Source organism: Erwinia sp. SLM-02 (assembly GCF_037450285.1).
Taxonomy (GTDB): Bacteria; Pseudomonadota; Gammaproteobacteria; order Enterobacterales; family Enterobacteriaceae; genus Erwinia.
The window spans coordinates 1-57,671 of the sequence record NZ_JAQISN010000004.1; the positions used below are offsets into that span (position 1 = coordinate 1).

Sequence of the window (57,671 nt, forward strand, 5' to 3'; positions counted from 1 at the left end):
CACACAGATTGTCTGATAAATTGTTAAAGAGCAGTGCAGTCAGTGCCGAGGCTTCCTGCTGCGAGGTGGCGTATATTACGCTTTCCTCCTTCGGAGTCAACTTCTTTTTGAGAAGTTTTTTCCGGCGATTCAGACAACTTCCTGAACCTCTAACACGCTGGCCTGTAAGCCGTTGTTCCGTGTCAGTGGAGGCGCAGTATAGGGATTTTCTGGCGGCTGACAAGTTTTTATTGCAAATAAATTACCGAGCGATTCATTTTTAATCAATTGAGCAAAAAGAATACAACATGCGGGTGATATTCACCCAGAAGTTGCCAGAAAACTGCAGACGCCCATCACAAAATCGCGATATGAGATGCTATTCTTGCTGCATCACAGGCAGATTTCTGCTGGCCTCCAATAATAAAAAGGACGACCAATGATAAAATCCGCGCGCAGTATGGCCGGACTTCCGTGGATCGCCGCTATGGCTTTCTTTATGCAGGCGCTTGATGCCACCATTCTCAACACCGCTCTGCCCGCTATTGCCCACAGTCTTAACCGTTCACCGCTGGCGATGCAGTCAGCCGTCATCAGCTACACCTTAACCGTCGCCATGCTGATCCCCGTAAGCGGCTGGCTCGCCGATCGCTTTGGCACACGCAAGGTGTTTATCGTTGCCGTCTTTCTCTTCTCTTTTGGCTCCCTGGCCTGTGCGCTATCTAATTCGCTGAGCATGCTGGTGATATCACGCGTTATCCAGGGCGTCGGCGGTGCGATGATGATGCCCGTTGCGCGACTGGCCCTGTTACGAGCCTATCCTCGTAGCGAACTGCTGCCGGTGCTTAACTTTGTCACCATGCCCGGCCTCATTGGACCGGTACTCGGTCCTCTGCTGGGTGGCGTACTGGTCACGTGGGCAACCTGGCACTGGATATTTCTCATTAATATCCCGATTGGCATCCTCGGTATTATCTATGCACGTAAATACATGCCGGACTTCACCACGCCAAAGCGACGGTTCGATCTGCCGGGTTTCCTGCTGTTCGGATTAGGACTGGTGGGGATATCAAGCGGCATAGAGCTGTTTGGTGAACGGGTAGTCTCCAGCCTGATCGCGCTCGGCGTGCTGGTCGGGGGGATTCTCCTTCTTCTTCTATATATAGTGCATGCCCGCCGGCACCCTTCACCGCTGCTGCCGTTACCGATGTTCAAGACCCGCACCTTCTCAGTCGGCATCATCGGCAATATCGCCTCCCGACTGGGTACCGGCTGTATTCCGTTTCTGATGCCGCTGATGCTGCAGGTCGGCTTCGGCTATACCGCATTGATTGCCGGGTGCATGATGGCCCCAACGGCGCTGGGATCGATTCTGGCAAAATCGCTGGTGACAAGAGTTCTGCGCTTGTTTGGCTATCGTAAAACGCTGGTTGGTATCAGTGTGATTATTGGTGTACTGATTGCGTCATTTTCCCTGCAGTCCGCAAGCTGGAGCGTGCTGGCGATGCTCATTCCGCTCTTCATTCTCGGTATGGCGATGTCTACCCAGTTTACGGCGATGAACACCATCACCCTTGCTGATTTAACCGATGCCAATGCCAGCAGCGGTAACAGCATGCTGGCGGTAACACAGCAGTTGGCGATTGGTTTTGGCGTGGCGGTCAGCGCAGCGGTTCTGCGCTTTTATGAGAACTTCGGTGGGTCAACCTTCCAGAACTTCCACGCCACCTTCCTGACGATGGGCGTGATCACCGTGATTTCCGCGCTGGTATTCCTGCTGTTGAAACCGGGAGACGGTCGCAATCTGATCAGCGACCGCGATAAAAAGAAGAAGGCTTAGCGTTCACCCACTGAGGCACGAGCCATGAGTTCCGGTGTCAGCACCAGCAGCTGCTGGCTGGCACCGGGGCAGCTCAGCCGATGCAGCAGGGTATCAATTGCCAGCTCACCCAGCTCGTCTTTCGGCTGATGAATAGTGCTCAGAGGCGGCGTCATATAGCGCGCCAGCTCAATATCATCGTAACCCATTACCGCCATATCCTGTGGAATGGTCATCCCGGCCTGGAAAAGCGCCTGATAAACGCCAACGGCCATAGCATCATTACTGGTAAAAACCGCCTCAGGTTGCGGATCTAGCGTTAACAGCTGCTGCATGGCATTGAAGCCACCCTCAAACTCAAAATCACCGTCAACAATATATCCGGGCAGGATCGGCAGCTCCGCCGTGGTCATCGCGCGCTGATAGCCTTCAAGGCGCAGTCGCGCAGGCGTCTTATCCTGGGGACCGGCGATACAGGCAATGCGGGTATAACCGCGGGAAATCAGATGCTGAGTGGCCATTTCGCCGCCCAGCAACGAGTTGTCCTGAATAATGTCACTACCGCCTTCAAACGGTGCCCAGTCCATCATGACCGAAGGAATGGAAGGATAGCGCCCAAGAATATCGGCAGAAGGCAGATGGCTTTCGGTACACATGATCAGCAGTCCATCAACGCGCTTTTGCAGCAGCGTTTCCAGGCTCCGATCCATGCGGTCCTTATCCCCTTCGGTATTACACAGAATAAGACTGTATCCACGCTCATAGCAGCTACGCTCCACCCCTCGCACCACTTCCGCATAAAACGGGTTGCTGCTGGCGGTCAACAGCATGCCAATGGTACGGGTCTGATTCAGTTTCAGACTGCGAGCCAACGCCGATGGGGCATAGTTCAGCTCACGGATAGCCGACGTAACCTTCTCACGGATCGTTTCACTGACGAACCGGTTGTTGTTAATCACGTGGGATACGGTAGAGGTTGAGACGCCCGCAAGCCGGGCGACATCTTTCATTGTGGCCACGTTCACCCCTGCGATTGCAAGAAGCGGTCGATCTCTTCACGCCAGGGCACGGAGGGCTGCGCACCATGTCGGGTGACGGCGATGGCGGCGGCCGCATGGGCAAACCGCACCGACTCGGCCATCGGTTTTTTCTCCAGCAGTGCGGTAATCAGCGCACCGTTGAAGGTATCTCCGGCTGCGATGGTATCCACCGCCTCAACGCGAAATCCTGGAATACGCTGCCCGTTGCCCTGCTCACTCAGCCACACGCCGCGGCTACCGAGAGTGATCAGTACCGAATCAATGCCTTTGGCATGCAGTACGCCGGCAGCCTTCGCGGCATCCTCATCGGTTTTGACGGCCACGCCAGTCAGGATCTGTGCTTCGGTTTCGTTAGGGGTGATCATATCCACCAGCGACAGCAGCTCATCGGAGAGCGCCGTGGCCGGGGCCGGGTTCAATATCACCCGGGTCTGATTCTGATGAGCAATACGCGCGGCGGCCAGCACGCTGTCCAGCGGGGACTCAAGCTGCATCAACAACGCGTCAGCATCAGCAATCACCTGCTGATGCTGGGTCACCCGGTCAGGGGTCAGTGCCGCGTTGGCACCCGCATAAATACCGATGGTGTTTTCACCTTCGCCGTTAACAAAAATCAGCGCCACGCCGGTTGATTCGCCTTCAACGGCAGTGACCGGTGCCACGTCAATGCGATCGTCCGCCAGCTGTTTGCGGATACGCTCACCAATATCGTCATGACCTACGCAGGCAATAAAGGAAATATCCGCACCGCTGCGCCCGGCAGCAACGGCCTGATTCGCGCCTTTTCCACCAAACGCCACCTGATACTGCTTTCCGATCACCGTTTCACCCGGGCGAGGAAAATGCGCCAGATTAAGAATGTGATCTGCATTGATGCTGCCCAGAACAGCCAGCTTGCCGGTATTTTTCATATGGGGAATCGTCCAGATAAGTGCGCCACCCGAGGGTGGCGCGTGCCATGCTTTTCTTTGATTTATTTGGTGACCAGCTTCAGGTCTACCGGATTTACCGCGTCGACTTTCTGCCCTTTCAGCACTTTGTCAGCCGTTTCAACGCCGATAGAACCAATCTGCTCAGGCAGCTGAGCGACGGTCGCGGCCAGTTTGCCGCCTTCAACAGCCTTCACCCCATCAGGCGTGCCGTCAAAGCCCACAACCACCACACCAGATTTACCGGCAGTTTGCAATGCGCGTAATGCGCCCAGCGCCATTTCATCATTCTGGGCAAACACCGCCTGCACATCAGGATGCGCGGTCAACAGGTTTTGCATCACGTTCAGGCCCTTGGTGCGATCGAAATCCGCCGGCTGGCTGGCAAGGATATTGAATTTATGCGCATCGGCAGCCTGCTTGAAGCCTTCACCACGCTCACGCGCGGCTGACGTTCCGGCAATCCCCTGCAGTTCGATAATTTTTGCGCCGTCACCCAGCTTCTGAGCGATAAACTCACCGGCCTGCTTGCCGCCTGCACGGTTGTCTGAAGCGATGTGGCTGACCACCTTGCCCTGTGTCGCTACGCGGTCAAGCGTGATCACCGGGATGTTAGCCTGGTTAGCCATTTTCACCGCATTGCCCACCGCATCGGAATCGGTTGGGTTGATCAGCATAACTTTGGTGCCGCGAACGGTCAGATCCTGCACGTTCGCCAGCTCTTTCGCCGGGTTATTCTGTGAATCCAGCACCACCAGGTTATAACCCAGCTTATCGGCTTCTTTCTGCGCACCGTCTTTCAGTGAAACAAAGAACGGGTTGTTCAGCGTGGATACCACCAGCGCGATCGTGTCTTTTGCCAGCGCATGGGTGCTCAGGGTGGCGCCTAACAGTAAAGCCAGTGCAGTCAGTTTTTTCATGTTCTTAATCCTGTAGGGTAATCAGTTATTTGCTTTTGTTGTCTACCAGCACCGCCAGTAAAATCACGACAGCTTTGACGATCATTTGGTAGTAAGAAGAAACACCGAGCAGGTTCAGCCCGTTGTTGAGGAAACCGAGGATCAGCGCACCGATCAGGGTTCCCATAATCCGGCCTTTGCCCCCGGCCAGGCTGGTGCCGCCGAGCACAACGGCCGCAATCGCATCCAGCTCATAGCCGGTTCCCGCCGTTGGCTGCGCGGAAGAAAGGCGCGCCACTTCAATGGTGCCGGCCAGCGCGGCCAGCATGCCGCACAGCGCGTACACGGTGATTTTTACCCGGTTCACGCTGATGCCTGACAGCCGGGTTGCCGCTTCGTTACCGCCCAGCGCATAGATATAGCGGCCAAGACGGGTGTGATGCAGCATGTACCAGGCGGCGAAGAAGACAATCGCCATCAGCCAGACCGGCGTCGGGATCCCCAGCGGTCGACCAATACCAAACCAGCCAAACAGGTCCGCATTGTCGTTAAAGCCGGTATTCACCGGGCTGCCGTTGGTATACACCATGGTTACCCCGCGCAGCAGGAGCATCATCACCAGCGTGGCGATAAAGGCCTGGACCCTGCCTTTCGCGACAATCGTACCGGTAATACCGCCGATCAAGGCGCCCAGCGCCAGCGAAGCGGCAACCGCCACCAGCGCATTCACTTCCAGGCCGACGATCGATGCCGCCACCGCGCCGGTCAGCGCCAGCAGTGAACCCACGGAAAGATCGATGCCCGAGGTCAGAATAACCAGCGTCATCCCCACGGCCATAATGGCGTTAACCGAGGTCTGTTGTAGAATATTGAACAGGTTAGCCACGGTGAAGAAGTTCGGGCTCATGCTGGAGACAATGGCGATCAGTACCACCAGCGCAATCAGCGATTTCTGTTCAAGCAGCCACGCCTTACTGATCAGGCGGCGTGAAGGGATTGTTTGCGTACTCATAGTTATGCCAGCTCCGCGCTGTATTGTTTGCCTACCGCCGCCGCCATCAAAATTTCCTGCGAGGCTTGTTCAATCGGGAAGTCACCGCTCAGACGCCCTTCGTGCATCACCAGCACGCGGTCGCTCATACCCAGCACTTCCGGCATTTCAGAAGAGACGAGGATGATGCTCAGCCCCTCTTCTTTAAACTGGTTAATCAGCTGGTAAATCTCTTTCTTCGCGCCGACGTCCACCCCACGAGTGGGCTCATCCAGGATCAGCACTTTCGGCCGGGTCATCAGACCACGGGCGATAGCCACTTTCTGCTGGTTCCCGCCGGAAAGCAGGCCGATCGGCTGATTCATTGAGGGGGTTTTGACGTTAAACAGCTTAATAAAGTCCCCGACGGCCAGCTGCTCTTCAGCGTGCTTCAGGCGCCCACCGGTATGGCTGAAATAGTTGAGGGCGGTCAGCGACATGTTCTCTTTTACCGACATCCCCAATACCAGGCCATCACGCTTGCGGTCTTCAGAGATATAAACGATGCCGTTGAGCAGCCCCTCTTCTGGCGAACGCGCCACCACCGTTTTGCCGTCCAGCGTCACCGTACCGGCTGAACGCGGCAGTGCGCCGTACAGCACCTTCATTAATTCGGTACGCCCCGCGCCCATCAGGCCTGCCACGCCGAGGATCTCCCCTTTACGCAGGGTAAAGCTGACATCGTCAACGCCGGAGCCGCTGAGGTGCTCCACCTTCAGACGAATATCACCCGGCGCTTTATCCAGCCGCGGATACTGTTCTTCCAGCTTGCGGCCCACCATCATTTCGATCAGCGACTCTTCGCTCAGCGTATTCACCTCACGCTCGGCAATAAACTGACCGTCACGGAAAATGGTCACATCATCGCAAACCTCAAAAATCTCTTTCATGCGGTGGGAGATATAAACGATGCCGCAGCCCTGCGCCTTCAGCTCGTTGATCACGCGGAACAGCGAAGCGGTTTCAGTATCGGTCAGGGCATCCGTTGGCTCATCCATAATGATGACTTTGGACTCGAAGCTCAGCACTTTGGCAATCTCAACCATCTGCTGATCGCCGATCGACAGATCGCCCACCAGCTTGTGGCTGTTAAAGCGCAGATTGAGGCGTTTCAGCAGCGCATCCGCCTTCTCGTGCATCGCCTTCCACTGAATGCAGCCAAAGCGATTGACGAACTCCCGGCCGAGGAAAATATTTTCCGCAACGCTCAACTGCGGGATCAGGTTGAGTTCCTGATGGATGATGCCAATTCCGGCTTCCTGAGATGCCTTAGGGCCGTTGAACGTCGTTTCTTTACCCAACCACTCAAAACTCCCGGCATCGCGCGCATAGATCCCGGTCAGGACTTTCATCATGGTGGATTTACCCGCCCCGTTTTCCCCTACCAGTGCCATCACGCGGCCCGGATAAACGGAAAGTGCGGCCCCCGACAGCGCTTTCACGCCGGGGAAGGATTTCTCAATGCCTTTCAGCTGCAGTAAAGGTTGCATAACGGCCTCAGAAGGTCACGCCAGCGTTAAGGATGATATTCGCATACGGAGAGCACTCCCCGCTGCGAATAACAGCCTTACTACGTTGTGTTTGCTGTTTGAACTGTTCGTGACTGATATAGCTGATACTTATCGTATTACCCTGGTGTTGTTGCAAAGATTCGAGCAGGGCGATCAGTTCGCTATGGAGCTGCGGATTATGCTGCACAATCTCTTCCGCAAGGATGGCACTCTCAACCTGCATTTCTTCAGTCACCGTTTTGGTTACCTGTAAAAAACTGGGAATACCGTGAGTCAGCGCGAGATCGATGCGCTGCGGCCCCTGTGGAACAGGCAGGCCAGCATCACCGATGGTCAGGCTGTCAGTATGTCCTAAACGGGAAACCACGGACGAAATATCAGAATTCAGTAAGGTGCCTTTTTTCATCTTTCACTCCAGAGCGAAACGTTTCGCTGACTGCAGTTTAAGCAACGGAAAGGGGAAAACAATCGTCAAATTGTGAAAATGTGATCGCCATCGAAACGTTTCGCCAGCGAGATGAAGCCCCAATCTCAGGTGGATATCTTCCCCTCTCACAGACTAAACAATGACCAGAGGACGGATTATTCATTGCAGCCATGTAGAGTAACCGGGCAGTAAAAAAAACCACTTTATTTTAAAAGGAATTTAAAATGTCGTTAAATGAAAGATTCAACAAAATAAAAAAAACCTATGAGGATTACGAAAACTGGTCTGGTGAGGTAACCGGTCATCACATTCTTTGCTGCCATCCGGCTAATGAAGATCAGTTGCTGGATATTGTTAACTGGGCTAAAGAAAATAACAGAAAAATCAGACCTGTGGGAATGAAACACAACTGGTCTCCACTCACTATTGCCAATGGAGAGAATAACAGCAGCGTTATTCTCGTTGATCTGAAAGGAACAGTAACGAAAGTTCTCATTGAGAAAATGGGTGAACATGCTCTGGTAACGGCTAAAGCGGGAATTACCATGCAGGATTTTGTCACCCAGCTTGAAACACAAAAACTGGGTTTCGTAGGAATGCCCGCCCCGGGAGATCTGACACTGGGTGGCGTTCTGGCTATTGGTGGACATGGCACCAGCATTCCAGCTAAAAATGAAAAAACGCCTCCGGGCGGATCCTATGGTTCAATGAGCAATTCAATTATTTCTCTAAAGGCCGTGGTATGGAATAGCGAAACTGAAAGTTATGAGTTAAAACTTTTTCAAAGGAAAGATCCGGAAATTTCCGCCTTCATGGTTCACGTTGGCAGAGCATTAATTTTTGAAGTTACTTTGCAGGTCCCTCGCAACCAGCGCCTGCGCTGTATAAGTTATGTCAACATTACTGCTGATGAGCTTTTTGCAAAAGAGAGTAGCGGAGATAAAACGTTCAGTTATTTCCTCGACCAGTATGGTCGGGCCGAAGCGATATGGTTTCCTTTCACAGAAAAACCCTGGCTTAAAATATGGACTATCGCTCCCGTTTACCCTTCCAAATCACGTCCTGTTCATTCACCATTTAACTATGGGTTTTCTGATAACCTCCCATTAAAAGTCTCCAATCTGATAAAGAAAATTAATAATGGTCAGCCACAACTCACCCCTTCCCTTGGCCAACTTCAGGCAGAGCTGGTCAATATTGGCCTGGGGGCAACGAACGCCTTTGACCTGTGGGGCTGGAGTAAAGATCTGCTGATGTACGTCAAACCCAGCACGCTAAGGGTCACTGCAAACGGCTATGCCATTCTGACGCAAAGAGAAAATATTCAGAGCGTAATTTACGACTTTGTTAGCCATTACCGAAAAATGGTTACTGACTATAAAGGTCGTCACTCGTGGCCAATGAATGGTCCGATTGAAATCCGGGTTTCCGGGTTAGACAAACCGGATGAGACGCTTGTGGCTGGTGCAGTAACGCCAGCATTATCTGCAGTAAAACCCGATCCGGCCCATCCTGAATGGGATGTTGCCGTCTGGTTGGATATCTTGTCTATGCCGGGAACCCCGGATGCCTGTAAATTTTATAACGAAATGGAATCGTGGATATACTCCCACTTCAGTAATAAAGATTGTGGCGTTCGCGTTGAATGGAGTAAAGGCTGGGGATATAGCGATACGGCAGCCTGGGATAATCAGGAAAGGATGCAGAATACCATACCGTCCTCACTCAGCGGAGGAGATAACATGAGTATGGATTGGAATATGGCCGTAAGTACACTTAACGAGTACGACCCGTACAAACTATTCTCGTCTCCCTTCGTCGAAAAACTTTTTAATATGTATGCATAATAAAAAAACCTCCATGTAATGGAGGTTTTTTTCATGGGTTATTAACCGCCCCATTCCCAATCATAATGGTAGGTTATACGGCTTGCATCGCCTCCCATCAGGCTACCTATTCCAGCGATCGACTTAGATATACTATAGCCGACTGAGTCCGCGAGATTATGAACACTGCCCAGGCCAAACCGATCAAAAGTTTTGCCTACTGAGGAAACAAGGGTGGTATTCAACACATCATTAGCGACCTTCACACCATCAATGACGACGTTTCCCGCAAAATGCATTAAGTCAGAACAAAATCCTGCACCAGATACGAGCATAATTTCCTGCGTAGTAATTTCTCTCATAACTATCCTTATTAATATTGACTATTAAAATATCCCTTTTACAAACTGCACAATTACTTTTAACTATTCAATCTGGTAACACAATCGTTAATTACGCTATAAATAACGTACCTAATGATTTTTTTCAAAAAACGCTCTTAATCTTAATGGTTTTATCTAATTTTGCGGTTATTTAAAAACCAGGTCAGAAACTAGTCACCCGTTTTACGTATCTGCTTAACATCCAGTTCAAGCGAGTTGAAGTCCTTATCCAGTTTACCCTGCAATTCCACATTATCTTTAGGGCCAACCGTTTGTCCTTCCCAGCGCTTATGGTCAATTTCAACCGTCATGGTGCCGGTGGCGTCACGAAACAGATACTCTTCATCACCAATACGTTTCTCAATATGGCCGCGCATCGTTACCCAGGCATCGTCGCTCATCTCCTGCGCCTGTTTCACCGTCGCTACCGTGGCATTCGGGCCGCTAAAGCCCCCTTTCTGCGTCACGGACGTCGGTGCATTCGGGTCGACAAAACCGCCTCCCTGGACGGCCAGAACCGGGGTGGAAATCAGGGCAGTAATTGCCAGTAATGCAGCTGTTTTCTTCATATTCATCATTGTCACCTTTCTTCCTGAACGGAGGCAGCTTACCGCTGCCGGATGGTCTCTGAGAGTGATTAAAACAAACGCTTCTTAACAGGATCTTAAGAACTGCCCATCAGCGGCTGTATTTATCATTATTGCGCAAATTCGGGCAATTTCGCCGATGCTCTCTGTACAAGCCGCATCCTCATTCCGTATAAAACGGCTAACAGCAAAGGATAAGCCGATGAGAATTTTACTGATTGAAGACGATCGCCTGATTGGTGATGGGATAAAAGCCGGGCTGGGCAAGCTGGGCTTTAGCGTTGACTGGTTTACTCAGGGGAATGATGGCCTGCTCGCCCTCGGCGCGGCACCGTATGATGCCGTGGTACTCGATCTCAGCCTGCCGGAAATCGATGGGATGGAGATCCTGCGCCAGTGGCGTCAGCAGGGGCGCGATGAACCGGTATTGATCCTCACCGCCCGCGATGCCCTTGAGCAGCGGGTCGATGGCCTGCAGCAGGGTGCAGACGACTATCTGTGTAAACCGTTTGCCCTCAGTGAAGTGGCCGCACGCCTGCAGGCGCTAATCCGACGACGTCACGGCCAGCTACAGCCCACTCTGCAGCACGGCGGGGTCATTATGGAACCCGCTTCCCACAGCGTGACCCTGGACGGTAAACCGCTGGAGCTGAAGGCCCGTGAGCTGGCGCTGCTGGAGCTGTTTCTGCTTAATCCCGGCCGGGTGCTGACCCGCGCGCGGCTGGAGGAAAAGCTCTACGGCTGGGATGAGGATGTCTCCAGCAATGCGGTAGAGGTGCACATCCACCACCTGCGTAAAAAGCTGGGCAGTGAATTTATCCGCACCGTTCACGGCGTGGGCTACACGCTGGGGGCGTTATGAAAAACAGAAGTCTGCGTCTGCGGCTGACCGTCGGCTTCCTGCTGCTGAGTATTCTGTGTTGGGGTGCAGCCGCGGTGGGTGGCTGGTGGCAAACGCGGCACAATATCAATCAGCTGTTCGATACCCAGCAGATGCTGTTTGCTAAACGGCTGGCGGCCATCAATCCCGAACGGTTAAGCGCCTCCCCCCTCACTCTGCCAAAAACCAAAAAGCTGCTGCGTCATCACCGCGGCGATCAGGAAGATGACGCGCTGGCCTTCGCCGTATTCAGCCGTGAAGGAAAAATGCTGCTCAATGACGGTGATAACGGCAAGGATTTCCCCTTCAGCTACCAGCGCGATGGCTTTACCGACGGACAGTTAACGGGCGATGACGATATGTGGCGGCTGGTGTGGCTGACCACGGCGGACGGCCGCTATATCGTGGTGGTCGGTCAGGAGTGGGAATACCGCGATGACATGACCCGCGATCTGGTGCGGGCCAGTCTTAATCCCTGGCTACTGGCGCTGCCGGTGATGCTGCTGCTGATGCTGTGGCTGCTCAGCCACGAGCTGAAACCGCTCAAACACATTGCGCTACAGCTGCGGCGTCGGGCGGCGGATGATGCCGCACCGCTGGAGGCGGAACGCGTCCCGCAGGAAGTCCGGCCGCTGCTGGACGAACTTAACCAACTGTTTGCCCGCACCGGTGCCATGCTGCTGCGCGAGCGGCGCTTTACTTCCGATGCCGCCCACGAGTTGCGTACTCCTCTGGCTGCATTGAAGGTGCAGGCCGAAGTGGCACAGCTGGCGCACGATGATGCCGCGGCGCTCGGCCACGCGCTGAGTAATCTGGATGTGGGTATCGATCGCGCCACCCGGCTGGTGGATCAGCTGCTGACGCTTTCCCGGCTGGATAACGGCCAGGATCTGCAAAAACAGCCGCTGGAAATCCAGTTGCTGCTGCAACAGGCGGTGGTCGAACATTACGAACAGGCGCGGGAAAAAGGGATTGAGCTTCGTCTTGATGCGCCAAAAGAACCACTCAGACGGCTGGCAAACCCCCTGCTGCTGGCCCTGCTGGTGCGAAATCTGCTGGATAACGCCATCCGCTATGCCCCGGAGGGCACTCAGGTGGCGTTAATACTGACGGAAAAAAACCTGACGGTCAGCGATAACGGCCCCGGTATCCCGGCCGACATCCTGCCGCGTATTGGCGAACGTTTTTACCGGCCTCCCGGCCAGCAGCAGTCCGGCAGCGGACTGGGATTATCGATCGTTCATCATATTGCCCGACTGCATGACATGCGGGTCACCCTGAAGAATCGGGATGAAGGCGGGCTGTCCGTCACGGTGTGGCTGTAGGACGCGGTCGGTGTTCAGACCGCGCCCGGTCATCAGATTTCGACCTGCGTACCCAGCTCAATCACCCGGTTAGGCGGGATTTCAAACTGATCCGGCGCGCGCAGGGCGTTCTTTTGCAGCATCAGGAACAGCTTGCCGCGCAGGCGCAGATACCACGGTCGTTTACCAATAATCAGCGACTCATGTGACATAAAGAACGAGGTTTCCATCATCCGGCAGCTCAGCCCTTCCAGCCCACAGCGGTGGAAGATCTCCTCAACGTTGGGCGTTTCCCGCCAGCCATAGCTGGCCACGACGCGCCAGAAGGTCGGCGAAAGCTGCTCGATGGTCACGCGTTTCACATTGTGCACATATGGGGCATCTTCCGTACGCAGCGTCAGCAGCACCACTCGCTCATGCAGCACCTTGTTGTGCTTAAGATTATGAAGCATGGCAAAGGGGATGACGTTCAGGGCGCGCGACATATAGACCGCGGTGCCCGGCACTCTGACCGGCGGTGATTTTTCCAGCGAGGCGATCATGGCCTCCAGGGAGTTGCCGTGTTCATGCATACGGCGCAGCAGGCGGAAGCGTTCGCTTTTCCAGGTGGTCATAACCACAAACATCACCAGCGCCAGCATTAACGGCAGCCAGCCGCCGGAGAACACTTTCACCAGGTTGGCCGAGAACAACGAAACATCAATGCAGAGCATGGCAACGAGGATCAGCAGCGCCAGATAGCGATTCCAGTGCCAGTTTTTGATCGCCACGGTCGTACACAAAATCGCGGTCAGTACCATGGTTCCGGTCACCGCAATACCGTAGGCAGCCGCCAGGTTACTGGAGTGCTTAAAGCCAACGATCACGATCACCACCGCCACAAACAGCAGCCAGTTGATGACCGGAATATAGATCTGACCGGATTCCTGCTCTGAAGTGTAAACAATGCGCATCGGCGGCAGATATCCCAGGCGAACCGCCTGGCGCGTCAATGAAAACACCCCGGAGATCACCGCCTGAGAGGCGATCACCGTAGCAAGAGTTGCCAGCAGCAGCAGCGGGATCAGCGCCCAGTCAGGCGCCAGCAGGAAGAACGGGTTCTTGATGGCTTCGGGGTGTTTCAACAGCAGCGCCCCCTGGCCGAAATAGTTCAGCACCAGCGACGGGAGCACCACGATAAACCACGCCAGCCGGATAGGGAATTTACCGAAGTGTCCCATATCCGCATACAGCGCTTCCACGCCGGTAATCGCCAGCACGACGGCCCCCAGCGCGAAGAACGACACGGTTTTGTACTCGATAAAGAAGTGAACCGCCCAGTAAGGGTTCATCGCCTGCAGCACGTCCGGGTTGTTGAGGATACTGCGTGCGCCCAGCACCGCCAGCACCACAAACCATACCAGCATCACCGGAGCGAACAGCTTGCCGACAATGCCGGTGCCGTGCTTCTGAATGATAAACAGCAGGGTCAGCACCGCTATCGCCAGCGGAACAATGTAGCTGTCGAGCGACGGCGCGGCAATTTCCAGCCCCTCAATCGCGGAAAGCACCGATACCGCCGGGGTAATAACCACCTCGCCGTAAAAGAAACTGCCGCCTATCAGGCCCATGATCAATAAAATTGCCGTAGCCCGGCCGCCGGTATTGCGCCCGGCCAGCGACATCAGGGTCAGGATCCCCCCTTCGCCGGCGTTATCGGCGCGCATCACATAGGTGATGTACTTGAGGGACACCGTCAGAATCAACAGCCAGAAAATAAGGGAGAGGAAACCAAATACCGCATCGCGCTCTACGCCAAAACCGAACTGTCCCGACAGACATTCGCGCAGGGTATACAGTGGACTGGTACCGATATCACCGTAGACCACGCCGATTGCGGCGAGAGTAACGGCACCAAGGGACTGCTTTTTGTCAGAGCTCATAGGTTAATCTTTTGTTGCAGCCGGCCGGCGCGGGATTGCGCACAGTTTACCTGGCTATCAAAAAGCGCACAGTATGCATGATTCATCATGAATGCCTATTGTTTATTGACGGGATATCGCCCAATCGGAACTAACTTCAATGGCCAGTGTCACCCTTTGATAATAAAAAAGCTGACTGCTATCAACTCTTTCAAGCATCATAGTCAGTAGTGTTTGCGCTCGCCAGCCATCAATGCTGGCCTGACCGTAGAAAAAGGATGGATGTTTGATTATGGCCCAGTCTCACCTACTGGCGGAGCGTATTTCCCGCCTGAGCAATGCATTAGAGAAAGGACTTTACGAACGCCATCACGCGATTCGACTCTGCCTTCTTGCCGCGCTGTGCGGCGAAAGCGTTTTTTTACTGGGGCCGCCGGGCATTGCCAAGAGCCTGATCGCCCGACGCCTCAAGTTTGCCTTCCAGCATTCCCGCGCCTTTGAATATCTGATGACCCGCTTCTCAACGCCGGAAGAGGTGTTTGGTCCGCTGTCCATTCAGGCACTTAAGGATGAGGGGCGCTATCAGCGGCTGACCAAAGGTTACCTGCCCGACGCGGAGATCGTCTTCCTGGATGAAATCTGGAAAGCCGGCCCGGCGATCCTCAACACCCTGCTGACCGCCATCAACGAGCGCCGTTTTCGCAACGGCGACAATGAAGAAAAAATCCCGATGCGGCTGCTGGTGACCGCCTCAAACGAACTGCCGGAAGCGGACAGCGGGCTGGAAGCGCTCTATGACCGTATGCTGATTCGTCTGTGGCTGGATAACGTCCACGAGAAGCAGAATTTCCGCAGCCTGCTGACCCACCAGCAGGATGAAAATCAGAATCCGGTGTCGGAATCGCTGTGCATCAGCGACGAAGAGTATCTGGCCTGGCAGCAGGGCATTACCAAAGTGAACCTGCCGGATGATGTTTTCGAACTGATTTTCCAGCTGCGCCAGCAGTTAGAAAACCAGCCTGAGGCGCCGTATATCTCCGACCGCCGCTGGAAAAAAGCCATTCATCTGCTGCAGGCCAGCGCCTTTTACAGCGGCCGTCATTCGATTGCACCGATCGATCTGATCCTGTTGAAAGACTGCCTGTGGCATGACGTCAATTCGATGAAACTGCTGGATCGTGAAATTGATAACCTGCTGACTCAGCAGGCATGGCAGCAGCAGCCGATCCTGATAAAACTCCAGCAGGTTAACGCCCGCCGCCTGGCGCTTCAACAGCAGCAGAGCGTGGAGCAGGCCATTCGCCTTGAGAAACACGGCGGTATGTTCAGCCGTAAACCGCATTTCGAACTGCCCGCCGCGCTGTCGGCCGATGAGCTGACCCTGATGCTGCAAAAACCGCTGACGCTGCATGATATGCAGGTTACCCACATCACTCTGGCCCGCGAGGCGCTGCACCACTGGCTGCAAAAGGGCGGAGAGGTGCGCGGCAAGCTGAACGGCATCGGTTTTGCCCAGATGCTGGACCTGCACGTGGACGCTCAGGAGTGCCTGACGCTGCGTGATATCAGCCTGCAAAGTACGCGGCTGATGCTGCCCGGTAAACTGCAGCAGGCGCTGCCGGAAGAGATAGCGCAGGCGCTCGACGAGCTGGATACCCAACTTCGCGCCCAGCGCACTCTGTTCAGCCAGCATCATCGCTGCCTGTTTATCAGCGATGACTGGCTGGCCCGCGTCGAGGACAGTTTGCAGCAGGTGGCCGAACAGCTGAAGCAGGCGCGTCAGTGATCTCACTCGATACGCTGAGTATGTTACTGACCATCAGCGAAAACGAGCTGATCGAAGAAGTGGCGATCGCCATGCTGGCCTCCCCCAAGCTGGCCGCCTTCTTTAAAAAATTCCCCGGACTGAAAAATGCGCTGACGCGCGATCTGCCAAACTGGAAGGCGGGCGTTCTTCAGCAGTTGAAATCAACGCCGGTGCCGGAGGATGTGGCCGAAGAGTTCAGCCGCTTCCAGCAATTTCAGTCGCTGAACTCGCACGAATTCAGCGCCCAGCTTCCCGACCTGCTGAATTGGCTGGATACGCACCACTCTCCGTTTGCGGAAAAAGCCCGCCAGTTGGTGGAGCATACGGAGATCGGTCATCTGAGTGCGGCGCAGCAGACGCTGTTTTTACAGCGCTGGCGGCTGAGCCTGACGCTGCAAACCCTGTCGCTGAACCAGCAGCTGCTGGACCAGGAGCGCGACAAGCTGCTGGCCGAGCTGCAGCACCGTCTGGCGATGAGCGGCCAGCTCGCCCCGGTGCTGGCCAGCGATGATGACGCGGCGGCGGGCAGACTGTGGGACCTGACCCGCAGCACGCTTCAGCGCGAGGATTATCAACTGATTGTGCAGTACGGGGATTTCCTGGCGGGGCAGCCCGAGCTGATAAAGCTGGCCGAACAGTTAGGCCGCAGCCGAGAGGCGAAGGCCGTGCAGGCAGAAGACGCACCGCTGGAAGCCTTCCACCAGCTGGTGCGCGAGCCGGAAAGCGTGCCGGAAGAGGTCAACGGGCTGCATCAAAGTGATGACATCCTGCGCCTGCTGCCGCCGGAGCTGGCCACACTCGGCATTAGTGAACTGGAATTTGAATTTTACCGGCGCCTGGTAGAAAAGCGCCTGCTCACCTATCGTCTGCAGGGCGAGAGCTGGCACGATAAAATTACCGAGCGGCCCGTGGTCCATCAGCATCACGATGAGCAACCGCGCGGACCGTTTATTGTCTGCGTCGATACGTCCGGTTCCATGGGCGGGTTTAACGAGCGCTGTGCAAAAGCCTTCTGCCTGGCGCTGCTTAAAGTGGCGCTGGCGGACAACCGCCGCTGCTACATCATGCTGTTCGCCCATGAGGTGGTCGGCTATGAGCTGACCGCCGGGGACGGCATCAGCCAGGCGATCCGTTTTCTCAGCCAGCGCTTTCGCGGCGGCACCGATCTCGCCGCCTGTCTGGATGAGGTGCTTAAAAAGCTCAGCAGCAGCCCCTGGCAGGATGCCGATGCGGTGATCCTCTCCGATTTTATCGCCCAGCGCCTGCCGGAAGAGCTGGTTAAACGCGTGCGCGATCACCAGAATCGCCAGCAGCAGCGGTTCCATGCCGTTGCCATGTCCGATCATGGAAAACCGGCCATTATGCGTATATTCAACCACATCTGGCGCTTTGATACCGGGCTGAAAAGCCGACTGCTGCGCCGCTGGCAGCGCTAATCCCTTCCCCATCGCCCTTTGCGCAAAATACGGTAAACCTTATTTGCTATAGTCATATATCGGCTTCAGCCAACAGGTAGATGGGAGCATTACGTGACAGCACAACAACAACCTCAGAGCGGGTTACCCGCAACCACCCGCACGCTACTTCTGGACGGCAGCGATCCTGAGCAAAAACGCCAGCAGCTGCTCGCCTACTTTCGCCAGACCTGGGAACTGTACGAGCGCCTGTTTGACTGCCTGGCAGACGAGCAGGCTTACTACACCAAAGCCATTTCGCTGCGCCATCCGCTGATCTTCTACTTTGGCCATACCGCCACCTTCTACATCAATAAACTGATGGCGGGTCGGCTGATTGACGCCCGTATTGATGACAAGATCGAAGCCATGATGGCTATCGGCGTCGATGAAATGAGCTGGGACGATCTGGATAACAGCCACTACAGCTGGCCGTCGGTCAGTGAGCTGCGTGACTATCGCGGTAAAGTGCGCACACGTGTTGAGCAGTTTATTGCAGAGATGCCGCTGTCGCTTCCTGTCAACTGGGACAGCCCGGCCTGGGTTATTCTGATGGGCATCGAACATGAACGCATCCACCTGGAGACGTCCAGCGTATTGATGCGCCAGTTACCGATCGAATGGGTAAAACCACAACCCCACTGGCCGGTTTGTCGCGATGCCCGCCACGATCGCCATGCCGTGCCGGAAAACAGCCTGATCGCCGTTGACGGTGGTCGCGTCACCCAGGGTAAAAGCGACCCGACCTATGGCTGGGATAACGAATACGGCACGCAGGTCAGTGAAGTCAAACCGTTCCGCGCCAGTAAAATGCTGGTCAGCAATGCCGAGTTCTTCGATTTCGTCGCGGCGGGGGGATATCAGCAATCCTGCTGGTGGGATGAAGAGGGCCAGGGCTGGCGCGAGTTTTCCAAAGCCACCATGCCGACGTTTTGGGTCGGTAATGCCGAACAGCCGGATAGCCTTCGGCTTCGCCTGATGGCGGAAGAGGTGCCGATGCCGTGGGACTGGCCCGCCGAGGTAAACCAGCTTGAGGCCGCCGCTTTCTGCCGTTGGAAGGCGGAGGAAACCGGAAAATCAATCCAGCTTCCGGCAGAGAGCGAGTGGATGCTGCTTCGCGAACAGGTCCCGGGCGATCAGACCGACTGGGATCGCACTCCGGGCAATATCAATCTGGCCTACTGGGCCTCGTCCTGCCCGGTCGATCGCTTCAGTCAGGGCGATTTCTTCGATCTGGTCGGCAATGTCTGGCAGTGGACCACCACGCCCATCAACGGTTTTGAAGGCTTCCGCGTGCATCCGCTGTACGACGATTTCTCCACGCCCACCTTTGACGGCAAACATTCGTTGATCAAAGGCGGCAGCTGGATCTCTACCGGCAACGAAGCGCTGAAATCTTCCCGTTATGCCTTCCGTCGCCACTTCTTCCAGCATGCCGGATTCCGCTATGTCGTCTCCAGCCATCAGGAAACCATGGTGCAGAACCCGTATGAAACCGACACAATGGTGTCGCAGTATCTGGATTTCCAGTACGGACCGGAATATTTCGGCGTGGCGAACTATGGCCGGGCACTGGTGGAAATAGCCTGTAAGCTGACGGATAAACGGCATCGCGCGCTGGATATCGGCTGTGCCACCGGTCGGGCAAGCTTTGAACTGGCTCGGCATTTCGAGCAGGTGGTGGGCATGGACTACTCGGCGCGCTTTATCGACGTGGCGCTGCAGCTCACCGGTGGTGAAGACTTCCGCTATGTCACCCAGGAAGAAGGCGATCTGGTGGAGTATCGTCAGGTGCGGCTGAAAGATTTTGGGCTGGATAGCCAACAGGCCAGCCGGATACAGTTCGTGCAGGGCGACGCCTGCAACCTGAAGCCGCAGCCGGAAAAATACGATCTGGTGCTGGCATCCAATCTGATCGACCGTTTACGCCAGCCCAAACGCTTCCTGCAGGACATCAGCGGCATGATCCACAGCGGTGGCGTACTGATGCTCTCCTCGCCTTATACCTGGCTTGAAGAGTATACGCCTAAGGAGAACTGGCTCGGCGGGATCCGTGAAAACGGCGAAGCACTGACTACATACCAGGCACTGCAGCGGCTGCTGGCGGCAGAGTTTGAGGAGATCGCCCCCGCCCAGGATATTCCGTTTGTGATCCGCGAAACGGCGCGTAAATATCAGCATACGCTGGCGCAGCTGACTCTCTGGCGTAAGCGTTAGCCCAGCCCCCTGTTACCGCAGGCACCCTCAGGTGCCTGCGGTTCACCTCAATCGATTGCCATCGCCTCCGCTATCCCGCACAGTATCGACATTCCGATCGCCCGTAATTATTCATGGAGCCGCTATGGCCGAAAATATGCAGCCCGATAACCTCGATCGCGGCATCCTGATCGCCCTGATGGACAATGCCCGTACCGCCTATGCCGAACTGGCTAAACAGTTCAATGTCAGCCCCGGTACGATCCACGTGCGCGTTGAAAAGATGAAGCAGGCGGGGATCATTAAAGGGACTCGCGTAGAAATCGATCCCAAACAGCTGGGCTACGACGTCTGTTGCTTTATTGGCATCATCTTAAAAAGTGCCCGGGATTATCCGGCTGCCGTGGCAAAGCTGGAACAGCTGGACGAGGTGGTGGAAGCCTGGTACACCACCGGGCATTACAGTATTTTCATCAAAGTGATGTGCCGCTCTATCGATGCATTGCAGCTGGTGCTGATTAACAAGATCCAGACCATCGATGAAATTCAGTCCACGGAAACGCTGATCTCACTGCAAAACCCGATCATGAGGGCGATCAAGCCCTGAATCAGTACTGCCAGCTCACGCTGAAACCAAAGGTCACCGGGTCGGTTTTGAAACCCCGTGGTTTGGAAAGTGGGATCCCACTGAAGGCGTCATAGCTGGCCCCCAGCGTGGAGATAGCGCCCCGCAGGCCCGCCACGCCGCCAGCCAGATGATGGCCGAGCGCCGTAGAGCCATCACTGCGACCGCCCACTTCGCCGTAGTCAGCCCCCAGATAAAACTCCTGCTGCGGTAACGGTGTACGCCATGCGAAGGTGTTTTGCACGTACCAGCCGTGGCTGGCACTGAGGGTGCGTTCGCCGTCAAAGCCGCGCACCGTCCAGCGGTTGCCGATGGCAAGCTGATCGGGGGGTGTCAGCGGTGTGGAGCTGGCCTGCTGCAGATAGTTCAGCTGATAGGAAAAATTCTGATCTCCCAACCTAAACGGCCAGTTCAGGCCCGCCGTCAGGGTAAGGATTTTACTTTTATCCGTGGCATCGTAGCCGTCTTCGGCGTGCTCTTCGAAAGCGGGCAGCGCGCCAAACCATCGGGTACCGCGCTGAAAGCTGACGCCGCCGTCAACGGTTACGTCGCCCACGTAGTGACGGTGATCCAGCCCAAGCAGCCAGGCGCTGGTGCGTCGGCGCTGAACATCAATTTCATTCCGGTCGATAAAGTTGCGGATCTCACGGACCAGCACGCTGCCGCGCATCGTGGTTTTACCACTGGCGTTGCGCTGGATAACGCGGCTCAGTCCGACATTCAGATTTTTGCTTTTACCCGAGTAGCGAATATCGCCGTTATATCCCGCCACGTTCTGCACGTAGTTGTACTGGCCGGCATTCACCTCAAACAGCCAGTAGCCCAGCGGCAGCGAGTAGTGACCGTTGATGTTTTTGCTCTGCTCGTGCCCCTTAAAGCCAAGATCGTGGCTGGCGGAGAGGTAAAGCAGATCGCTCAGGGCAAAGGGATTATCCAGCGCCAGCATCGCGCCGCCCTGATAGCGGCCGGTGCTTTTGGTGCCGGAGTCATCAACCCACATATTAACGCGCCAGATTTTAGGCTGATGACGGGTGATGATGATGTCGCTTTCGCCGGGCTTATCGCCGGGGACAATTTCCATGCTGTCCTGCACCGTCGGCAGGCGCTGCTGATTCTCCAGCCCCTGTTCAATATCGCGCAGATCCAACAATTCACCTTCACGAGCCGGCACGGCGGTGTAAAGCGCAGCGCGCTTATCAGAGCCGTCAGCATAGCGAATATGGCGGATCATGCCCGGCACCAGCGCCAGGGTAAGCGATCCGCTGCGGAGATCCTGTTCCGGTACCAGCACACGTGAGGTCACCCAGCCGTGATCGACCAGCCTGTTCTGCAGGCGGCTCATCAACTGATTAATGCCCTTAACGCCAAGGCAGTGCCCTACCGCGCCATCGGCCACGCGCTGTGCCGGAAACCAGCGGGGGAAAGCATCCCGCCCCGTCAGCTGGACGCGGTTAATGGGGAAGCAGGGCGTTTCCTGCGGAAACGGGCCTTCGGCATTGGGCTGCGGGTTTTCCGACAGCGTAATATCCGGCGCGTCAGGGGTTAGCTGCGCCTCTTTCGCCGACTGCTGCGTTTTAATATGCTGCTGCTGCTGATCGATAAACGGTGCAGCCTGAGCGGTACAGGTAATAAAAGACAGGCTCACCCAGAGTAAAAGGTGACGCCCACGGGCATCTGCGATCCTTGCCAAAATAGACAGCTCCATTGTGTAGATAAATCAATACGACAAACCATCGTATAATATTTCATCTAAAACCACGTCGTTACTAATGTCAATAACTTCACTTTGATACTACGATCGCTCACGCATTAAGACGATCCTGTTAATCATTTTATACACAGATGTTTTCCTTAGTGCTGAATACGCTACCAGAGTAATACCCCTACTTACCCACAGGTAGATCCCAGCCTGATCACAGAGTACAATGCCCACCTTTGTGACTCTGGGATCCCATCATGGCCGACATTACCTTAATCAGTGGCAGCACCTTAGGCAGCGCAGAATACGTTGCCGATCATCTGGCAGAGAAACTGAACGAGGCGGGTTATACCACTGAAACGCTGTACGGTCCGGAACTGGATGAAGTAAAGCCTGAAGGGGTCTGGCTGGTGGTGTGCTCAACGCACGGTGCCGGTGAACTGCCTGAAAATATTCAGCCGTTCTTCGACGCTATAAAGGAACAGCAGCCGGATCTGAGCAATCTGCGCTACGGCGCGGTAGGCATTGGTAACCGTGAATACGATCTGTTCTGTGGTGCTATCGATCAATTTGAGACGTTACTGACCTCGCTGGGTGCTAAACGCATCGGTGACTGCCTGAAAATCGATGTCCTTGAGCACGAAATCCCAGAGGATCCTGCCGGCGTGTGGGTGGAAACCTGGAAAGATTCGATCTGAATACCTCCCCGATCGGGCTGAGATCGCCCTGCGGATCCGCCCGATCGACACGTTTCTGCCCCAGAGTTTTGTAAATTATGTGCTTTTTCGCCTGATTTTTCAGCATTCATCTGTGGATAACTAAGCTTAAAACGCGGTAATAACCGGTTGTTATCCAAAGAACAACTTTATACCTTACCGGGACCTGTGAATAAGTCGTGATTTAGATCCCAGCTTATACGGATCGGGATCACCGATCATCCACAGCTAATGATCCTTCTTAATCGGTTGATCCTTATCAGCAAAACGCGCTTATCCACAGAAACTGGCGATCCTAATAGAAGATCTAATAAAGAGATCTTTAAATAAAAAAGATCTTCTTTTTAATACGTGAAGATCCCGCCGCTTTCCCCGTCGTCTAAAGTTGAGTAGAATTCACACCCCAGGCAATAGCCCCCTAATCGCACAAACCGCGAGGTGCAGTACCATGTTTTATCCAGATCCTTTTGACGTCATCGTAATCGGTGGTGGTCATGCGGGAACCGAAGCTGCAATGGCAGCTGCCCGTATGGGTCAACAAACCCTGTTATTAACCCACAATATCGATACGCTCGGGCAGATGTCCTGCAATCCAGCTATCGGGGGGATCGGGAAAGGACATCTGGTTAAAGAAGTGGATGCACTGGGTGGGCTGATGGCTCATGCCATTGACCAGGCCGGTATTCAGTTCAGGATACTAAACGCCAGCAAAGGGCCAGCCGTCAGGGCAACCCGCGCTCAGGCGGATCGTGTGTTGTATCGTCAGGCAGTACGTACCGCGCTGGAAAACCAGCCGAATCTGATGATCTTCCAGCAGGCGGTTGAGGATCTGATTGTGGAAAACGATCGGGTTGTTGGCGCTGTGACCCAGATGGGCCTGAAGTTCCGCGCTAAAGCCGTGGTGCTGACCGTCGGTACGTTCCTGGATGGCAAGATCCATATCGGACTGGATAACTACAGCGGTGGCCGTGCCGGCGATCCGCCATCCATTCCGCTGGCACGCCGCCTGCGTGAACTGCCGCTGCGCGTTAACCGGTTGAAAACCGGTACGCCGCCGCGTATCGATGCCCGCACGATAGATTTTTCAGTACTGGCAACGCAGCACGGTGATACCCCGATGCCGGTGTTCTCGTTCATGGGCAATGTGGCTCAGCATCCGCAGCAGGTGCCGTGCTATATCACCTACACCAATGAAAAAACCCATGACGTGATCCGTAATAACCTGGATCGCAGCCCGATGTATGCCGGGATCATCGAAGGGATCGGGCCTCGTTACTGCCCGTCGATCGAAGACAAGGTTATGCGCTTTGCCGATCGTAATGCGCACCAGATCTTCCTTGAACCGGAAGGGCTGACCAGCAACGAAGTTTACCCTAACGGTATCTCCACCAGCCTGCCGTTTGATGTGCAGATGCAGATCGTCCGTTCCATGCAGGGGATGGAAAATGCCAAAATCGTTCGTCCTGGCTATGCCATCGAGTACGATTTCTTCGACCCGCGCGATCTAAAACCGTCGCTGGAAAGTAAATATATTCAGGGTCTGTTCTTCGCAGGGCAGATCAACGGCACCACCGGCTATGAAGAAGCCGCCGCCCAGGGACTGCTGGCCGGGCTGAATGCCGGTCGTTTCTCTGCGGATAAAGAGAGCTGGGCGCCGCGCCGCGATCAGGCTTATCTTGGCGTACTGGTCGACGATCTCTGCACGCTGGGTACCAAAGAACCGTACCGCATGTTCACCTCACGGGCGGAATATCGTCTGATGCTGCGTGAAGATAACGCCGATCTTCGCCTGACCGCTGCCGGCCGCGAGCTGGGGCTGGTCGATGACGCCCGCTGGGCGCGCTTTAATGAAAAACTGGAGCGCATTGAACTGGAACGTCAGCGCCTGCGTGATATCTGGGTTCACCCGAAATCCGCGACCGTTGACGAGATCAACACGGTTATCAGTGCACCACTGACCAAAGAGGCCAGCGGTGAAGATCTGCTGCGTCGTCCAGAAATGACCTACAAACAGCTGATGACGCTGAGCACTTTCGCGCCGGCGCTGAGCGATGAGCAGGCCGCTGAGCAGGTCGAGATTCAGGTTAAATACGAAGGCTACATTGCGCGCCAGCAGGAAGAGATCGACAGACAGCAGCGTAACGAAAATACCCTGCTGCCGGTAGAACTGGATTATCGCCAGGTCAGCGGTCTTTCAAACGAAGTGATCGCCAAGCTCAACGATCACAAACCGGGATCGATAGGCCAGGCTTCACGTATTTCCGGCGTTACGCCTGCGGCAATCTCCATTTTGCTTATTTACCTTAAAAAGCAGGGACTGCTGCGCAAAAGCGCATAAGGCTCGGGCCAGGGCGGATTGGATCCGCTCCTGGCCGGCATTTCTGCTGTCGTCTTACTTCATTTTCTGGACCATCGCCTGTGATTAACAAACTGACCGCCCTGCTTAAGAGCGCCAGCATTTCCCTGACCGATCTGCAAAAACAGCAGCTTATTGGCTACGTGGATATGCTGCATAAGTGGAACAAGGCCTACAACCTGACCTCCGTACGCGACCCTGAACAAATGCTGGTGCGCCATATCCTCGACAGTATCGTGGTGGAGCCGCATCTGGAAGGTCAGCGTTTTATTGATGTGGGTACCGGACCGGGGCTTCCCGGCGTGCCGCTGGCCATCGTTCGTCCTCAGGCACACTTCACGCTGCTGGACAGCCTGGGTAAACGCGTACGTTTTCTGCGGCAGGTCCAGCATGAGCTAAAACTGGAGAACATTACTCCGGTACAAAGCCGCGTTGAAGAGTTTCCTGCTGAGCCGCCGTTTGACGGCGTGATAAGTCGCGCATTTGCCTCGCTGAACGATATGGTCAGCTGGTGTCACCATCTGCCGGGCTCTCAGGGCCGATTTTACGCCCTGAAGGGTCTTCTCCCACAGGATGAAATCGCGACCCTGCCGGCGGAACTTGTCGTTGAGAAAGTCGTTGCTCTTGCCGTTCCTGAACTTGAAGGCGAGCGCCATCTGGTGGTCATTGGGACAAAAAAATAACGTTTTAAATGGAAAAAACCGCCACTTTTCCAGGTTTGCGGTTTTTTTTTCGCCATTTTTACCCTGTTGAGGGGACAAATTTCAGGGTATCATCAGTCAATAACCCTTGAATTTGTGAGATTTTTTCGTGCATTTAAGGTAATACGCACGTTGCTGCATTTTAATCGATCGTCTTTTTATCTTTTTTTTAAGAGCAATCGGCCTGGACGGAGCTGTTAGCATAGGGTTAAATCAGAACGCTGAAACGCACTGACAACTTCGTTTACATTTAACGTCCTATTCACATTTTATTATCACAACGATCACCTTTGCCATGGCATTTTAGATAGAGAATAGTCACGCCAGAAAATATATCTTCTTAATAAATTCGCGTGAGTAATGGCTTTGAAGTTGTTAAATATTTGCTGGCGATGTCAATAAGCGGTTTTAATCAAGATAATGGACTGTTTTAGTAATAGAGTTAATGTAAGATATTGATGTTTAAGTGTTATTTTTCACTGATGTAATAATTGTTAGCATCAATCTTGCTTCTATAATCTGAATGATATTACTAATTTGTGATCTTCCGCACGCTTTATGAGCAAAATAGCCCCTGTATTACAGAAAAATGGACGAGTCAGGCGGAAGTCATTTGTTTCGGAAAATAGGCCGCTGGAAAGAATTTTAAATAATTGTTCACCTTTTCTCTACTTATCCATTGAAATCACAGGTGCGCCCCGTATAATTTGCACGTTTTTTGCTGCTTGACTCAAATGAGTAAAGGCAGTTTTATACGACACGCGACATAGCCCGAGCGGGGCAGGAGAGTTTCAGCGTCATGTCAGTGTCCCTTTACAGAGTGAAATTTGCCCGAACCGTGCTGATGTTACAGCTGGTGACATTCGTCTTAATCGGTGCGCTGTTTGCCCTTAAAGATTTGACCTGGGGCGTGTCCGCTCTGTTAGGTGGACTGGCAGCCTGGCTGCCAAACATGTTGTTTATGATTTTTGCCTGGCGCCACCAGGCGGGACATGAAGTAACAGGTCGGCTTGCCTGGACGTTCGTCTTCGGCGAGGCGCTGAAAGTGGTCGTTACTATTCTCATGCTAATCGTGGCGCTGGGTGTGTTTAAGGCGGTGTTTACGCCGCTGGGACTGGCCTGGTTATCGGTGCTGATTGTGCAAATCGTCGCGCCGGCTGTAATCAACAACAAAGGGTAAGGGCATCATGGCTGCAGGAGAAATCTCTACGCCGCAAGAATACATAGGCCACCATCTGAATAACCTTCAGCTGGACCTGCGTACCTTCGAGCTAGTGAATCCGCACGACGCTCCGGCGACGTTCTGGTTATTAAATATCGACTCCATGTTTTTCTCTGTGGTGCTGGGACTGGTGTTCCTGGTGCTGTTTCGCAAAGTCGCGAAGTCAGCAACCAGTGGTGTACCGGGCAAGTTACAGGCCGCTATCGAGTTAGTTGTTGGCTTCGTTGACGACAACGTACGCGATATGTACCACGGCAAAAGCAAACTTATCGCTCCGCTGGCCCTGACGATTTTCGTCTGGGTATTCCTGATGAACTTCATGGATCTGCTGCCAATCGATCTGTTGCCATACATTGGTGAACATGTCTTTGGGCTGCCAGCATTGCGTGTGGTGCCTTCCGCAGACGTGAACGTTACGCTGTCGATGGCGCTTGGTGTATTTATTTTGATTCTGTTCTACAGCATCAAGATGAAAGGCATTGGCGGCTTTACTAAAGAGCTGACACTGCAACCCTTCAACCACCCCGTATTTATTCCGATCAACCTGATTCTGGAAGGTGTGAGCCTGCTGTCCAAGCCTGTTTCTCTGGGTCTGCGACTGTTCGGAAACATGTACGCGGGTGAATTGATTTTTATCCTGATTGCCGGCCTGCTGCCGTGGTGGTCACAGTGGATTCTGAATGTGCCTTGGGCCATTTTCCACATCCTGATCATTTCGCTGCAAGCTTTCATTTTCATGGTCTTAACGATTGTCTATCTGTCGATGGCATCTGAAGAACACTGATTTTTTTCTCAACACTACTGCGTTTTAACTGAAACAAACTGGAGACTGTCATGGAAAACCTGAATATGGATCTGCTGTACATGGCTGCCGCTGTGATGATGGGCCTGGCGGCAATCGGTGCTGCGATCGGTATCGGCATCCTCGGAGGTAAATTCCTGGAAGGCGCCGCGCGCCAGCCGGATCTGATTCCTCTGCTGCGTACGCAGTTCTTTGTTGTAATGGGTCTGGTGGATGCAATCCCAATGATCGCCGTTGGTCTGGGTCTGTACGTGATGTTTGCTGTCGCGTAAATAACCGATTGTTTATCGCCGGCGCAGGTCAGCGATAAACGGCTTCTGCCGCTGTAAAGGCGGCAGAAAAAGTTAACTTAATAAGAGGCATTGTGCTGTGAACATTAATGCAACAATCCTCGGCCAGGCCATCGCGTTCATCCTGTTTGTCCTGTTCTGCATGAAGTACGTATGGCCGCCGCTGATGGCCGCTATCGAAAAGCGCCAGAAAGAAGTTGCTGAAGGCCTTGCTTCCGCTGAACGTGCCAAAAAAGATTTGGATCTCGCGCAGGCTAATGCGACCGATCAGCTGAAAAAAGCGAAAGATGACGCTCAGGTAATCATTGAGCAGGCGAACAAACGCCGTGCACAGATCCTGGACGAAGCGAAAGCCGAGGCTGAACAGGAACGTAACAAGATCGTCACCCAGGCGCAGGCTGAAATCGACGCCGAGCGTAAACGTGCACGTGAAGAGTTGCGTAAGCAGGTCGCGATGCTGGCTGTTGCCGGCGCCGAGAAAATCATTGAACGCTCCGTGGATGAAGCTGCTAACAGCGACATCGTAGATAAACTGGTCGCTGAACTGTAAGGGAGGGGCTGATGTCTGAATTTACTACCGTAGCTCGCCCCTACGCTAAAGCCGCTTTTGACTTTGCGGTTGAGCATCAAAGTGTCGATCGCTGGCAGCAGATGCTGGCGTTTGCCGCCGAAGTGGCTGGCAATGAACAGGTATCAGAACTTCTTTCCGGCGCTCTGGCGCCGGAAGCGTTGTCTGGCGCTTTCATCGCAATCTGTGGTGACCAACTCGACGAAGCTGGCCAGAACCTGATTAAGGTTATGGCTGAAAACAAACGTTTGCCAGCACTTTCCGATGTACTGGATCAGTTCATCCAACTGCGTGCCGCACATGATGCGACCGCCGAGGTTGAAGTTATCTCTTCTTCTACATTGAGTGACGCGCAGCTGACCAAAATCAGCGCAGCGATGGAAAAACGTCTGTCACGCAAAGTTAAGCTGAATTGCAAAATTGATAAGTCTGTAATGGCAGGCGTAATCATCCGTGCGGGTGATATGGTCATTGATGGCAGCGTACGCGGCCGTCTTGAGCGCCTTACCGACGTCTTGCAGTCTTAAGGGGACTGGAGCATATGCAACTGAATTCCACCGAAATCAGCGAACTGATCAAGCAGCGCATTGCTCAGTTCAATGTAGTGAGCGAAGCTCACAACGAAGGTACTATTGTTTCCGTAAGTGACGGTATCATCCGCGTCAACGGCCTGGCCGATGTGATGCAGGGTGAGATGATTGCCCTGCCGGGTAACCGTTACGCTATCGCACTGAACCTGGAGCGCGACTCCGTTGGTGCCGTAGTGATGGGCCCGTACGCTGACCTCGCCGAAGGCATGAAGGTTAAGTGTACCGGCCGTATCCTGGAAGTTCCGGTAGGCCGTGGCCTGCTGGGCCGCGTGGTGAACACCCTGGGTGCACCCATCGACGGTAAAGGCGCTATCGACAACGACGGCTTCTCGCCGATCGAAGTGATTGCACCGGGCGTTATCGATCGTCAGTCCGTTGACCAGCCTGTACAGACCGGTTACAAATCTGTCGATGCGATGATTCCAATCGGCCGTGGCCAGCGTGAGCTGATCATCGGTGACCGTCAGACCGGTAAAACCGCGATGGCGATCGATGCGATCATCAACCAGCGCGATTCCGGCATCAAATGCGTCTATGTTGCTATCGGTCAGAAAGCCTCTACCATCGCTAACGTGGTGCGTAAGCTGGAAGAACACAACGCGCTGGCTAACACCATCGTTGTGGTTGCAACCGCATCTGAATCTGCTGCGCTGCAGTATCTGGCTCCATACGCCGGTTGTGCGATGGGCGAATACTTCCGTGACCGTGGTGAAGACGCGCTGATCGTATACGATGACCTGTCTAAACAGGCCGTTGCTTACCGTCAGGTTTCCCTGCTGCTGCGCCGTCCACCGGGCCGTGAAGCATTCCCAGGCGACGTGTTCTACCTCCACTCCCGTCTGCTGGAGCGTGCTTCCCGCGTGAGCGCCGACTACGTTGAGCGTTTCACCAACGGTGAAGTGAAAGGTAAAACCGGTTCTCTGACCGCGCTGCCAATCATCGAAACCCAGGCGGGTGACGTTTCTGCGTTCGTACCGACCAACGTAATCTCGATTACCGATGGTCAGATCTTCCTGGAAACCAACCTGTTTAACTCTGGTATTCGTCCAGCGGTTAACCCGGGTATCTCGGTTTCTCGTGTTGGTGGTGCAGCGCAGACCAAGATCATCAAGAAACTGTCCGGTGGTATCCGTACCGCTCTGGCACAGTATCGTGAACTGGCTGCGTTCTCTCAGTTCGCATCCGATCTGGACGAAGCAACCCGCAAACAGCTGAGCCACGGTCAGAAAGTGACCGAGCTGCTGAAACAGAAACAGTATGCGCCGATGTCCGTAGCGCAGCAGGGTCTGGTGCTGTTTGCTGCCGAGCGTGGCTTCCTGAATGACGTCGAACTGGCGAAAATCGGTAGCTTCGAAGCGGCACTGCTGGCCTTCGCGGATCGCGATCACGCTGAGCTGATGGCTGATATCAACCAGACTGGTAACTATAACGGCGAAATCGAAGAGAAGCTGAAAGGCATCCTCGAGACGTTTAAAGCAACCCAGTCCTGGTAATGTCTGGCGGCTTGTCCCTTAGGGGGCAGGCCGCAAGGCTTTGAGGAGAAGCTTATGGCCGGCGCAAAAGAGATACGTAGTAAGATCGGCAGCGTGCAAAACACGCAGAAGATCACCAAAGCGATGGAAATGGTCGCCGCCTCCAAAATGCGTAAATCGCAAGAACGCATGGCGGCCAGCCGTCCTTATGCAGAAACCATGCGCAAAGTGATTGGTCACATTGCGTTAGGTAATCTGGAATACAAGCACCCTTACCTGGAAGAGCGCGCCGTAAAACGCGTTGGCTATCTGGTCGTATCTACCGACCGCGGGCTTTGTGGTGGTTTGAACATTAACCTGTTCAAAAGATTGCTGGCGGATATGAAAGGCTGGGCGGATAAAGGCGTTGAGAGCGATCTCGCCATTATCGGTTCTAAAGGCCTGTCATTCTTCAGTTCTGTCGGTGGCAACGTGGTTGCTCAGGTCACCGGAATGGGCGACAAACCTGCCCTCTCCGACCTGATTGGCCCGGTCAAAGTCATGCTGCAAGCATACGATGAAGGCCGTCTGGACAAGCTGTTTATTGTCAGCAACAAATTTATCAACACCATGTCTCAGTCTCCACAGATCGAACAGCTGCTGCCGTTACCTGCAGCCGATGATTCGGAAGGCGTCGTGAAGAAGAGTACCTGGGACTATCTGTATGAGCCGGATCCGAAAGCGCTGCTGGACACGTTACTGCGTCGCTATGTCGAATCTCAGGTTTACCAGGGTGTTGTAGAAAACCTGGCCAGCGAGCAGGCCGCGCGAATGGTGGCGATGAAAGCCGCAACCGACAACGGCGGAAACCTGATCAAAGAGCTGCAGTTGGTATACAACAAGGCTCGTCAGGCCAGCATCACCCAGGAACTTACCGAGATCGTCTCGGGGGCCTCCGCGGTTTAACCAGGTATACCCTGCTGCGTTTTGAACCGGCGGGGTATAAACGAATTAGGTAGAGGATTCAAGATGGCTACTGGAAAGATTGTCCAGGTAATCGGCGCCGTAGTTGACGTCGAATTCCCTCAGGACGCAGTACCACAAGTGTACAGCGCCCTTGAGGTTAAAAATGGTGATGCTCGTCTGGTGCTGGAAGTTCAGCAGCAGCTGGGTGGTGGCGTGGTTCGTACCATCGCTATGGGTTCTTCAGACGGCCTGAAGCGCGGTCTGGAAACCATTGACCTTGAGCACCCGATCGAAGTACCGGTAGGTACTGCAACACTTGGCCGTATCATGAACGTGCTGGGTGAGCCAATCGATATGAAAGGCGATATCGGCGAAGAAGAGCGCTGGGCGATTCACCGCGCGGCACCTTCATACGAAGACCAGTCAAACTCTCAGGAGCTGCTGGAAACCGGTATCAAGGTTATCGACCTGATGTGTCCGTTCGCTAAGGGCGGTAAAGTCGGTCTGTTCGGTGGTGCGGGTGTAGGTAAAACCGTAAACATGATGGAGCTTATCCGTAACATCGCGGCCGAGCACTCAGGTTTCTCCGTATTTGCCGGTGTGGGCGAGCGTACTCGTGAGGGTAACGACTTCTACCACGAGATGACCGACTCCAACGTTATCGACAAAGTATCACTGGTTTATGGCCAGATGAACGAGCCACCAGGAAACCGTCTGCGCGTTGCGCTGACCGGCCTGACCATGGCTGAGAAGTTCCGTGACGAAGGTCGTGACGTACTGCTGTTCATCGATAACATCTACCGTTATACCCTGGCCGGTACTGAAGTATCAGCACTGCTGGGTCGTATGCCTTCTGCGGTAGGTTATCAGCCAACGCTGGCGGAAGAGATGGGCGTTCTGCAGGAACGTATCACCTCTACCAAGACCGGTTCAATCACCTCCGTACAGGCCGTTTACGTCCCTGCGGATGACTTGACTGACCCATCACCAGCCACCACCTTTGCGCACCTTGACGCAACCGTGGTACTGAGCCGTCAGATCGCTTCCCTGGGTATCTACCCGGCGGTTGACCCACTGGATTCTACCAGCCGTCAGCTGGATCCACTGGTTGTTGGTCAGGAACACTATGACACTGCGCGTGGCGTTCAGTCACTGCTGCAGCGTTATCAGGAACTGAAAGACATCATCGCCATCCTGGGTATGGACGAACTGTCAGAAGAAGACAAACTGGTGGTAGCACGCTCTCGTAAGATGCAGCGTTTCCTGTCCCAGCCGTTCTTCGTGGCAGAAGTATTCACCGGTTCTCCGGGTAAATACGTGTCGCTGAAAGATACCATCCGTGGCTTTAAAGGCATTATGGAAGGCGAGTTCGACCATCTGCCAGAGCAGGCTTTCTACATGGTAGGTTCCATCGAAGAAGCCGTGGAAAAAGCGAAGAAACTGTAATTTTTACCCTTAGTCATTCAGGTTGCAGCAATGCAGCCTGAAGTATGACGGGTTAGTTTCTCAGGAGGTTAATTATGGCTATGACTTTTCACCTGGACGTTGTCAGCGCAGAACTGCAAATGTTCTCCGGTCTGGTACAAAGCATCCAGGTATCAGGTAGCGAAGGTGAGCTGGGTATTCGCCCAAATCACGCCCCGCTCCTGACTGCCATTAAGCCTGGTATGGTTCGCATCGTTAAGCAGCACGGTGACGAAGAGGTGATTTACCTCTCCGGCGGCGTGCTGGAAGTGCAGCCTGGCGCGGTTACCGTGCTGGCTGACACCGCGATCCGTGGTACCGACCTTGATGAAGCGCGCGCGCTGGAAGCGAAACGCAAAGCCGAAGAGCACATGAACAGCTCTCACGGCGATGTTGACTTCGCTATCGCGTCGGCAGAACTGGCGAAAGCCATTGCTAAGCTGCGCGTCATTGAGTTGACCAAGAAAGCGATGTAACTCAGGTTTAAGCTGCAGAATGCCAGTCAGGAAACTGACTGGCATTTTTTTTGCCTGTCGTTTCAAATCTCCGCTGTTCTGAAAGCTAATTTCGGGCCAAGAAAAATGTAGTATTCTTGACGCTAAACCGCTTTACTTTCCTCATCAAAACACGAATCAGGATGTCTATGTCTACCAGTCCGATGAGCGTGGTGATCCTTGCCGCTGGCAAAGGAACCCGTATGTACTCCGACCTGCCTAAAGTGCTGCACCTGCTGGCCGGAAAACCGATGGTTCAGCACGTTATCGATGCCGCAAAGGCGTTAAACGCGCAGCAGGTTAATCTGGTTTATGGCCACGGAGGCGATCTGCTGAAGAGCACGCTGAATGACGCCTCGCTGAACTGGGTGCTCCAGGCCGAGCAGCTGGGTACCGGGCATGCGATGCAGCAGGCCGCACCTCATTTTGCCGATGATGAAGATATTCTGATGCTGTACGGCGACGTGCCGCTGATCTCGGTGGATACCCTGCGTCGCCTGCAGGCGGCGAAGCCCGAAGGCGGCATTGGCCTGCTGACGGTGATCCTCGACAACCCAACAGGCTACGGCCGCATCATCCGTGAAGGCGGTGAGGTTGTTGGCATCATTGAGCAAAAAGATGCCGCGCCGCAACAGCTGCTGATTAATGAAATTAACACCGGCATCCTGCTGGCGAACGGTGCCGACCTCAAGCGCTGGCTGGGCAAGCTGACCAATAACAATGCGCAGGGTGAATACTACATCACCGATATTATTGCCCTTGCCCATCAGGAAGGCCGCCATATCGAGGCGGTACACCCTGCCCGCACCACCGAAACCGACGGCGTAAACAATCGCCTGCAGCTGGCCACGCTGGAACGCGTCTGGCAGGCCGAGCAGGCTGAAAAGCTGCTGCTGGCGGGCGTGATGCTGCTGGATCCGGCGCGCTTCGATCTGCGCGGTACGCTGGAGCACGGCCGTGACGTGGTGATTGATACCAATGTGATTATTGAGGGCCACGTTACCCTCGGCAACCGCGTCAAAATCGGCAGCGGCTGCGTGATAAAAAACAGCGTGATAGCCGACGACAGCGTTATCAGTCCGTATACCGTTATTGAAGATGCACAGCTTGCGGAAGGCTGTACCGTCGGTCCGTTTGCCCGCCTGCGTCCGGGAAGCGAGCTGGCGGAAGGTGCCCACGTCGGTAACTTTGTTGAGATGAAAAAAGCGCGCCTCGGTAAAGGCTCGAAGGCGGGCCATCTGAGCTATCTGGGCGATGCCGAGATTGGTACAAACGTTAATATTGGCGCAGGTACAATCACCTGTAATTACGACGGGGTGAATAAATCGAAAACCATCATCGGTGATGATGTGTTTGTCGGTTCCGATACCCAGCTTATCGCGCCGGTGAAAGTGGCCGATGGTGTCACCATCGCCGCCGGAACCACGATCATGAAAGACGTGCCCGCCGCCGGGCTGGTCTACAATCGTAAAGAGCAGCAGCTGAACGCCAGCTGGCAGCGCCCCGTTAAGAAAAAATAGTCTTTCAACGGGCTGGGGACAATTATCCGGCCCGATATAAAAAGCAGTAAACATAAAAATAATCCCCACTCTCTACAAAGGCTCGGGGAACCGGAAAATACGCGGCAACAATCTAGCGTTTTAACCGGAAAATCAGGTCAGAAGACAACGCTGATGGCATACGAAATGCCATTAAGTCAGGAAAATTTACTATGTGTGGAATTGTTGGTGCTGTAGCGCAGCGTGATATTGCAGAAATCCTGCTTGAAGGCCTGCGTCGTCTGGAATATCGCGGTTATGACTCCGCCGGTCTGGCCGTGGTCGATCAGCAGGGTCATATGACCCGCCTGCGTCGTTTGGGTAAGGTGGTTAACCTGGCCGAAGCGGCGGAAAATACGCCGCTGGTGGGGGGTACCGGTATTGCTCATACCCGCTGGGCAACCCACGGAGAGCCGTCGGAGGCCAATGCGCATCCGCATATTTCCGACCATATCATCATTGTTCACAACGGCATTATCGAGAACCACGAACCGCTCCGCGAGCTGCTGATCGAGCGTGGTTACACGTTTGCCTCCGAAACCGACACCGAAGTGGTGGCGCATCTGGTCCACTGGGAGCAGAAACAGGGCGGATCGCTGCGTGAGGTGGTGCTGCGCACCATTCCACAGCTGCGCGGTGCCTACGGCATGGTCATCATGGACAGCCGCGATCCGTCTACTCTGATCGCGGCCCGTTCCGGCAGTCCACTGGTCATTGGTCGCGGTGTGGGTGAAAACTTCATTGCTTCCGATCAGCTGGCGCTGCTGCCGGTGACCCGCCGCTTCGTCTATCTGGAAGAAGGCGATATTGCAGAAATCACCCGCCGTGATGTGACCATCATCGATCGCAGCGGCAATACGGTGAAACGTGCGGAAATTGAATCCAACGTGCAATATGATGCCGGTGATAAAGGGATTTATCGACACTATATGCAGAAAGAAATTTATGAACAGCCTGTGGCGATCAAAAACACATTGAGCGGGCGTTTCAGTCATGGCGAGGTGGATCTCTCCGAGCTGGGACCGAATGCCGATGCGCTGCTGGCTAACGTGGAACACATCCAGATTGTAGCCTGCGGTACCTCCTACAATTCCGGTATGGTGTCCCGCTACTGGTTTGAGTCGCTGGCCAACGTGCCGTGCGATGTGGAGATCGCCTCTGAGTTCCGCTACCGCAAATCCGCAGTGCGTAAAAACAGCCTGCTGATTACCCTGTCGCAGTCCGGTGAAACCGCCGATACGCTGGCGGCGCTGCGCCTGTCAAAAGAGCTGGGCTACCTGGGATCGCTGGCCATCTGTAACGTAGCGGGTTCATCGCTGGTACGTGAGTCAGATCTGGCGCTGATGACCAAAGCCGGTACCGAAATCGGCGTGGCCTCCACCAAAGCCTTTACCACCCAGTTGACCGTGCTGCTGATGCTGGTGGCGCGCGTGGGCCGCCTGAAAGGTATCGATCCGCAGGTGGAGCACAATATTGTGCATGCCCTGCAGGCGCTGCCGAGCCGCATTGAACAGATGCTGTCGCAGGATGAGCTGATCGCTGAACTGGCGGAAGATTTCTCTGATAAACAACATGCGCTGTTCCTCGGCCGTGGCGATCAGTATCCGATTGCCATGGAAGGGGCGCTCAAGCTGAAAGAGATTTCCTACATTCATGCGGAAGCCTACGCGGCGGGTGAGCTGAAGCACGGCCCGCTGGCGCTGATTGATGCGGATATGCCGGTGATCGTGGTGGCACCCAACAATGAACTGCTGGAGAAGCTGAAGTCGAACATTGAAGAAGTTCGCGCGCGCGGCGGCCTGCTGTACGTGTTTGCCGATGTGGATGCCGGATTTGCCAGCAGCGAGGGGATGCGTATTATCCCACTGCCGCACGTCGAAGAGGTGATTGCCCCGATCTTCTACACCGTGCCGCTACAGCTGCTCTCGTATCACGTGGCCTTGATTAAAGGTACCGACGTCGATCAGCCGCGTAATCTGGCGAAATCCGTCACCGTAGAATAATTTCTGTTCTGCCGTCTCTGTTTACAGATCCCGGCTAAAATATAATCCAGCCTGCTGACCTTCAGCCGGCTGGATTTTTTTTTCTTTCGGCAGCGGGATGTCATCCGGGTGGGTTTAAAGGAGCGGGGAATGGTACTGAAAAAGCTTATCGCGTTGCTGATGGGGCTGGGTGGGCTGCTGGGCATATCCGGCGGCGTGCAGGCAGCCCGTTCACCGCAGCCCGCAATGGATGCCCCCGGCGAGTGCCGCGATAGCGCCTTTTTACAACAGCGCCCGCTGACGGAAACCCTTCACGCGGAGCCGTTTGTCATTTTCTACACCCGCAGCGGCGATGACGCGCCGCCGCTTGAGGACACCACCGGCAGCGGCACGCCGGACTACGTTAAAAACGTGGCGATCCAGCTGCAGGCCGCCGATCGGTACTATCAAAAGATGCTGCGCTTAACGCCGCCGCTGGAACAGCCGCGCTACCGGCTGGCAAAAGCGATCCACGTTTATCTGTTTAATCTGCCGCGCGGCAACGGCATGGCCTTTGACGAAGTGACCAGAGTGAAAGGAGAGGACGGCAACTGGCTGCCGTGCGCATTAACGATCCGCATCAGTTCTAAGCTCAACCAGCCGCTTAATCCCACGCCGGCCCACGAGCTGTTTCACCTCTACCAGTACGGTTACACTCAGTTCAAAGTCGGCTGGCTGCTGGAGGGAATGACGCGCTGGATAGAATCGGCGTTTAACGGTGAAATTATCATGTCGAAGAAGTTACAGGCGCGGCCACCGCTTAAAGGCGCTGAACTCTATGCCCTGCGCTATTCCGCCTGGCCTTTCTGGCAGCGCCTTGCCCGGGAAAAATACGGCACGGTGACGCTGTCGCCGGAGCTTGAGGCGGTACGCTACCTCGACGGTAATCCGGTTTTCCGCACCACCACCCTGCCGGGTGGCGAGGCGCTGGAACCGCTGCTTACCCGGCTGCAGGCGCTGAGCCGTGAACAGTCTCGCCAGGCGAATCTGCCGTTCTATCAGTGGCCGGAAAAGCTTCAGCAGTCGCACCAGTTTGACGACGTGATCTGCCAGGCGATGGAAGGCATCGAGTGTTCACGCTGAATGCCCGTTACGCCGACCGGCAGTAAGATGACCATCAGATTACGAGCGGCAGGACGCCCTGCCGCACCCGGGATCGGCGGCGGCCAGCGGTTTCTGGCGTTGTGCAATAATTCAGCGAGGTTGATTTAAACCCCGTGCGTAATGCTTCGGGGGGTATGTCATAAAAGTGTCATATTTCGTACATTTTACTGTCACCAAACTGTCCTATTTTCCCTCCAGCAGCAAACATTAATCAGATAAACACAGCACTGGCCTGACTTTTAATCCCGTGGAGGGAACATGACACTGATGCACAAAACCCTGGCTCAATTCGTCGCCGTAACCCTGTCTCTGAGCGCGGTTTCTGCCATGGCAGCCACCAACCTGACCGGCGCTGGCGGTACTTTCCCGGCCCCGGTTTATAACAAGTGGGCTGCGGAGTACAACACCGCAACAGGGACTCAGGTTAACTATCAGGGGATCGGTTCCTCCGGCGGCGTTAAGCAGATCATCGCTAAAACCGTAGATTTCGGTGCGTCAGATGCGCCAATGAAAGACGAAGACCTTGAGAAAAATGGTCTGTTCCAGTTTCCGACAGTTATTGGCGGCGTGGTACTGGCGGTTAATATTCCTGGTATCAAATCTGGCCAGCTGATCCTCGACGGTAAAACCGTGGGCGACATCTACCTGGGCAACATCAAAAAGTGGAACGACGCGGCGATCACCAAGCTGAACCCGGGCGTGAAACTGCCTGACTCTGACATCAACGTGGTACGCCGCGCTGACGGTTCAGGCACCTCTTTCGTGTTCACCAGCTACCTGTCTAAAGTGAACAGCGACTGGAGCAGCAAAGTCGGTAAAGGCAGCACCGTTAACTGGCCTGTTGGTCTGGGCGGTAAAGGTAACGACGGCGTGGCCGCATTCGTACAGCGTCTGCCTGGCTCAATCGGCTACGTAGAATACGCTTACGCTAAGCAGAACAGCCTGGCCTACACCAAACTGGTGGATGCCGATGGTAAAGCCATCTCCCCTGGCGAGAAGAGCTTTAGCGACGCGGCTAAAGGCGCAGACTGGAGCCAGTCCTTCGCTCAGGATCTGACCTTCCAGAAGGGTGATAATGCATGGCCGATCACCTCAACCACCTTTATCCTGGTTCACAAAGAGCAGGCTAACGCTGAGAAAGGCGCAACGGTGCTGAAGTTCTTCGACTGGGCTTATAAAAACGGCAGCAAAACCACCGCAGGCCTGGACTACGCTTCACTGCCAGAGTCAGTGGTGACGCAGATCCGTGCCGCATGGAAAGCGAATATCAAAGACAGCTCTGGTAAAGCGCTGTACTAAGCTTCGGCTGACTATCCCAGGGGTCAGGCTTGCCTGACCCGATACTTATCCGCAGTATCAAAATCGAGACGACTATGGCTGCAACCAAGCCGACATTCAAAGCTCCCGGTAAACAGGGTGACATTATTTTCGGCGCGCTGGTAAAACTGTCCGCGCTGATTGTTCTGCTCCTCCTCGGTGGCATTATTGTTTCCCTGATATTTTCCTCCTGGCCCAGCATCCATAAATTTGGTTTCTCCTTCCTGTGGACCAAAGAGTGGGATGCGCCCAACGAACAATTCGGTGCGCTGGTTCCGATTTACGGCACCATCGTGACCTCCGTTATTGCCCTGATCATCGCTGTCCCGGTGAGCTTTGGCATTGCACTGTTCCTGACCGAGCTGGCACCTAACTGGCTGCGCCGCCCGCTTGGCGTGGCAATTGAACTCCTGGCCGCTATTCCCAGTATTGTTTACGGCATGTGGGGCCTGTTTATTTTCGCGCCATTGTTTGCGAAGTACTTCCAGCAGCCGGTCGGCGATGTCCTGTCCAATATCCCGATTGTGGGGGCGCTGTTCTCCGGCCCGGCATTCGGTATCGGCATCCTGGCGGCGGGTATTATCCTGGCGATCATGATCATTCCGTATATCGCGTCGGTGATGCGTGACGTGTTCGAACAGACGCCGGTGATGATGAAAGAGTCCGCGTACGGCATCGGCTGTACCACCTGGGAAGTGATCTGGCGCGTTGTCCTGCCGTTCACCAAAAATGGTGTGATCGGCGGCGTGATGCTCGGGCTGGGTCGTGCTCTGGGTGAAACGATGGCGGTGACCTTTATTATCGGTAATACCTACCAGCTCGACAGCGCCTCGCTGTTTATGCCGGGCAACAGTATTACCTCGGCGCTGGCTAACGAATTTGCTGAAGCGGAATCCGGCGTGCATACCGCGGCGCTGATGGAGCTGGGGCTGATTCTGTTCGTCATTACCTTTATCGTGCTGGCCTGTTCCAAAATGATGATTATGCGTCTGGCGAAAAGTGAAGGAGCGCGCTCATGACCACGATGGAAATGCAGAGTCGCGCTGAACTGGAAGCATCACGCCGTAAAATGCAGTCCTGGCGGCGCACCAAGAACCGCATCGCCCTCACCCTGTCGCTGCTGACTATGGCGTTTGGGCTGTTCTGGCTGGTGTGGATCCTGTTTGCGACCGTCACCCGCGGCATTGACGGCATGTCCCTGTCACTGTTTACCGAAAACACCCCACCGCCAAACACGGCGGGCGGCGGTCTGGCTAACGCCCTGGTGGGCAGCGGCCTGCTGATTTTCTGGTCAACCGCGTTCGGAACACCGCTGGGTATTATGGCGGGGATCTATCTGGCCGAGTACGGACGCAAGTCCTGGCTGGCCGAAGTGATCCGTTTTATTAACGATATTCTGCTCTCGGCACCGTCGATTGTGGTCGGCCTGTTCGTCTACACCATCGTGGTGGCGCAGATGCAGCACTTCTCCGGCTGGGCTGGCGTTGTTGCACTGGCACTGCTGCAGATCCCTATCGTTATCCGTACGACGGAAAACATGCTCAAGCTGGTTCCTGACAGCCTGCGTGAAGCGTCCTACGCGCTGGGTACGCCAAAGTGGAAGATGATTTCGGCGATTACGCTTAAAGCGTCTATCTCCGGCATCCTGACCGGCGTGCTGCTGGCGATAGCCCGTATTGCCGGGGAAACCGCCCCGCTGCTGTTTACATCACTGTCGAACCAGTTCTGGAGCACCGACATGATGCAGCCGCTGGCGAACCTGCCGGTCACCATCTTTAAGTTCGCCATGAGTCCTTTTGCCGAATGGCAGAGCCTGGCCTGGGCGGGTGTGCTGATTATTACGCTGTGTGTACTGTTACTGAACATCCTGGCACGCGTAGTTTTCGCCAAGAGTAAACATTAATTAAGCAGCGCGGCTGCGGCGGCGCGGACTAAGTGAGAGCAAAATGATTAATACTTCCGCTAAGATGATTCAGGTTCGCGATTTGAACTTCTATTACGGAAAATTCCACGCGCTGAAAAACATCAATCTGGATATCGCTAAAAACCAGGTTACCGCGTTTATCGGTCCGTCCGGCTGTGGTAAATCCACCCTGCTGCGTACCTTTAACAAGATGTTTTCGCTCTACCCGGAGCAGCGTGCGGAAGGCGAAATCCTGCTGGATGGCGATAACATTCTCACCGCCAGCCAGGATATTGCCCTGCTGCGCGCGCGCGTGGGCATGGTCTTCCAGAAGCCAACGCCGTTCCCGATGTCAATTTATGACAACATCGCCTTCGGCGTGCGTCTGTTCGAAAAGCTGTCGCGTGCCGATATGGACGAGCGCGTGCAGTGGGCGCTGACCAAAGCGGCACTGTGGACGGAAACCAAAGACAAGCTGCATCAGAGCGGCTACAGTCTGTCCGGCGGCCAGCAGCAGCGCCTGTGTATCGCACGCGGCATCGCGATCCGTCCGGAAGTGCTGCTGCTTGATGAGCCGTGTTCGGCGCTGGATCCGATTTCAACCGGTCGTATCGAAGAGCTGATTACCGAACTGAAGCAGGATTACACCGTGGTGATCGTAACCCACAACATGCAGCAGGCGGCGCGTTGCTCGGATCACACGGCGTTTATGTACCTCGGCGAACTGATCGAATTCAGCGATACCGACACGCTGTTTACTAAACCGCATCAGAAGCAGACTGAAGACTACATTACCGGCCGCTACGGCTGAAAACAGGCAGTTACCTTTGCCAATTTGCGGCGGCGGGCTGCCCGCCCCCAAACTGACTGCGTTATTAACGCCTGTTTTAAACAGGTCTGGAGTTTGAGATGGAAAGCTTAAATCTGAACAAACACATCTCCGGCCAGTTCAATGCCGAGCTGGAGCATATTCGTACCCAGGTGATGACCATGGGGGGAATGGTGGAACAGCAGCTGACTGACGCCATTACCGCCATGCATAACCAGGATGGCGAGCTGGCCAACAAAGTGATTGAAGGCGATCACAAGGTCAACATGATGGAAGTGGCGATCGATGAAGCCTGCGTGCGCATCATTGCCAAACGTCAGCCGACCGCCAGCGACCTGCGCCTGGTGATGGCGATCATCAAAACCATCTCCGAGCTGGAACGCATCGGTGACGTGGCGGAGAAGATCAGCCGTACCGCGCTGGAGAAATTTACCCAGCAGCAGCAGCCGCTGCTGGTGAGCCTGGAATCGCTGGGCCATCACACCATTGAGATGCTGCACGACGTGCTGGATGCCTTTGCGCGTATGGATCTGAATGCGGCGATTGAAATCTATCGCGAAGATAAGAAGGTTGACCAGGAGTATGAGGGCATCGTGCGTCAGCTGATGACCTATATGATGGAAGACCCGCGCACCATCCCGAGCGTGCTGACTGCGCTGTTCTGCGCCCGCGCCATCGAGCGTATCGGTGACCGCTGCCAGAACATCTGCGAAATCATCTTCTACTTCGTGAAGGGTCAGGACTTCCGCCACGTCGGCGGCGATCAGCTGGACAAGCTGCTGGCCGGTGACGACGGCGGCAGCAACCCTGCCTGACGATCGGCGGGGCCGATAATCGCGGCCCCGCTTTTTTTGATTTCTCCCCCCGACTTATCCCCGAACGACAACGCTTTTGCCCCAGCTGCCGCCCGGCAGATGCAACCGGATTTATTTCAGGTATATACTTGGCGCACAATTTGAACGATATGGCTTTGAAATAATGTCTTCTTCTCCTTCCGCCCAACGCGGCGTGACGCCGGGTAAAGCGATGGTTGCCGCAGTCAGCGGCTATGCAATGGATGGTTTTGACCTGCTGATCCTCGGCTTTATGCTGCCGGCTATCAGCGCCTCGCTGGTTCTCAACGCGTCACAGGCGGGTTCTCTGGTCACCTGGACGCTGATCGGCGCGGTGATCGGTGGGATTGTCTTCGGCCACCTCAGTGACCGGCTGGGGCGCATTCGCGTGCTGACCTTCACCATTCTGATGTTCTCGGTATTTACCGGGCTTTGCGCAGTGGCGCAGGGCTACTGGGATCTGCTGGCGTATCGCACGCTGGCCGGCATGGGACTAGGCGGCGAATTCGGCATCGGCATGGCGCTGATCGCGGAGGCCTGGCCCGCCAACAAACGCAACCGCGCCTCGGCGTGGGTGGGGATGGGCTGGCAGCTCGGCGTGCTGCTGGCGGCGTTTATCACCCCGTTCCTGCTCGACATTATCGGCTGGCGCGGCATGTTCCTCGTTGGCCTTCTGCCGGCGCTGGCCTCCTTTGCCATTCGTCGCGGCATGGGAGAACCGGAAGCGTTTACGAAACATGTCGATGTGAATCAGGGGCTGTCGTTCCCGGCGCGCATCCGGCTGCTGTTTGCCGACAGGGCGACCTCTAAGGCCAGCATCGGCATCTTTATCCTCTGTTCGGTGCAGAACTTTGGCTACTACGGGTTGATGATCTGGATGCCGAGCTACCTCTCCTCCAACTTTGGTTTCTCGCTGACCAAATCCGGCCTGTGGACGGCGGTGACCGTGGTGGGCATGACCTTCGGCATCTGGCTGTTTGGCCTGCTGGCGGATCGCTTCGCGCGCTGGAAGATTTTCCTGATCTATCAGGTGGGTGCCGTGGTGATGGTGGTGGTTTACGCCCAGCTGCGCGACCCAACGGTGATGCTGTTTACCGGCGCGCTGATGGGGATGTTCGTTAACGGCATGATTGGCGGCTACGGCGCGCTGATCTCTGACACCTATCCGGTGAAGGTGCGCGCCACCGCGCAGAACGTGCTGTTTAACCTCGGCCGCGGCGTCGGCGGCTTTGGGCCGCTGGTGATTGGCCTGCTGGTGGGGCAGTGGTCGTTTACCGCCGCCATCACCCTGCTGGCGCTGATCTACCTGCTGGATATCTTCGCCACCCTGTTCCTGCTGCCGAAAAAGCAGGGCAGCGAGGACGTGCTGGGCGCAATCGGCTGATCCTCCCCTGGCCCGGATGTGATTTCCGTCCGGGCCGTGCGGCTCTACCGCGAATAGATCCGCGCCTCATACGGCCGCAGCAGCTGCGGCTCACCGTCCGGCGAACAGTTGCCCAGCACCGGCTGCCTGTCGACCAGGTCCAGTTCCCGGGCATCAACGATCTGCGGTTCTCCACTCAGGTTGCAAACAACCACCCACTGCTCTTCTGCCAGGGTGCGCGAATAGGCGTAAATAAACGGATGCTCGTCCAGCAGCAGCTGATAGCGGCCATAAATCAGCGCCGGGGTGCGGCTGCGCAGGGCGATCAGCGTGCGGTAGAAATTTAACACCGAGTCCGGCTGCTGCTGCTGGCGGGCAACGTTAATCTCCCGGTAGTTGGCATTGACCGGCAGCCACGGCGTGCTGTCGCTGAACCCGGCGTACTTTCCGTCATCCCACTGCATCGGGGTACGTGAGTTATCGCGCCCGCTGCGGCTCAGGAACGCCAGTATTCTCTCTTCGCTCCAGCCCTGCTGGCGCAGCGCAACGGCGCGGTTACGGGCGGCGATATCGTTAAAGTCATCCAGGCTGGCAAACTGCGTATTGCTCATGCCCAGTTCCTGGCCCTGATAAATAAACGGCGTACCCTGCATCAGAAAATACAGAGCGGCAATCGCCGTGGCGCTCTCGCGCGCGAACTGCCGATCGTCGCCCCATGACGAAACCACGCGTGGAATATCATGATTTTCCACGTAGAGCGCGTTCCATCCCTTCCCTTCCAGCAGCGTTTGCCAGCGGGTGAAAATGCGCTTCAGGCCGGGCACGTCCAGCCCGCGGTCGGGCGTCAGGCGGTGAGCGCTTTCCCACAGCAGCACGTGTTCAAACTGGAAAATCATATTCAGGCGCTGACGCTGCTCGCCAACCCACTCCTCGCCCTGCTCCGCCGAGGCGCCGTTCATCTCGCCGACGGTCATAATGTCGTAGCGGTTAAGCACCTGCTCACACATCTCATCGACGTAATCCAGCAGGCCCGGATAGTTAAGATGCCGCTCGAACGACGGCACATAGCGCTGTCCGTTCGGGTTCGGCAGGTCGGTCAGGCCCGGCTCCTTTTTCATATGGCAAATGGCATCGATGCGGAAGCCGTCAATGCCTTTATCCAGCCACCAGCGCATCATGTCGTAGATCGCGCCGCGGACCTGCGGGTTTTCCCAGTTCAGGTCCGGCTGGCGGGCGGAAAACAGATGCAGGAAGTACTGCGCACGCTGCGGATCGTATTTCCACGCAGAGCCGTTAAAGATGCTCTCCCAGTTATTCGGTTCGGCGCCGTTTTTACCGTCGCGCCAGATGTACCAGTCGCGCTTTTCGCTGGCCGCTGACGTGCGCGACTCAATAAACCACGGATGCTCATCTGAAGTATGGTTGACCACCAGATCGAGGATCAGCCGCATACCGCGTGCGTGAACCGCCTCCAGCAGCCGGTCAAAATCGGCCATGGTGCCAAATTCGGCCATAATGTCCTGATAATCGCTGATATCGTAGCCATTATCGTCATTAGGCGAACGATACATGGGGCAGATCCAGATGACGTTAATGCCCAGCCACTGCAAATAGTCCAGCCGCTGGGTGATGCCGTTCAGGTCGCCAATGCCGTCACCGTTGCTGTCCATAAAGCTGCGTGGATAGATTTGATAGGCTACCGCCTCTTTCCACCAGCGCGCCGTTTTTACATCATGCATAACGTTTCCCTTCAGAATTAATGGGTTGCCGACGATGCCAAAAGGCGCTGGAAGGCGCGGCCCTGGCTGTCGAAGAGGTAGCAGCATTCCACCGGCAGGCCGACGCCAACGGTATCTCCCACCCGGATCGTGGAGCGCTCGGGATTGCGTACCACCCAGGGTTCACTCACGTTACCGTTATCCAGATAAAGGTAGGTTTCATTACCCATATGCTCAACAAACATCACTTCGCCCTGGTATTCACACTGCGCCAGGTTTCCACCGCGGATATGTTCCGGGCGAATACCGATATTGACGCTTTGCCCCTCGGCTTCGGGCGGCGTCGCGATGGGCAGCACCATCGATTTCCCGTTATCCAGCTCCACCACGCTCTGCCGTTCTCCGGCACGGCGCAGCACCGCCGGGATCAGATTCATTTTAGGTGAACCGATAAACTGGGCGACAAATTCGTTAGCCGGGCTATCGTACAGCTCCAGCGGCGTGCCCACCTGTTCAATCTTTCCCTGATTCAGCACGACGATGCGGTCGGCCAGCGTCATGGCCTCCACCTGATCGTGGGTGACATAAATAATGGTCGAACCCAGCCGCTTGTGCAGCGAGGCGACCTCCATCCGCATCTGCACGCGCAGCGAGGCATCGAGGTTAGAGAGCGGCTCATCGAACAAAAACAGCCGGGGTTCGCGCACAATCGCCCGGCCAATCGCCACGCGCTGGCGCTGGCCGCCGGAGAGATCCTTCGGTCGCCGCTCCAGCAGCGGCTCCAGCTGCAGGATACCGGCCGTTTCCTGCACTCTGCGCGCAATGTCATCCGCCGGATGGCCCGCCAGCTCCAGCGCGAAGGCCATATTTTTATACACGCTCATATGCGGATAGAGCGCATAGGACTGGAAGACCATGCCGATGCCGCGTTCTGCAGGACTGTCATCGTTGACGTAGCTGCCGTCGATGTACATGCCGCCGCCGCTGATCTCCTCCAGGCCGGCGATCATGCGCAGCAGCGTTGACTTACCGCAGCCGGAAGGCCCGACCACCACCACGAACTCGCCGCTGTTAATCTGAAGATCCAGTGACTTAATCACTTCCGCTTTGTTGCCGTAGCGTTTTTGCAGGTTTTTCAGCGTTAATTGCGCCATATTCTCTCCACTCAGCATTTGCGATGGGTAGACGGAGCGCCGCTGCGCCCCGTCCAGGGCTTATTTCAGGTAATCAAGCCACGGGCTTTGACGCGATATCATCACGTCCACCAGTTCCGGAATAGCGCGGCACTTGTCGTTGACTGAATCCACCAGCAGCGCCTGAATCACCAGGTCGCGCGAGCCGTTAAGGATCGCCTCTGCGGTCAGATCGTGGATACCAATCTGGTTGCACAGCAGGCCGGCGATACCTGACGGAACCTCAACCGCAATGCCATGCACCCCTTTACGGTCGATAATGGCCGGAACTTCTACCGCAATAAATTCCGGCAGCTGTTTGATAAAGCCCTTGTTGGGGATATTGACCGCGGCTTCTTCGTAGCCGGAATCGTTGATAATCCCCTCCATGATCGCCACCACCCGCTCTTTCATCTTCAGTTCAATCGACGGCTGAACGTGGCCGAGGTAGTTGCGGTAGAAGGTATAGAAGTCGAGGATACCCCGGTGGTCGCTGACCTCGCTGGCCCAGCGAATGTACTCGCCGAAGTGGCTGTCGCTGGTGATGGGCAGATAGTTAAACTTCTGCAAAATTTCCTTAAACAGCGTGCGGTCCGCCCACTCCCAGGCGCTGTCCCGGCCGCCCAGCGCGGCACGCTCGGTGGCGCCCTCCGTTTCCAGCACTTTCCCGTGGGTGCGGGTGTAGGCCAGGATGTCGCTGTAGCCCGGCAGGCGGGAGAAATAATCCGGCGCTTTGGCGCGGACATCGGCATAGGCATCCTCGCCGCTGTCCTTATAGCGTGCCTCCAGCAGCACGCTAAAGTGGTTTAACCCACCCGCCCGCAGGTTGAGATTGTCAAAGGAGGTACCCAGCATTTCCGGCAGATAGCGCTCCAGCGAGGCAATTTCGTGACACATGCCGACAAAATTCAGCTCCGGGAAGCGGCGGTGTACGGTGGTACAGATGCGGCTCATCGGGTTGGAGTAGTTAAATACCCAGGCCTGCGGGCAGATATCGGCAATATCGGCGCAGATATCCAGGATAGGCGGGATGATGCGCAGCGAATGGAACAGGCCGCCGGGGCCGCCGTTCTCACCGTACACCTGCTGAATGCCGTACTGCTGTGGGATTTGCCAGTCGAGATCCCACAGCGCGAAGCGATCGCCCACCTCAATGGAGATAATCACAAACTCCGCGCCGCGCAGGGCTTCCCGGCGGTCGGTGGTGGCGCTGATGATAAAGGGCAGGTCTTCGTGTGCAATAAAGTCACGCGCGGTTTTTTCCGTCACCGCCAGCGCGGCGGGATTAATATCAAGCAGCACGATCTCGCTGCCGTACAGCGTGGTGCTCTGGAAAATATCCCCGAGCGTGCCGTAGCCGAACTGCGCACTGCCCGCACCCACTAAAACGATTTTTGTAGCCATTTGCTTATCTCCTTGAGGTAAATCGACATTAGCCTTTAACTGCGCCGTTAGTTAATCCGCTGACGATGCGGCGCTGGAACAGCAGCACCAGCCCGACGATCGGCAGCGTGACGATGACCGAGGCCGCCATGATGGTGCCCCACGGAAGCTCATATTGAGAGGCACCCTGCAGCATGCCGATAGCGACGGGCACGGTGCGTTTGCTGCTGGAAATCACGAAGGTCAGCGCGAACATGAACTCATTCCATGCGCCGATAAACGCCAGCAGCCCGGTGGTGACCAGCGACGGCCCCATAATCGGCGCGAAAACGCGGGTAATAATGGTCCAGGTACTGGCACCGTCGACGATCGCCGCCTCTTCCAGCTCCACCGGGATGGCGCGCATAAAAGTGGTCAGCACCCAGACGGTAAACGGCAGTGAGAACGTGGTGTAAGAGAGCACCAGCGCGCCCAGCGAGTCGTACAGCCCCATAAAGCGCACCAGTTCGAACATGCCGGACAGCACCGCCACCTGCGGAAACATCGAAACGCAGAGGATGGTGAACAACAGGTATTTGCGGCCGCGAAAGCGGATCCGCGCCAGCGCAAACGCGGCGGTAATGGAAACCAGCAGGCACAGGCCCACCGTCAGGGTCGCCACCGTCATCGAGTTCAGCAGGCTGCGGGCAATGCCGCTTTCCATCAGCGCGTTCACGTAGTTGCCCCAGTTCAGCCCGTCCGGCAGATAGCTGACGCGGAACAGGTCTTTCCCTTCGCGCAGCGAGGTCACTACCGCGTAATAAAACGGGAACAGGCAGAAAATACTGGCCAGCGCCGCGCCGGAAAAAATCAGCGCCTTATGGCCCATTCGCTGCTGGTGACGGCTCAGTTTCATTTGTTCTCTCCGTTATTGAAGCGGCCTGCGGCCAGGAAGCAGGCGGCAATACCCGCGACCATCATGAACACCAGCACCGAGGCGGCAGAGCCGGAACCCATCTGCTGATAGCTGACCATCAGGTCGCGGGCATAGCCGGAAACTGATACCGTGGCTTCGCTGTTGGAGGTCAGGACGTAAATCAGGTCAAACACCCGCAGCGCATCCATCACGCGGAAAATCAGCGCGACAATCATCGCGGGCATAATCAGCGGCAGCGTGATGCGGCGAAAGCGCTGCCAGGCGTTAGCCCCGTCAACCCGGGCGGCCTCATACAGGTCGCCGGGGATCAGCTGCAGCGCGGCCAGCAGCATCAGCGCCATAAACGGCGTGGTTTTCCATACGTCGGCGATAATCACCGCCCACATCGACAGATGCGGTTCTGCCACCCAGGCCAGCGGCGTGCTGATAACGCCCAGCTTCAGCAGCAGATCGTTCACCACGCCGTACTGATCGTGAAACATCCAGCCCCACATCTTGGCGGAGACGATAGTGGGGATGGCCCAGGGAACCAGAATGGCGGTGCGCACCAGGCCCTGACCGCGAAACTTCTGATTCATCAGCAGCGCCAGCAGCATGCCAAACACCAGCTCCAGCGATACCGACAGCAGGCTGAAGTGCAGCGTATTGCCCACCGCCAGCCACCACTGCGGATCCGCCAGGATGCCGAAACGATGGCCGCCCCCGGCGAAGTCCAGATAGTTAGCGAAGCCGACGAAGCGATACTCGTCCGGCGTATCCAGCATTGCATCGGTAAAGCTGTAGAACAGCGTGCGTAACAGCGGCCATCCCGCGACCGTCGCCAGCAGCAGCATGGCGGGTGCCACCAGCAGCCAGGCCACGCGGCTGCGACGCTGCTGGTGATTCAGTTTGCTGCGTTTCGCCGAGGTTACCGCGTGCGGCTCCGGCGTTGCCGTCAGGGATAAGGAACGCGTTTCATCTTTCATCGTGCAGGCTCCGGTAGGTTTACAGGGCGATATCAGCGCCACTCTCTGGCTTTGATTCTTTCCAGCCGCTGTTGCAGACCAGCGACCGCCGTTGCGCCATCGCTGCTGCCGCGAAGCACGTTAAAGGTGGCGTTGTAGATGGCCCGGGAAACCTGGGCGTACTGTCGCTTGGTCTGGGTGGCCGGGCGCGGAATGGCTCTGGCGAAAATCTCCTTGAAGCTGGCCAGATAGGGCACCTGAGCCAGCACCTGCGGATCGTCATACAGCGCGGTGCGTGACGGCGGCCAGCCCATCAGCGTCAGTCCTTCGCGCTGTGATTTGGCATCGCTGACGATTTTCAGCAGTTCGAAGGCGGCATCAGGATTTTTGGTGTAGGCGCTGATTGCCCACTGCCAGCCGCCAAGCGTGCTGAGTGAACGGCCTTCATCGCCTGCGGGCAGCGGCATCAGCCCAACTTTGCCCTTGATTGCGCTGCTGCTGTCCTGAGTCAGAACCCAGGCATACAGCCAGTTGCGCATAAATAGCGCATCGCCGTTCTGGAATACCGCGCGTGACTCCTCTTCCATGTACCCCAGCGCGCCGCGCGGCACGATGGTGCCAATCCAGCCCGCGGCTTTGTCCAGCGCCTGCGCCGCCTGCGGGTTATTGATGGTGATCGCACCGTCCTGAGTAATGAAATCGCCGCCGCTCTGCGAAGCCACCCACTCCAGCGCATTGCAGGTCAGCCCCTCGTAGGATTTGCCCTGAAATACCAGGCCCCAGAAGTTTTGATGTCCGGCTTCGCGCTCCTGCTGCTGAATGCGCGCGCTGATGCGGGCCATCTCATCCCAGGTTTTTGGCGGCTGTTCGCCGTAGCGCTCAAGCAGATCTTTGCGGTAATAGAGCGCACCGGTATCCAGGAAGGCGGGAACGGCTTTGACCCGACCGTTAACGACATTGTTTTGCCAGGCCGAAGGGAAAAAATCGTCGCGCATGGTGCCGACGCGATCGGTGAGATCCAGCAGGTGCTTGTTCAGTACGCCAATCCAGACGGTATCCGCCTGAAACAGGTCGATGGCGCTGCTGTCTTTTGCCGCAAACAGCTGCTGAAACAGCGACAGTTTTTCATCGGAGGCGCGGGGGAGATCGATAAATTCCAGCCTGTGGCCGGTCTTCGCTTCAAAGCGCTGCTTAACGTCATTACAGAACTGGCGGCCTTCCCTGCTGGGAGGGCATTCCATGCGCAGGGTATCGGCCAGGGTAGGAGCGGATAGCAGCGCCGCCGCGCAGACAAGCAGGCTCGGAATCACTTTTCTCATGACGTCCTCTCAGTTAGCGGCCGGGTGCCGATACCGGACAAGCTAACGAAAGCGGATCATTGAAGGAAATCGATTTATTTGGCTATGCTATAGAAAATATCTATGTCACTTGCGGAAAATATGATCGTGGACAAAATTTTGCGTCAGTTTATCGAAGTCGCAACGTTTGGAAATGTGAGCCATGCGGCAAACAAACTTTGCCTGAGCCAGCCAACGTTGACCCATAACATGAAGAAACTGGAGGAGAATTTAGGCGTACAGCTGCTGGAACGCACCTCAACCGGGGTGAAGACCACGGAATTTGGTGAGCTGCTGCTGGAACAGGCCCAGATGATGCAGCGCATTTACGATAACACCCTGATTAAGCTGGCCTCGATAAAGGCCCGGCAGGGGCAAAGCCTGCGGATGGGGGCCGGGCATGCCTGGTGGTATATGTTCGTGCGCGACAGCTTTAACGCCTATCGCACCCTTCACCCGACGGTCAATATTCATATCGACCTCGGCAACCACCTGCGCCTGATGGATCTGCTGCTAGGGGGCGATATCGATCTGTTTGTGGGGCATGAAATTAAGGGGTTAAATCCGAAGGCGGGCATCAGTTTTCTGCCGCTGTTCAGCACCCGCGACAGTATGTTTGTCCGCGGCGGGCATCCGCTGCTGGGCAGGCCGGTGGAGGAGTACGAGCTGCTGGGTTATCCCTATGTTGAGCTGACGCCGGACGAGAGCCGCTACCAGCACATGATGGATGATATGCAGCCGAAAAGGCAGGCGCGTAATCGTCTGCACCTGGCGGAACGGGTGATCTGGTCCACCAGCTCAATGATGTCGGCGGTGGATATGATTAACGATTCCGACGCGATGATGCTCAGCTACCCCTCGTGCATGGCGGGGTATTTTGCCCAATATGGGCTTGAACCGCTGCAGCTGGCAGAAGAAAGCCAGCCGTGTACGGTCGGTATCTATCTGATGCGGGAAAAGGCCGATGCGCCCCAGGTGGTGCAAATGCAGGAACTTTTACATCAGTACCTTGGGCAGGTTCGCCACCTGGTCACCTAGCTACTTTTCGCCAACGAGCTCGACCAGCGCCTGATACAGCGGCCGCGACTGGCCTGGCCCCATCACCAGCTGGAATTCGGTAAGCTGCGGGGCGACGGTGACCTCCAGCAGCGCTCTGACCGCGGGCTGCTGCTCAATCGTCGGGCGATCTAACTGACCGTTATCATGCAGCCTCAGCCGGACGCGGCTGGCGCAGTAGCGTAACGCGGCGAGGTTATCCGCGCCGCCCAGTGCCGCCAGAACGGCGGTAGCAAGTCGTTGGTGTTCCATGATCTCTCCTGACCGGTGCCTGTGCTGTAGCAGCATAGTGTCAGGGAGGGGGCGAAGTGAAATCGATTTATTCCCGCCGGATATAGACAGTTTCTATACCCGGCGCTGGCCCGGCCGTTAGCGCGTCAGCTGCCAGCCTTTTTCACGCCACAGGGCGGGAAGCTGTGCCATATCGGTAAAGACGGTGACCAGCGGATGGTCGATAGCGGGGTTGTGCGCGTCCGCGCAGTAGTAAAACACCGGGATACCGGCGGCGATCCCGGCTCTGGCTCCGGCTTCGGAATCATCGACCAGGATGCAGTGCTCAATCGGGATACCCATCTGCTGTGCGGCATGATGCATCAGTTCCGGTTCGGGCTTCCAGTGCTGGATATCGTAGCCGCTGTAGAGGCGATCGTTGAAAAACGGCAGCATCCCGGTCAGGCCCAGCGAGTGCTGCATTTTCGGCACCGTGCCGTTGGACACTACGCACATCGGCACCTGGATGCTTTCCACCAGCGCGTTAGCCCCGGGGATCGCCTTCAGCTCCAGATCGAACAGTCGCGCTACTTCCGCTCGGTAGGCCGGTTCCAGCACCTCGACCGGCGTGGTCAGGCCGTGCTGTTCGCAGACATCGGCGACGATGTCATACAGCTTTACGCCTTTATATTTCTCGAACATCTCCTGCAGCGAAAGCGTGACGCCAAACTGCGCGAAGGTATTCACATAGCCCCGGGTACAGAGCACTTCGCTGTCGACCAGCGTTCCGTCACAATCAAAAAATACACACTCCACTGACATCTGTGCGTCCTTCAGGTTGGTTAATTTTTTCCCACTTTGCATAACTGTAACAGGATTGCGGTCGGGAAATGTCAATTACTGTTAACAGCCGGGATAACAGGGCGAAAACAGCGCAATCGGTTGCGAAAAAACCGGGTGATCCACATCGCAAAATGACAATTATGGGTTAGGATATCCACCGACTATTTTCTCCGCTCTGGAACCCCATAATGACTAATCCCGGTTTGTTACAACGGATTTTTAAACTGCAGGAGCATGGCACCACCGTTCGTACCGAGGTGATTGCCGGTTTCACCACGTTTCTGACGATGGTGTACATCGTTTTCGTTAACCCGCAGATCCTCGGCGTGGCCGGCATGGATACGCAGGCGGTGTTTGTCACCACCTGTCTGATTGCGGCCGGCGGCAGCATCCTGATGGGGCTGGTGGCCAACCTGCCGGTCGCGCTGGCACCGGCAATGGGCCTGAACGCCTTCTTTGCCTTTGTGGTGGTGGGTGCCATGGGTATCTCCTGGCAGGTGGGCATGGGGGCGATCTTCTGGGGCGCAACCGGTCTGCTGCTGCTGACCATTTTCCGCGTGCGTTACTGGATGATCTCGAATATCCCGGTCAGCCTGCGCGTGGGGATCACCGCCGGTATCGGGCTGTTTATCGCGATGATGGGGCTGAAAAACGCCGGGATCATCGTGCCGAACGAAGCCACGCTGGTCAGCGTGGGTAACCTTACCTCGCACAGCGTGCTGCTGGGGGCGCTGGGCTTCTTCATCATCGCAATTCTGGCATCCCGCAATATTCACGCGGCGGTGCTGGTTTCCATCGTGGTGACCACCGGGATTGGCCTGGCGATTGGCGACGTGAAATTCACCGGTATCTTCTCTGCCCCACCGCCGGTGACCTCCGTACTGGGCCAGGTGGATCTCGCCGGTTCGCTGAATATCGGCATGGCCGGGATTATTTTCTCCTTCATGCTGGTTAACCTGTTTGACTCCTCCGGCACGCTGATTGGCGTCACCGATAAAGCCGGTCTGACCGATGAGAAAGGCAAGTTCCCACGCATGAAGCAGGCGCTGTACGTTGACAGCATCAGCTCGGTCGCCGGTTCCTTTATCGGAACCTCCTCCGTTACCGCCTATATCGAAAGCTCCTCCGGCGTGTCCGTCGGTGGCCGCACGGGGCTGATGGCGGTGGTTACGGGTATCCTGTTCCTGCTGGTGATGTTCCTGTCGCCGCTGGCCGGTATGGTGCCCGCCTATGCGGCAGCCGGTGCGCTGATTTACGTCGGCGTGCTGATGACCTCCAGCCTTGCCCGCGTGAAGTGGGACGATTTGACCGAAGCCGTTCCGGCCTTTGTTACCGCGGCGATGATGCCGTTCAGCTTCTCGATTACCGAAGGGATTGCGCTGGGCTTTATCTCTTACTGCGTGATGAAACTGGGCACCGGCCGCTGGCGTGAAATCAGTCCGTGCGTGGTGGTCGTTGCGCTGCTGTTCGTGCTGAAGATTGTGTTTGTAGACGCGCACTAACCGCTGCGTTTGAGCATCAGGGTGGCCTTGCGCCACCCTGATATCAGGAATAGTCGTGCTGCTTCTCGGCGGGAAGGCTGGTTAAACGCAGTGCGCGTGGGCCCATATTCAACGAATAAACGTTAATACTCTGCAGTGAATTCCATCCTTCCGTATCGTCATATTCCCACAGCCGTAGCCGATCGGTTCCCGGAGAGAGCGCGCAGGACCATACCATCAGCGCCTCCACATCACAGATAGCCTGAATATCCGCCAGCGTGGAAGAGCGCAGCCTTCCCGAAGCGGGATGCAGGCGCAGGGCATCAAAACCGGTGTTACCTTCCCCGGTCATTTTCAAAATGCTTTGGCGGATAGTCCAGATCTGGGTACAGGCTTCTGATGGATCGTTCTGGGCATTGATCCAGGCTTTTTCACCGGAGGAGAAGGACTGCAGATGCTGCTCTAAAGTCTGACGGCTGTGCGCGCGAACAATTTCCATATCGAGTCCGGCCCGGCAGCCCTCTTCCGCCAGCAAAACACCCACCACACTCCCCGCATAGGCAATGCTGAAATCAGGCAGTTCGGGATCGGAAAAGCAGGGCCGACCGCTTTCCGTCAGGCGGATATCGGGAAGCTGGGGGATACCGTACACCCGCAGCATCAGTTCTGCCAGCAGCGTTCTGGCCGCCAGATAACGCCGACGCCGTCTCTCCGCAAGGCCGGCAGAATGCTCTACCAGCTGCAGCGGAAGTCGGTGAACCTGCGCTTTCGTATGGACAAGAGTCCATCGTGCAAAATGACTTGCCATCTGTCACTCCATGAAAATGGTCGGGTAATCATCACTGCTATTGTAAGAATAATCCTACGATTTTTCACCCGTGAATCCCTCAGCGGGCCGAAATTCGGATTAATATTATTTTCCTTGTGGTTAAATCGAGCAGAACAATACGTAATAGCAAAACTACCGGACAATCATCGCTTTTAATGCCATTAACACAGTGCAAACACCAGTCACCCGCTAAATAACGCGCTTCGCACGCTATATCATACCGTTAATTATGCATGCTGCATTTGCAGCATCAGAACAACATTTGTGCTGCAAATGAAACACATTTAGTCATTGAATATCAATCTAATTAACTGAAGTAAAAGGAAAATTACCTTTAACAATATTGGCACACATTCTGCTTATGTTTTTATAACTTAAGTGATGGTTTATTAAATTATAAATCGCAAATGGTTATATGAAAAAGTGGCAATACCCTTTGCGCCACTCGACCAGGAGAGAATGATGTCGTTATCTGAACTCACCCCAACCTCGCTGGCGGCGCTCCGGCATTCGCTGCCTTTGGCACCGATTGCTCAAACGGCCGGATCCGTAAAACCGGGCGCATCTCTACGGCTTTCCGGCATTTCGCTCTCTTTCGGTGGGGTTAATGCCTTAAGCGACGTCTCGCTGGTGGCGGAACCTTCAACGCTGCTGGCGATTATTGGCCCGAACGGCGCGGGAAAAAGCACGCTGCTGAACGTGATCTCCGGCATTTACCGGCCAGACGGGGGCGAGATAGTGCTCGACGATCGCCGCTATCGTGCAATGCGCCCCGGGCAGCTGGCCGGGGCCGGTGTTGCGCGTACTTTTCAAAACCTGGCGCTGTTTCACGGCCTTTCAGTGCGGGACAACGTCCTGCAGGGGCTGGCTTACAGTCGGAAAACGTCGCTGTTAAGTGAGATGTTTGGCCTGCCGCGCGCGCGGCATGAAACGGCAGCTCAGCATCAGCAGGCGAACG

Annotated in this window: 52 protein-coding genes (1 of these 52 running past the window's edge); 33 read left to right on the forward strand and 19 right to left on the reverse strand. The window is 55.6% G+C overall.

Annotation, left to right across the window (positions count from 1 at the left end):
• Both PGH32_RS19315 and mdtD read left to right on the forward strand, forming a co-directional pair.
• Positions 1-263, forward strand: a 263-nt coding sequence (locus PGH32_RS19315) for a hypothetical protein (RefSeq protein ID WP_337894877.1), incomplete at its 5' end; no start/stop codon positions are given.
• A 155-nt stretch (positions 264-418) separates the two neighbouring features.
• Positions 419-1,819 carry a multidrug transporter subunit MdtD gene (gene mdtD / locus PGH32_RS19320; RefSeq protein ID WP_314423765.1) on the forward strand — a complete coding sequence of 467 codons (1,401 nt, stop codon included), beginning with the start codon at positions 419-421 and terminating at the stop codon, positions 1,817-1,819.
• Here the strand turns inward: mdtD and rbsR are convergent.
• The 6 genes from rbsR to rbsD all read right to left on the reverse strand — a co-directional run bounded on the left by rbsR (position 1,816) and on the right by rbsD (position 7,613).
• Entirely contained in the window at positions 1,816-2,817 is a 1,002-nt protein-coding gene (rbsR, locus tag PGH32_RS19325; protein WP_443112810.1) for a ribose operon transcriptional repressor RbsR, read from the reverse strand. The genes mdtD and rbsR overlap by 4 nt on opposite strands.
• A 2-nt stretch (positions 2,818-2,819) precedes the next feature.
• Positions 2,820-3,749, reverse strand: coding sequence for a ribokinase (rbsK, locus tag PGH32_RS19330; protein WP_337894878.1), 930 nt, complete (start codon positions 3,747-3,749; stop codon positions 2,820-2,822).
• Between the two features lie 62 nt (positions 3,750-3,811).
• Positions 3,812-4,687 carry a ribose ABC transporter substrate-binding protein RbsB gene (gene rbsB / locus PGH32_RS19335; protein ID WP_314423773.1) on the reverse strand — a complete coding sequence of 292 codons (876 nt, stop codon included), beginning with the start codon at positions 4,685-4,687 and terminating at the stop codon, positions 3,812-3,814.
• 25 nt (positions 4,688-4,712) lie between these two features.
• On the reverse strand, positions 4,713-5,678 hold the full coding sequence (rbsC, locus tag PGH32_RS19340; RefSeq protein ID WP_314423776.1) for a ribose ABC transporter permease: 966 nt from the start codon (positions 5,676-5,678) through the stop codon (positions 4,713-4,715).
• 2 nt (positions 5,679-5,680) lie between these two features.
• On the reverse strand, positions 5,681-7,186 hold the full coding sequence (gene rbsA / locus PGH32_RS19345) for a ribose ABC transporter ATP-binding protein RbsA (RefSeq protein WP_337894879.1): 1,506 nt from the start codon (positions 7,184-7,186) through the stop codon (positions 5,681-5,683).
• Between the two features lie 7 nt (positions 7,187-7,193).
• Positions 7,194-7,613, reverse strand: coding sequence for a D-ribose pyranase (gene rbsD, locus PGH32_RS19350; RefSeq protein WP_314423782.1), 420 nt, complete (start codon positions 7,611-7,613; stop codon positions 7,194-7,196).
• 245 nt (positions 7,614-7,858) lie between these two features.
• Between rbsD and PGH32_RS19355 the strand changes: the two genes are divergently transcribed.
• Complete coding sequence (locus PGH32_RS19355; RefSeq protein ID WP_337894880.1) at positions 7,859-9,481, forward strand: cholesterol oxidase substrate-binding domain-containing protein; 1,623 nt, start codon at positions 7,859-7,861, stop codon at positions 9,479-9,481.
• Between the two features lie 41 nt (positions 9,482-9,522).
• On the opposite strand, the gene PGH32_RS19360 is transcribed toward PGH32_RS19355, so the two are convergent.
• Both PGH32_RS19360 and PGH32_RS19365 read right to left on the reverse strand, forming a co-directional pair.
• Positions 9,523-9,822, reverse strand: a complete 300-nt coding sequence (locus PGH32_RS19360) for a hypothetical protein (protein ID WP_314423788.1) — start codon at positions 9,820-9,822, stop codon at positions 9,523-9,525.
• 191 nt (positions 9,823-10,013) lie between these two features.
• Positions 10,014-10,412, reverse strand: a complete 399-nt coding sequence (locus PGH32_RS19365) for a YgiW/YdeI family stress tolerance OB fold protein (RefSeq protein WP_337894881.1) — start codon at positions 10,410-10,412, stop codon at positions 10,014-10,016.
• A gap of 220 nt (positions 10,413-10,632) precedes the next feature.
• Here PGH32_RS19365 and qseB point away from each other — a divergent pair, with 220 nt between their 5' ends.
• Both qseB and qseC read left to right on the forward strand, forming a co-directional pair.
• On the forward strand, positions 10,633-11,292 hold the full coding sequence (gene qseB, locus PGH32_RS19370) for a quorum sensing response regulator transcription factor QseB (RefSeq protein WP_314423794.1): 660 nt from the start codon (positions 10,633-10,635) through the stop codon (positions 11,290-11,292).
• The gene (qseC, locus tag PGH32_RS19375; protein ID WP_337894882.1) at positions 11,289-12,635 is read left to right on the forward strand and encodes a quorum sensing histidine kinase QseC; all 1,347 of its coding nucleotides are present in this window, start codon (positions 11,289-11,291) and stop codon (positions 12,633-12,635) included. The genes qseB and qseC overlap by 4 nt, the downstream gene beginning before the upstream one ends.
• A gap of 32 nt (positions 12,636-12,667) precedes the next feature.
• Here the strand turns inward: qseC and kup are convergent, their stop codons facing one another.
• Positions 12,668-14,536, reverse strand: coding sequence for a low affinity potassium transporter Kup (gene kup, locus PGH32_RS19380; protein WP_314423798.1), 1,869 nt, complete (start codon positions 14,534-14,536; stop codon positions 12,668-12,670).
• Between the two features lie 271 nt (positions 14,537-14,807).
• On the opposite strand from kup, the gene ravA reads away from it, so the two are divergent.
• From ravA to asnC, 4 genes are all read left to right on the forward strand, one after another.
• Positions 14,808-16,301 carry an ATPase RavA gene (ravA, locus tag PGH32_RS19385; RefSeq protein WP_314423801.1) on the forward strand — a complete coding sequence of 498 codons (1,494 nt, stop codon included), beginning with the start codon at positions 14,808-14,810 and terminating at the stop codon, positions 16,299-16,301.
• Positions 16,298-17,758, forward strand: coding sequence for an ATPase RavA stimulator ViaA (gene viaA / locus PGH32_RS19390; protein WP_314423804.1), 1,461 nt, complete (start codon positions 16,298-16,300; stop codon positions 17,756-17,758). Before ravA ends, viaA begins: the two co-directional genes overlap by 4 nt.
• A 93-nt stretch (positions 17,759-17,851) precedes the next feature.
• On the forward strand, positions 17,852-19,993 hold the full coding sequence (gene ovoA, locus PGH32_RS19395) for a 5-histidylcysteine sulfoxide synthase (protein WP_337894883.1): 2,142 nt from the start codon (positions 17,852-17,854) through the stop codon (positions 19,991-19,993).
• 124 nt (positions 19,994-20,117) lie between these two features.
• On the forward strand, positions 20,118-20,579 hold the full coding sequence (asnC, locus tag PGH32_RS19400; RefSeq protein WP_123334664.1) for a transcriptional regulator AsnC: 462 nt from the start codon (positions 20,118-20,120) through the stop codon (positions 20,577-20,579).
• Position 20,580: 1 nt separating this feature from the next.
• Here asnC and PGH32_RS19405 read toward each other — a convergent pair whose 3' ends face one another.
• Positions 20,581-22,302: a ShlB/FhaC/HecB family hemolysin secretion/activation protein gene (locus PGH32_RS19405; protein WP_337894884.1), complete on the reverse strand. Its 1,722-nt coding sequence runs from the start codon at positions 22,300-22,302 to the stop codon at positions 20,581-20,583.
• 251 nt (positions 22,303-22,553) lie between these two features.
• Here PGH32_RS19405 and mioC point away from each other — a divergent pair, with 251 nt between their 5' ends.
• The 21 genes from mioC to PGH32_RS19510 all read left to right on the forward strand — a co-directional run bounded on the left by mioC (position 22,554) and on the right by PGH32_RS19510 (position 44,845).
• Positions 22,554-22,994 carry an FMN-binding protein MioC gene (gene mioC, locus PGH32_RS19410; RefSeq protein WP_314423815.1) on the forward strand — a complete coding sequence of 147 codons (441 nt, stop codon included), beginning with the start codon at positions 22,554-22,556 and terminating at the stop codon, positions 22,992-22,994.
• 466 nt (positions 22,995-23,460) lie between these two features.
• Positions 23,461-25,350, forward strand: coding sequence for a tRNA uridine-5-carboxymethylaminomethyl(34) synthesis enzyme MnmG (mnmG, locus tag PGH32_RS19415; RefSeq protein ID WP_314423817.1), 1,890 nt, complete (start codon positions 23,461-23,463; stop codon positions 25,348-25,350).
• 80 nt (positions 25,351-25,430) lie between these two features.
• Positions 25,431-26,051 (forward strand): 16S rRNA (guanine(527)-N(7))-methyltransferase RsmG, encoded by a 621-nt coding sequence (gene rsmG / locus PGH32_RS19420; RefSeq protein WP_314423818.1) that lies wholly within the window; start codon positions 25,431-25,433, stop codon positions 26,049-26,051.
• 817 nt (positions 26,052-26,868) lie between these two features.
• A complete protein-coding gene (gene atpI, locus PGH32_RS19425; RefSeq protein WP_123334656.1) occupies positions 26,869-27,249 on the forward strand; it encodes a F0F1 ATP synthase subunit I in 381 nt (126 codons plus the stop codon).
• A gap of 7 nt (positions 27,250-27,256) precedes the next feature.
• The gene (atpB, locus tag PGH32_RS19430; protein WP_337894885.1) at positions 27,257-28,075 is read left to right on the forward strand and encodes a F0F1 ATP synthase subunit A; all 819 of its coding nucleotides are present in this window, start codon (positions 27,257-27,259) and stop codon (positions 28,073-28,075) included.
• A 50-nt stretch (positions 28,076-28,125) separates the two neighbouring features.
• On the forward strand, positions 28,126-28,365 hold the full coding sequence (gene atpE / locus PGH32_RS19435) for a F0F1 ATP synthase subunit C (RefSeq protein WP_003849523.1): 240 nt from the start codon (positions 28,126-28,128) through the stop codon (positions 28,363-28,365).
• Between the two features lie 97 nt (positions 28,366-28,462).
• Positions 28,463-28,933 carry a F0F1 ATP synthase subunit B gene (gene atpF / locus PGH32_RS19440; protein ID WP_123334652.1) on the forward strand — a complete coding sequence of 157 codons (471 nt, stop codon included), beginning with the start codon at positions 28,463-28,465 and terminating at the stop codon, positions 28,931-28,933.
• Positions 28,934-28,944: 11 nt separating this feature from the next.
• Entirely contained in the window at positions 28,945-29,478 is a 534-nt protein-coding gene (gene atpH / locus PGH32_RS19445) for a F0F1 ATP synthase subunit delta (protein ID WP_314423825.1), read from the forward strand.
• 14 nt (positions 29,479-29,492) lie between these two features.
• Positions 29,493-31,034 (forward strand): F0F1 ATP synthase subunit alpha, encoded by a 1,542-nt coding sequence (gene atpA / locus PGH32_RS19450; RefSeq protein WP_314423828.1) that lies wholly within the window; start codon positions 29,493-29,495, stop codon positions 31,032-31,034.
• Positions 31,035-31,088: 54 nt separating this feature from the next.
• Positions 31,089-31,958, forward strand: a complete 870-nt coding sequence (gene atpG / locus PGH32_RS19455; RefSeq protein WP_200545837.1) for a F0F1 ATP synthase subunit gamma — start codon at positions 31,089-31,091, stop codon at positions 31,956-31,958.
• A gap of 63 nt (positions 31,959-32,021) precedes the next feature.
• On the forward strand, positions 32,022-33,404 hold the full coding sequence (gene atpD / locus PGH32_RS19460) for a F0F1 ATP synthase subunit beta (protein WP_314423833.1): 1,383 nt from the start codon (positions 32,022-32,024) through the stop codon (positions 33,402-33,404).
• Between the two features lie 74 nt (positions 33,405-33,478).
• Positions 33,479-33,898 (forward strand): F0F1 ATP synthase subunit epsilon, encoded by a 420-nt coding sequence (locus PGH32_RS19465; protein WP_105595290.1) that lies wholly within the window; start codon positions 33,479-33,481, stop codon positions 33,896-33,898.
• 167 nt (positions 33,899-34,065) lie between these two features.
• Complete coding sequence (gene glmU / locus PGH32_RS19470) at positions 34,066-35,436, forward strand: bifunctional UDP-N-acetylglucosamine diphosphorylase/glucosamine-1-phosphate N-acetyltransferase GlmU (protein ID WP_314423841.1); 1,371 nt, start codon at positions 34,066-34,068, stop codon at positions 35,434-35,436.
• 191 nt (positions 35,437-35,627) lie between these two features.
• Positions 35,628-37,457, forward strand: coding sequence for a glutamine--fructose-6-phosphate transaminase (isomerizing) (gene glmS, locus PGH32_RS19475; RefSeq protein ID WP_314423844.1), 1,830 nt, complete (start codon positions 35,628-35,630; stop codon positions 37,455-37,457).
• 129 nt (positions 37,458-37,586) lie between these two features.
• The gene (locus tag PGH32_RS19480) at positions 37,587-38,558 is read left to right on the forward strand and encodes a peptidase (protein WP_314423847.1); all 972 of its coding nucleotides are present in this window, start codon (positions 37,587-37,589) and stop codon (positions 38,556-38,558) included.
• A gap of 279 nt (positions 38,559-38,837) precedes the next feature.
• Positions 38,838-39,878, forward strand: a complete 1,041-nt coding sequence (pstS, locus tag PGH32_RS19485) for a phosphate ABC transporter substrate-binding protein PstS (protein WP_314423849.1) — start codon at positions 38,838-38,840, stop codon at positions 39,876-39,878.
• A gap of 74 nt (positions 39,879-39,952) precedes the next feature.
• Positions 39,953-40,915, forward strand: a complete 963-nt coding sequence (gene pstC / locus PGH32_RS19490; RefSeq protein ID WP_105595297.1) for a phosphate ABC transporter permease PstC — start codon at positions 39,953-39,955, stop codon at positions 40,913-40,915.
• On the forward strand, positions 40,912-41,799 hold the full coding sequence (gene pstA / locus PGH32_RS19495) for a phosphate ABC transporter permease PstA (RefSeq protein ID WP_314423853.1): 888 nt from the start codon (positions 40,912-40,914) through the stop codon (positions 41,797-41,799). The genes pstC and pstA overlap by 4 nt, the downstream gene beginning before the upstream one ends.
• A 43-nt stretch (positions 41,800-41,842) precedes the next feature.
• Positions 41,843-42,610 carry a phosphate ABC transporter ATP-binding protein PstB gene (pstB, locus tag PGH32_RS19500; RefSeq protein WP_123334633.1) on the forward strand — a complete coding sequence of 256 codons (768 nt, stop codon included), beginning with the start codon at positions 41,843-41,845 and terminating at the stop codon, positions 42,608-42,610.
• Positions 42,611-42,708: 98 nt separating this feature from the next.
• Positions 42,709-43,443: a phosphate signaling complex protein PhoU gene (gene phoU, locus PGH32_RS19505; protein ID WP_123334631.1), complete on the forward strand. Its 735-nt coding sequence runs from the start codon at positions 42,709-42,711 to the stop codon at positions 43,441-43,443.
• A 163-nt stretch (positions 43,444-43,606) separates the two neighbouring features.
• Positions 43,607-44,845, forward strand: coding sequence for an MFS transporter (locus tag PGH32_RS19510; RefSeq protein WP_314423859.1), 1,239 nt, complete (start codon positions 43,607-43,609; stop codon positions 44,843-44,845).
• Between the two features lie 44 nt (positions 44,846-44,889).
• Here PGH32_RS19510 and PGH32_RS19515 read toward each other — a convergent pair whose 3' ends face one another.
• From PGH32_RS19515 to PGH32_RS19540, 6 genes are read right to left on the reverse strand one after another with little or no spacing between them, the layout of a single operon-like run.
• Positions 44,890-46,563: a glycoside hydrolase family 13 protein gene (locus tag PGH32_RS19515; RefSeq protein WP_314423862.1), complete on the reverse strand. Its 1,674-nt coding sequence runs from the start codon at positions 46,561-46,563 to the stop codon at positions 44,890-44,892.
• Between the two features lie 17 nt (positions 46,564-46,580).
• A complete protein-coding gene (locus PGH32_RS19520) occupies positions 46,581-47,696 on the reverse strand; it encodes an ABC transporter ATP-binding protein (protein ID WP_314423865.1) in 1,116 nt (371 codons plus the stop codon).
• 60 nt (positions 47,697-47,756) lie between these two features.
• Positions 47,757-49,118, reverse strand: coding sequence for a family 4 glycosyl hydrolase (locus PGH32_RS19525; protein ID WP_337894886.1), 1,362 nt, complete (start codon positions 49,116-49,118; stop codon positions 47,757-47,759).
• A 28-nt stretch (positions 49,119-49,146) separates the two neighbouring features.
• On the reverse strand, positions 49,147-49,992 hold the full coding sequence (locus tag PGH32_RS19530; RefSeq protein ID WP_314423871.1) for a carbohydrate ABC transporter permease: 846 nt from the start codon (positions 49,990-49,992) through the stop codon (positions 49,147-49,149).
• Positions 49,989-50,978, reverse strand: a complete 990-nt coding sequence (locus PGH32_RS19535) for a carbohydrate ABC transporter permease (protein ID WP_337894888.1) — start codon at positions 50,976-50,978, stop codon at positions 49,989-49,991. Before PGH32_RS19535 ends, PGH32_RS19530 begins: the two co-directional genes overlap by 4 nt.
• A gap of 32 nt (positions 50,979-51,010) precedes the next feature.
• Entirely contained in the window at positions 51,011-52,276 is a 1,266-nt protein-coding gene (locus tag PGH32_RS19540; RefSeq protein WP_337894889.1) for an ABC transporter substrate-binding protein, read from the reverse strand.
• 120 nt (positions 52,277-52,396) lie between these two features.
• Here PGH32_RS19540 and PGH32_RS19545 point away from each other — a divergent pair, with 120 nt between their 5' ends.
• Entirely contained in the window at positions 52,397-53,332 is a 936-nt protein-coding gene (locus PGH32_RS19545; RefSeq protein WP_337895025.1) for a LysR family transcriptional regulator, read from the forward strand.
• Here the strand turns inward: PGH32_RS19545 and PGH32_RS19550 are convergent, their stop codons facing one another.
• Both PGH32_RS19550 and yieH read right to left on the reverse strand, forming a co-directional pair.
• Entirely contained in the window at positions 53,333-53,602 is a 270-nt protein-coding gene (locus PGH32_RS19550; RefSeq protein WP_314423878.1) for a PTS transporter subunit EIIB, read from the reverse strand.
• A gap of 117 nt (positions 53,603-53,719) precedes the next feature.
• The gene (gene yieH / locus PGH32_RS19555; RefSeq protein ID WP_314423881.1) at positions 53,720-54,382 is read right to left on the reverse strand and encodes a 6-phosphogluconate phosphatase; all 663 of its coding nucleotides are present in this window, start codon (positions 54,380-54,382) and stop codon (positions 53,720-53,722) included.
• 209 nt (positions 54,383-54,591) lie between these two features.
• Here yieH and PGH32_RS19560 point away from each other — a divergent pair, with 209 nt between their 5' ends.
• Positions 54,592-55,905 carry an NCS2 family permease gene (locus PGH32_RS19560; protein WP_314423884.1) on the forward strand — a complete coding sequence of 438 codons (1,314 nt, stop codon included), beginning with the start codon at positions 54,592-54,594 and terminating at the stop codon, positions 55,903-55,905.
• A gap of 43 nt (positions 55,906-55,948) precedes the next feature.
• Here the strand turns inward: PGH32_RS19560 and PGH32_RS19565 are convergent, their stop codons facing one another.
• The gene (locus PGH32_RS19565; RefSeq protein WP_337894890.1) at positions 55,949-56,692 is read right to left on the reverse strand and encodes a 4'-phosphopantetheinyl transferase family protein; all 744 of its coding nucleotides are present in this window, start codon (positions 56,690-56,692) and stop codon (positions 55,949-55,951) included.
• 483 nt (positions 56,693-57,175) lie between these two features.
• On the opposite strand from PGH32_RS19565, the gene PGH32_RS19570 reads away from it, so the two are divergent.
• A protein-coding gene (locus tag PGH32_RS19570) for an ABC transporter ATP-binding protein (protein WP_337894891.1) crosses the window boundary here: on the forward strand, positions 57,176-57,671 show its 5' portion. Its footprint extends 392 nt past the window's final position; only the first 496 of its 888 coding nucleotides appear in the window; the start codon lies at positions 57,176-57,178; its stop codon lies off the right edge, out of view.

Coding starts and splice junctions, on each gene's coding strand:
- mdtD (WP_314423765.1), top strand. CDS start 419: ATGATAAAATCCGCGCGCAGTATGGCCGGACTTCCGTGGATCGCCGCT.
- rbsK (WP_337894878.1), bottom strand. CDS start 3,749: ATGAAAAATACCGGCAAGCTGGCTGTTCTGGGCAGCATCAATGCAGAT.
- rbsB (WP_314423773.1), bottom strand. CDS start 4,687: ATGAAAAAACTGACTGCACTGGCTTTACTGTTAGGCGCCACCCTGAGC.
- rbsC (WP_314423776.1), bottom strand. CDS start 5,678: ATGAGTACGCAAACAATCCCTTCACGCCGCCTGATCAGTAAGGCGTGG.
- rbsA (WP_337894879.1), bottom strand. CDS start 7,186: ATGCAACCTTTACTGCAGCTGAAAGGCATTGAGAAATCCTTCCCCGGC.
- rbsD (WP_314423782.1), bottom strand. CDS start 7,613: ATGAAAAAAGGCACCTTACTGAATTCTGATATTTCGTCCGTGGTTTCC.
- PGH32_RS19355 (WP_337894880.1), top strand. CDS start 7,859: ATGTCGTTAAATGAAAGATTCAACAAAATAAAAAAAACCTATGAGGAT.
- PGH32_RS19360 (WP_314423788.1), bottom strand. CDS start 9,822: ATGAGAGAAATTACTACGCAGGAAATTATGCTCGTATCTGGTGCAGGA.
- PGH32_RS19365 (WP_337894881.1), bottom strand. CDS start 10,412: ATGAAGAAAACAGCTGCATTACTGGCAATTACTGCCCTGATTTCCACC.
- qseB (WP_314423794.1), top strand. CDS start 10,633: ATGAGAATTTTACTGATTGAAGACGATCGCCTGATTGGTGATGGGATA.
- qseC (WP_337894882.1), top strand. CDS start 11,289: ATGAAAAACAGAAGTCTGCGTCTGCGGCTGACCGTCGGCTTCCTGCTG.
- kup (WP_314423798.1), bottom strand. CDS start 14,536: ATGAGCTCTGACAAAAAGCAGTCCCTTGGTGCCGTTACTCTCGCCGCA.
- ravA (WP_314423801.1), top strand. CDS start 14,808: ATGGCCCAGTCTCACCTACTGGCGGAGCGTATTTCCCGCCTGAGCAAT.
- asnC (WP_123334664.1), top strand. CDS start 20,118: ATGGCCGAAAATATGCAGCCCGATAACCTCGATCGCGGCATCCTGATC.
- PGH32_RS19405 (WP_337894884.1), bottom strand. CDS start 22,302: ATGGAGCTGTCTATTTTGGCAAGGATCGCAGATGCCCGTGGGCGTCAC.
- mioC (WP_314423815.1), top strand. CDS start 22,554: ATGGCCGACATTACCTTAATCAGTGGCAGCACCTTAGGCAGCGCAGAA.
- mnmG (WP_314423817.1), top strand. CDS start 23,461: ATGTTTTATCCAGATCCTTTTGACGTCATCGTAATCGGTGGTGGTCAT.
- atpI (WP_123334656.1), top strand. CDS start 26,869: ATGTCAGTGTCCCTTTACAGAGTGAAATTTGCCCGAACCGTGCTGATG.
- atpB (WP_337894885.1), top strand. CDS start 27,257: ATGGCTGCAGGAGAAATCTCTACGCCGCAAGAATACATAGGCCACCAT.
- atpE (WP_003849523.1), top strand. CDS start 28,126: ATGGAAAACCTGAATATGGATCTGCTGTACATGGCTGCCGCTGTGATG.
- atpH (WP_314423825.1), top strand. CDS start 28,945: ATGTCTGAATTTACTACCGTAGCTCGCCCCTACGCTAAAGCCGCTTTT.
- atpA (WP_314423828.1), top strand. CDS start 29,493: ATGCAACTGAATTCCACCGAAATCAGCGAACTGATCAAGCAGCGCATT.
- atpG (WP_200545837.1), top strand. CDS start 31,089: ATGGCCGGCGCAAAAGAGATACGTAGTAAGATCGGCAGCGTGCAAAAC.
- atpD (WP_314423833.1), top strand. CDS start 32,022: ATGGCTACTGGAAAGATTGTCCAGGTAATCGGCGCCGTAGTTGACGTC.
- PGH32_RS19465 (WP_105595290.1), top strand. CDS start 33,479: ATGGCTATGACTTTTCACCTGGACGTTGTCAGCGCAGAACTGCAAATG.
- glmU (WP_314423841.1), top strand. CDS start 34,066: ATGTCTACCAGTCCGATGAGCGTGGTGATCCTTGCCGCTGGCAAAGGA.
- glmS (WP_314423844.1), top strand. CDS start 35,628: ATGTGTGGAATTGTTGGTGCTGTAGCGCAGCGTGATATTGCAGAAATC.
- PGH32_RS19480 (WP_314423847.1), top strand. CDS start 37,587: ATGGTACTGAAAAAGCTTATCGCGTTGCTGATGGGGCTGGGTGGGCTG.
- pstS (WP_314423849.1), top strand. CDS start 38,838: ATGACACTGATGCACAAAACCCTGGCTCAATTCGTCGCCGTAACCCTG.
- pstC (WP_105595297.1), top strand. CDS start 39,953: ATGGCTGCAACCAAGCCGACATTCAAAGCTCCCGGTAAACAGGGTGAC.
- pstA (WP_314423853.1), top strand. CDS start 40,912: ATGACCACGATGGAAATGCAGAGTCGCGCTGAACTGGAAGCATCACGC.
- pstB (WP_123334633.1), top strand. CDS start 41,843: ATGATTAATACTTCCGCTAAGATGATTCAGGTTCGCGATTTGAACTTC.
- phoU (WP_123334631.1), top strand. CDS start 42,709: ATGGAAAGCTTAAATCTGAACAAACACATCTCCGGCCAGTTCAATGCC.
- PGH32_RS19510 (WP_314423859.1), top strand. CDS start 43,607: ATGTCTTCTTCTCCTTCCGCCCAACGCGGCGTGACGCCGGGTAAAGCG.
- PGH32_RS19515 (WP_314423862.1), bottom strand. CDS start 46,563: ATGCATGATGTAAAAACGGCGCGCTGGTGGAAAGAGGCGGTAGCCTAT.
- PGH32_RS19520 (WP_314423865.1), bottom strand. CDS start 47,696: ATGGCGCAATTAACGCTGAAAAACCTGCAAAAACGCTACGGCAACAAA.
- PGH32_RS19525 (WP_337894886.1), bottom strand. CDS start 49,118: ATGGCTACAAAAATCGTTTTAGTGGGTGCGGGCAGTGCGCAGTTCGGC.
- PGH32_RS19530 (WP_314423871.1), bottom strand. CDS start 49,992: ATGAAACTGAGCCGTCACCAGCAGCGAATGGGCCATAAGGCGCTGATT.
- PGH32_RS19535 (WP_337894888.1), bottom strand. CDS start 50,978: ATGAAAGATGAAACGCGTTCCTTATCCCTGACGGCAACGCCGGAGCCG.
- PGH32_RS19540 (WP_337894889.1), bottom strand. CDS start 52,276: ATGAGAAAAGTGATTCCGAGCCTGCTTGTCTGCGCGGCGGCGCTGCTA.
- PGH32_RS19545 (WP_337895025.1), top strand. CDS start 52,397: ATGATCGTGGACAAAATTTTGCGTCAGTTTATCGAAGTCGCAACGTTT.
- PGH32_RS19550 (WP_314423878.1), bottom strand. CDS start 53,602: ATGGAACACCAACGACTTGCTACCGCCGTTCTGGCGGCACTGGGCGGC.
- yieH (WP_314423881.1), bottom strand. CDS start 54,382: ATGTCAGTGGAGTGTGTATTTTTTGATTGTGACGGAACGCTGGTCGAC.
- PGH32_RS19560 (WP_314423884.1), top strand. CDS start 54,592: ATGACTAATCCCGGTTTGTTACAACGGATTTTTAAACTGCAGGAGCAT.
- PGH32_RS19565 (WP_337894890.1), bottom strand. CDS start 56,692: ATGGCAAGTCATTTTGCACGATGGACTCTTGTCCATACGAAAGCGCAG.